Annotated in this window: 45 protein-coding genes, 1 tRNA gene and 2 pseudogenes (1 of these 48 cut by a window edge); 20 read left to right on the top strand and 28 right to left on the bottom strand. The window is 66.6% G+C overall.

Annotated elements, in window-relative coordinates; translation table 11 throughout:
* Positions 1–15: 15 nt before the first annotated feature.
* The gene (locus BSF38_RS27180) at positions 16–345 is read right to left on the bottom strand and encodes a DUF952 domain-containing protein (protein ID WP_076350166.1); all 330 of its coding nucleotides are present in this window, start codon (positions 343–345) and stop codon (positions 16–18) included.
* A gap of 277 nt (positions 346–622) precedes the next feature.
* On the bottom strand, positions 623–1,417 hold the full coding sequence (locus tag BSF38_RS27175) for an SDR family NAD(P)-dependent oxidoreductase (RefSeq protein ID WP_076350165.1): 795 nt from the start codon (positions 1,415–1,417) through the stop codon (positions 623–625).
* A gap of 76 nt (positions 1,418–1,493) precedes the next feature.
* Here BSF38_RS27175 and BSF38_RS27170 point away from each other — a divergent pair, with 76 nt between their 5' ends.
* The 3 genes from BSF38_RS27170 to BSF38_RS27160 all read left to right on the top strand — a co-directional run bounded on the left by BSF38_RS27170 (position 1,494) and on the right by BSF38_RS27160 (position 4,528).
* On the top strand, positions 1,494–1,916 hold the full coding sequence (locus BSF38_RS27170) for a ribosomal maturation YjgA family protein (protein ID WP_076350164.1): 423 nt from the start codon (positions 1,494–1,496) through the stop codon (positions 1,914–1,916).
* A gap of 284 nt (positions 1,917–2,200) precedes the next feature.
* Positions 2,201–2,956, top strand: coding sequence for a 2-amino-5-chloromuconate deaminase CnbZ (cnbZ, locus tag BSF38_RS27165; RefSeq protein ID WP_076350163.1), 756 nt, complete (start codon positions 2,201–2,203; stop codon positions 2,954–2,956).
* A 345-nt stretch (positions 2,957–3,301) separates the two neighbouring features.
* Complete coding sequence (locus tag BSF38_RS27160) at positions 3,302–4,528, top strand: PcfJ domain-containing protein (protein ID WP_076350162.1); 1,227 nt, start codon at positions 3,302–3,304, stop codon at positions 4,526–4,528.
* Between the two features lies 1 nt (position 4,529).
* Here BSF38_RS27160 and BSF38_RS30225 read toward each other — a convergent pair whose 3' ends face one another.
* The 8 genes and pseudogenes from BSF38_RS30225 to BSF38_RS27120 all read right to left on the bottom strand — a co-directional run bounded on the left by BSF38_RS30225 (position 4,530) and on the right by BSF38_RS27120 (position 10,577).
* The gene (locus BSF38_RS30225; protein ID WP_083713594.1) at positions 4,530–6,695 is read right to left on the bottom strand and encodes a tetratricopeptide repeat protein; all 2,166 of its coding nucleotides are present in this window, start codon (positions 6,693–6,695) and stop codon (positions 4,530–4,532) included.
* A gap of 400 nt (positions 6,696–7,095) precedes the next feature.
* Complete coding sequence (locus BSF38_RS27145; RefSeq protein ID WP_210405653.1) at positions 7,096–7,767, bottom strand: ATP-grasp domain-containing protein; 672 nt, start codon at positions 7,765–7,767, stop codon at positions 7,096–7,098.
* Positions 7,768–7,861: 94 nt separating this feature from the next.
* Positions 7,862–8,014 (bottom strand): SEC-C metal-binding domain-containing protein, encoded by a 153-nt coding sequence (locus BSF38_RS32755; RefSeq protein WP_420819247.1) that lies wholly within the window; start codon positions 8,012–8,014, stop codon positions 7,862–7,864.
* A 224-nt stretch (positions 8,015–8,238) separates the two neighbouring features.
* On the bottom strand, positions 8,239–8,370 hold the full coding sequence (locus BSF38_RS32425; protein WP_257787838.1) for a hypothetical protein: 132 nt from the start codon (positions 8,368–8,370) through the stop codon (positions 8,239–8,241).
* Positions 8,371–8,421: 51 nt separating this feature from the next.
* A pseudogene (locus tag BSF38_RS27135) lies at positions 8,422–8,820 on the bottom strand (DUF6930 domain-containing protein); the annotation flags it as partial.
* Between the two features lie 139 nt (positions 8,821–8,959).
* Positions 8,960–9,487 (bottom strand): plasmid pRiA4b ORF-3 family protein, encoded by a 528-nt coding sequence (locus BSF38_RS27130; protein WP_168189474.1) that lies wholly within the window; start codon positions 9,485–9,487, stop codon positions 8,960–8,962.
* 5 nt (positions 9,488–9,492) lie between these two features.
* Positions 9,493–9,753, bottom strand: a complete 261-nt coding sequence (locus BSF38_RS32750; RefSeq protein WP_420819246.1) for a TfoX/Sxy family protein — start codon at positions 9,751–9,753, stop codon at positions 9,493–9,495.
* A 137-nt stretch (positions 9,754–9,890) separates the two neighbouring features.
* Complete coding sequence (locus BSF38_RS27120; RefSeq protein ID WP_076351518.1) at positions 9,891–10,577, bottom strand: DUF2293 domain-containing protein; 687 nt, start codon at positions 10,575–10,577, stop codon at positions 9,891–9,893.
* Positions 10,578–11,359: 782 nt separating this feature from the next.
* Between BSF38_RS27120 and BSF38_RS27110 the strand changes: the two genes are divergently transcribed.
* Positions 11,360–12,031 (top strand): hypothetical protein, encoded by a 672-nt coding sequence (locus BSF38_RS27110; RefSeq protein WP_076350157.1) that lies wholly within the window; start codon positions 11,360–11,362, stop codon positions 12,029–12,031.
* On the opposite strand, the gene BSF38_RS30990 is transcribed toward BSF38_RS27110, so the two are convergent.
* Both BSF38_RS30990 and BSF38_RS27100 read right to left on the bottom strand, forming a co-directional pair.
* Entirely contained in the window at positions 11,953–12,273 is a 321-nt protein-coding gene (locus tag BSF38_RS30990; protein WP_145952349.1) for a hypothetical protein, read from the bottom strand. The two genes, BSF38_RS27110 and BSF38_RS30990, sit on opposite strands and share 79 nt — an antisense overlap.
* 145 nt (positions 12,274–12,418) lie before the next feature.
* Positions 12,419–13,228 carry a hypothetical protein gene (locus BSF38_RS27100; protein ID WP_076350155.1) on the bottom strand — a complete coding sequence of 270 codons (810 nt, stop codon included), beginning with the start codon at positions 13,226–13,228 and terminating at the stop codon, positions 12,419–12,421.
* 170 nt (positions 13,229–13,398) lie between these two features.
* Between BSF38_RS27100 and BSF38_RS27095 the strand changes: the two genes are divergently transcribed.
* From BSF38_RS27095 to BSF38_RS27080, 4 genes are all read left to right on the top strand, one after another.
* A complete protein-coding gene (locus BSF38_RS27095) occupies positions 13,399–13,848 on the top strand; it encodes an OsmC family protein (RefSeq protein WP_076350154.1) in 450 nt (149 codons plus the stop codon).
* 26 nt (positions 13,849–13,874) lie between these two features.
* Positions 13,875–14,540, top strand: coding sequence for a YbhB/YbcL family Raf kinase inhibitor-like protein (locus BSF38_RS27090; RefSeq protein WP_210405652.1), 666 nt, complete (start codon positions 13,875–13,877; stop codon positions 14,538–14,540).
* A 126-nt stretch (positions 14,541–14,666) separates the two neighbouring features.
* Positions 14,667–15,209, top strand: a complete 543-nt coding sequence (locus BSF38_RS27085; RefSeq protein WP_076350153.1) for an RNA 2'-phosphotransferase — start codon at positions 14,667–14,669, stop codon at positions 15,207–15,209.
* Between the two features lie 58 nt (positions 15,210–15,267).
* Positions 15,268–15,738, top strand: coding sequence for a hypothetical protein (locus BSF38_RS27080; RefSeq protein ID WP_076350152.1), 471 nt, complete (start codon positions 15,268–15,270; stop codon positions 15,736–15,738).
* A 39-nt stretch (positions 15,739–15,777) separates the two neighbouring features.
* Here BSF38_RS27080 and BSF38_RS27075 read toward each other — a convergent pair whose 3' ends face one another.
* Both BSF38_RS27075 and BSF38_RS27070 read right to left on the bottom strand, forming a co-directional pair.
* Entirely contained in the window at positions 15,778–16,287 is a 510-nt protein-coding gene (locus BSF38_RS27075; protein ID WP_076350151.1) for a DUF6933 domain-containing protein, read from the bottom strand.
* Between the two features lie 53 nt (positions 16,288–16,340).
* Positions 16,341–16,886 (bottom strand): VOC family protein, encoded by a 546-nt coding sequence (locus BSF38_RS27070; RefSeq protein ID WP_076351514.1) that lies wholly within the window; start codon positions 16,884–16,886, stop codon positions 16,341–16,343.
* A gap of 1,033 nt (positions 16,887–17,919) precedes the next feature.
* Between BSF38_RS27070 and BSF38_RS27065 the strand changes: the two genes are divergently transcribed.
* Positions 17,920–18,018 (top strand) — tRNA-Sec (locus tag BSF38_RS27065).
* Between the two features lie 16 nt (positions 18,019–18,034).
* Here BSF38_RS27065 and BSF38_RS27060 read toward each other — a convergent pair.
* From BSF38_RS27060 to BSF38_RS27050, 3 genes are all read right to left on the bottom strand, one after another.
* Positions 18,035–18,877, bottom strand: a complete 843-nt coding sequence (locus BSF38_RS27060) for a sugar phosphate isomerase/epimerase family protein (RefSeq protein WP_076350150.1) — start codon at positions 18,875–18,877, stop codon at positions 18,035–18,037.
* 2 nt (positions 18,878–18,879) lie between these two features.
* Complete coding sequence (locus BSF38_RS27055; protein ID WP_076350149.1) at positions 18,880–20,088, bottom strand: ribonuclease D; 1,209 nt, start codon at positions 20,086–20,088, stop codon at positions 18,880–18,882.
* 91 nt (positions 20,089–20,179) lie between these two features.
* Positions 20,180–20,956, bottom strand: a complete 777-nt coding sequence (locus BSF38_RS27050; RefSeq protein WP_076350148.1) for an alpha/beta fold hydrolase — start codon at positions 20,954–20,956, stop codon at positions 20,180–20,182.
* 202 nt (positions 20,957–21,158) lie between these two features.
* Here BSF38_RS27050 and BSF38_RS27045 point away from each other — a divergent pair, with 202 nt between their 5' ends.
* The 3 genes from BSF38_RS27045 to BSF38_RS27030 all read left to right on the top strand — a co-directional run bounded on the left by BSF38_RS27045 (position 21,159) and on the right by BSF38_RS27030 (position 25,147).
* Positions 21,159–21,479, top strand: a complete 321-nt coding sequence (locus BSF38_RS27045) for a tetratricopeptide repeat protein (RefSeq protein WP_076350147.1) — start codon at positions 21,159–21,161, stop codon at positions 21,477–21,479.
* 69 nt (positions 21,480–21,548) lie between these two features.
* On the top strand, positions 21,549–22,877 hold the full coding sequence (locus BSF38_RS27040) for an amidohydrolase (protein WP_076350146.1): 1,329 nt from the start codon (positions 21,549–21,551) through the stop codon (positions 22,875–22,877).
* A gap of 1,451 nt (positions 22,878–24,328) precedes the next feature.
* Positions 24,329–25,147, top strand: a complete 819-nt coding sequence (locus BSF38_RS27030; protein ID WP_076350144.1) for a hypothetical protein — start codon at positions 24,329–24,331, stop codon at positions 25,145–25,147.
* Between the two features lie 126 nt (positions 25,148–25,273).
* Here BSF38_RS27030 and BSF38_RS27025 read toward each other — a convergent pair whose 3' ends face one another.
* Positions 25,274–26,554, bottom strand: coding sequence for an ELWxxDGT repeat protein (locus BSF38_RS27025; protein ID WP_168189473.1), 1,281 nt, complete (start codon positions 26,552–26,554; stop codon positions 25,274–25,276).
* Between the two features lie 1,191 nt (positions 26,555–27,745).
* On the opposite strand from BSF38_RS27025, the gene BSF38_RS27020 reads away from it, so the two are divergent.
* The 6 genes and pseudogenes from BSF38_RS27020 to BSF38_RS26990 all read left to right on the top strand — a co-directional run bounded on the left by BSF38_RS27020 (position 27,746) and on the right by BSF38_RS26990 (position 39,335).
* Positions 27,746–28,858, top strand: a complete 1,113-nt coding sequence (locus BSF38_RS27020; RefSeq protein ID WP_076350142.1) for a D-TA family PLP-dependent enzyme — start codon at positions 27,746–27,748, stop codon at positions 28,856–28,858.
* 246 nt (positions 28,859–29,104) lie between these two features.
* On the top strand, positions 29,105–32,125 hold the full coding sequence (locus tag BSF38_RS27015) for a PSD1 and planctomycete cytochrome C domain-containing protein (protein ID WP_237170635.1): 3,021 nt from the start codon (positions 29,105–29,107) through the stop codon (positions 32,123–32,125).
* Positions 32,126–32,172: 47 nt separating this feature from the next.
* The gene (locus tag BSF38_RS27010) at positions 32,173–33,609 is read left to right on the top strand and encodes a DUF1501 domain-containing protein (protein ID WP_076351512.1); all 1,437 of its coding nucleotides are present in this window, start codon (positions 32,173–32,175) and stop codon (positions 33,607–33,609) included.
* 159 nt (positions 33,610–33,768) lie between these two features.
* A pseudogene (locus tag BSF38_RS27000) lies at positions 33,769–34,538 on the top strand (IS5 family transposase).
* A gap of 104 nt (positions 34,539–34,642) precedes the next feature.
* The gene (ltrA, locus tag BSF38_RS26995) at positions 34,643–35,824 is read left to right on the top strand and encodes a group II intron reverse transcriptase/maturase (RefSeq protein WP_210405651.1); all 1,182 of its coding nucleotides are present in this window, start codon (positions 34,643–34,645) and stop codon (positions 35,822–35,824) included.
* 1,246 nt (positions 35,825–37,070) lie between these two features.
* Entirely contained in the window at positions 37,071–39,335 is a 2,265-nt protein-coding gene (locus BSF38_RS26990) for a bifunctional SulP family inorganic anion transporter/carbonic anhydrase (RefSeq protein WP_076350139.1), read from the top strand.
* Between the two features lie 38 nt (positions 39,336–39,373).
* Here BSF38_RS26990 and BSF38_RS26985 read toward each other — a convergent pair whose 3' ends face one another.
* The 10 genes from BSF38_RS26985 to BSF38_RS26940 form a co-directional block, all read right to left on the bottom strand.
* Positions 39,374–40,333, bottom strand: a complete 960-nt coding sequence (locus tag BSF38_RS26985; protein WP_237170949.1) for a hypothetical protein — start codon at positions 40,331–40,333, stop codon at positions 39,374–39,376.
* Between the two features lie 33 nt (positions 40,334–40,366).
* Complete coding sequence (locus BSF38_RS26980) at positions 40,367–42,742, bottom strand: glutamine amidotransferase (RefSeq protein WP_076350137.1); 2,376 nt, start codon at positions 42,740–42,742, stop codon at positions 40,367–40,369.
* Positions 42,739–46,335 (bottom strand): DUF4175 family protein, encoded by a 3,597-nt coding sequence (locus tag BSF38_RS26975; RefSeq protein WP_076350136.1) that lies wholly within the window; start codon positions 46,333–46,335, stop codon positions 42,739–42,741. The genes BSF38_RS26980 and BSF38_RS26975 overlap by 4 nt, the downstream gene beginning before the upstream one ends.
* Positions 46,332–47,459: a hypothetical protein gene (locus BSF38_RS26970; protein WP_076350135.1), complete on the bottom strand. Its 1,128-nt coding sequence runs from the start codon at positions 47,457–47,459 to the stop codon at positions 46,332–46,334. The genes BSF38_RS26975 and BSF38_RS26970 overlap by 4 nt, the downstream gene beginning before the upstream one ends.
* The gene (locus BSF38_RS26965; RefSeq protein WP_076350134.1) at positions 47,456–48,457 is read right to left on the bottom strand and encodes a BatA domain-containing protein; all 1,002 of its coding nucleotides are present in this window, start codon (positions 48,455–48,457) and stop codon (positions 47,456–47,458) included. The genes BSF38_RS26970 and BSF38_RS26965 overlap by 4 nt, the downstream gene beginning before the upstream one ends.
* The gene (locus tag BSF38_RS26960; protein WP_076350133.1) at positions 48,454–49,443 is read right to left on the bottom strand and encodes a DUF58 domain-containing protein; all 990 of its coding nucleotides are present in this window, start codon (positions 49,441–49,443) and stop codon (positions 48,454–48,456) included. The genes BSF38_RS26965 and BSF38_RS26960 overlap by 4 nt, the downstream gene beginning before the upstream one ends.
* A complete protein-coding gene (locus BSF38_RS26955; protein ID WP_076350132.1) occupies positions 49,443–50,453 on the bottom strand; it encodes an AAA family ATPase in 1,011 nt (336 codons plus the stop codon). The genes BSF38_RS26960 and BSF38_RS26955 overlap by 1 nt, the downstream gene beginning before the upstream one ends.
* A gap of 43 nt (positions 50,454–50,496) precedes the next feature.
* A complete protein-coding gene (locus BSF38_RS26950) occupies positions 50,497–51,396 on the bottom strand; it encodes a DUF4159 domain-containing protein (protein WP_076350131.1) in 900 nt (299 codons plus the stop codon).
* Positions 51,393–54,005 (bottom strand): tetratricopeptide repeat protein, encoded by a 2,613-nt coding sequence (locus BSF38_RS26945; protein WP_237170633.1) that lies wholly within the window; start codon positions 54,003–54,005, stop codon positions 51,393–51,395. The genes BSF38_RS26950 and BSF38_RS26945 overlap by 4 nt, the downstream gene beginning before the upstream one ends.
* A 363-nt stretch (positions 54,006–54,368) precedes the next feature.
* Positions 54,369–56,021: an SMP-30/gluconolactonase/LRE family protein gene (locus BSF38_RS26940; protein WP_076350129.1), complete on the bottom strand. Its 1,653-nt coding sequence runs from the start codon at positions 56,019–56,021 to the stop codon at positions 54,369–54,371.
* Positions 56,022–56,816: 795 nt separating this feature from the next.
* Between BSF38_RS26940 and BSF38_RS26935 the strand changes: the two genes are divergently transcribed.
* Both BSF38_RS26935 and BSF38_RS26930 read left to right on the top strand, forming a co-directional pair.
* Positions 56,817–57,266, top strand: coding sequence for an EamA family transporter (locus BSF38_RS26935; RefSeq protein WP_076350128.1), 450 nt, complete (start codon positions 56,817–56,819; stop codon positions 57,264–57,266).
* Between the two features lie 157 nt (positions 57,267–57,423).
* Positions 57,424–57,671, top strand: partial view of an esterase/lipase family protein gene (locus BSF38_RS26930; RefSeq protein ID WP_076350127.1) — the 5' portion only. The gene runs 1,603 nt beyond the window's last position; the window shows 248 of its 1,851 coding nt (coding positions 1–248); its start codon is at positions 57,424–57,426; its stop codon lies beyond the right edge, outside the window.

Raw genomic sequence — 57,671 nt, 5'->3', positions numbered from 1 at the left:
ACAAGGAATGAGGGTTCATCCCGTCAGCCCACGCCCGCGGGCGTCTTCGAGGGGCACCACCTCGACCACGGCGTCCAGATTGATCGGTCCGTAGACGTGGGGGAACAACTTCCACGTCTCGTGAGGATTCTCCCACTTCAAGGCCGGCTTCAGTTTCTCGCCGTCGATAAGCAAGACGACCAGCTCGGTCCGGCCCGTATAGAACTTCCCGTGGACGTACGGCAACTGCTCCGAAGTCAAGCAGTGGATGAATCCTTCGGTCGCCAGGTCGTGGCTGCGGTACTCGCCCTCGGCGACGGCCCGTTCCCACATGGCTCGGGGCGTGATGTGCAGGATTTCGGGCATCGGGGTGGGTCCTTGTCCTTGACGATCGGGGCGATCTTGGCGTTCACGACACGGCAGTAGTCGTCCGGGCCGAGGAGGATTTCAAGACCCCGCAACCCCGCCGAGATCGAGATCACGGCGAACGTCTGGGCCGTCTCGTTCATGTAGTCCGGACACGATTTTTAGCAAGTAAGCGCCGTCACGCCACCTCGGATCTAGCCGGTCAAGGGCTCGACCTCGTTGGCGTTCGAGGAGACGGACGGCGTTGGGCTTGGCGATGCCAGGATATTCCCTTTGCTCAGACGATCGACCGGACGACGCCGCCATCGACCCTCAGGGCCGCCCCATTGGTGGCCGAGGCCAGCGGGCTGCACACGTAAACGATCATGTTCGCCACCTCCTCGACCGTGGCGAACCGCTTGATCAGCGAACTCGGCCGGGCGGTCTGGAAGAACTCGGCCTCGACGACCGAACGGTCCACGCCTCTCTGCCTCGCCAGGTCGGCCACAAACGTCGCCACACCCTCCGATTCGGTCGGGCCGGGCAGCACCGAGTTGACTGTGATGCCGGTCCCGGCGACCGTCTCGGCCACCCCTCGGGCCACGGCAAGCTGGGCCGTCTTGGTCATGCCGTAGTGGATCATCTCGGCGGGAATCTGTACCGCCGACTCGCTGGAGACGAAGACCACACGACCCCAGTTGCGGGCCTTCATGCCGGGCAGGTAGTGGCGGGTCAGCCGGACGCCGCTCAGGACGTTGGTCTCGAAGAATCGCATCCAGTCGGCGTCGGGGATCTCCTCGAACGGCTTGGGCTCGAAGATGCCGAGGTTGTTGACCAAGATGTCCACCTCGGGGAGTTGGCGGATCAGATCGTTCACGCCCTCGGCGGTAGACAGGTCGGCGGCGATGCCCGAGACCTCGCCGTCGCCGCTTGTGCCACGGAGCTTCTCGACGGCCTCCTCGACTCGCTGCCGGCTGCGGCCGTTGACGACGACGGAGGCCCCCTCCCGGTACAGCCCCGCCGCCGCAGCAAAACCGATCCCGACGGTCGAGCCCGTCACAAGCGCCCGCTTGCCCCTGAGTTGCAGATCCATGTCGGCGTCCTCTATCCTGGTGGTCGTCAAGAGAGCCCACCACGATAACGAAGACGGGCCGGGGACTTGAAGGCCGATGTCGCAGACCCCACGCAACCCGATCACCGGGCTTGTCTTGATCGCCCTGACAGCCATCTTGGGGATCGGCTCCCGCCGCTTTGGGCATTCGTTGCCCGGCTTCGTGGCAGCTTACGCCGGGGATACGCTCTGGGCGCTCGTCACCTTTCTCGGCATCGGCCTGCTCCTGCCGAGGGCTTCAACGTGGCGGGTCGCCGCATTGGCGATGTCGTTCTCGGTGATGATCGAGGTGAGCCAATTGTACCACGCCCCGTGGATCGACTCGATCCGTCGGACGACTTTGGGCGGGTTGGTCTTGGGCCACGGCTTCCTCTGGAGCGACCTGGCCTGCTACGCCGTGGGCGTCGGGATCGGTATGCTGGTCGAACTGACCGGCCTGCACGACGGCTCCGCACCTGGGACTCGACGCCGATGCCCTTGATCCTGACCGCCCTGCCCCTGCTGGCGCTCTACGGCGACGAGCCGGATTAAGGGTCGTGGCGAGTTGACGCCGAAGAAGCGAGCGGACTACAAGGCCGTACTGGAACGGGAGCGGGGGATCGAGCAGCGGCCCCGAGAGCCGACTTCCTTGGGCGAGATCGAACTTCATTCACCGGGTCGCGAGGTGGATGGTTGATCAATGGCTGGGAGAAGGCAGGCTGATTCTTGAGGCGGGCCGTTGAATCCGGCCTCCATCACACGACGTCCTCGATAGGAGCCCGACGAATGCCGCTGACCGATCACCCCCTCGGCGACTACCGCTTCCTGCCGGGCATCGCCCCGTACTCCTGCGGCGTGGTCTCCGCTCCGGGCTTCGAGGTCGTCCACGTCACGCTCCACCGCCCCGTCCCCTACCTCCGGGGGTTCGATGAGATCGAGCGGCGCCTTGTCTCGGAAGGGCGGCCCCGGGCGGCCCTCTGCGGGGTCGAACTCCGGTCGCCGTGCCCGTTCAGCTTCGAGGGCTTCGCCGAGTTCAACGCCGGGTACGCCCGCATCCTGGAGGGGTGGGGACTGTTCGTCGACGGCGTGAGCCCGGTCGCCCGAACCAACGTCGCACCCGAGGGCGGTCCGCCCGGCGAGCCGGTGCTGTACGGGTTCTCGTATTCGAGGCCCTGCGACCCGTCGCTGCCGCCGACCTTCGTCGTCGCCGGGGCCGGCGAACTCCCCGAAGGCGTCTTGGCCGTCGAGGGGATCGTCCGTGGGGGCGACGCCTCGCCGGACGCCATCGCCACCAAGGGGGCGTTCGTCATGGACCTCATGGAGCGCCGGCTGCGTGGGCTTGGTGGCGACTGGCCCTCCGTCACCGCCATCGACGTCTACACCGTTCACCCCATCGGTCGGTTGCTACCCGACGTGATCCTGGGACGGGCCGGGTCTGCGGCTGCGCACGGCGTCCGTTGGTTCTACAGCCGCCCGCCGATCGTCGGGATCGAGTACGAGATGGACCTGAGGGGCGTCAGGACCGAGTTGCGGATCGGATGACCCGGCGAGCCCCCCTTGATGAGTCGGGATCAGGTCTTTCATCCGTCCAGAACGAGGCTCACAAGGATTGGGCAATCCGACTCCATCGCTCTCGTCGCCTCGAAGTCCACCGGCGAACCTCCTCGTCGATCACCCTGTCCATGCGATTGGGGCCGTCACAACCCACCCTGAGAGGACCCGCAATGAGCACTCGTCCGACCGCAACGACCTCGAAGACACTCGTCTCTCCCTCTCGGTTCGCCACCTGAAGGGACGGGGTCGCCCTGGAACGGCTCTCGCCGTCGTGAGGGGACGCTCCGTCGTCCCTTCTCGGTTGCGCCTCCACGTCTCCAGGGAACCGATCCCATGCGCCCGACCTCTCCTCGAAAGCCGACGGCGAAGGCCGCCGTCGACCAGGCGGTCCGCCGTGCGCTCGGCGTCGTCGCCGGCTGGGACCTTGACGCCAGCGCCGCCTTCGAGCGACTGGTTCTGCACGTCCGTCGCCGCTCGGACCTGCTGCGTCCTCCGATGGCCGGCAGGCGATACGACCCGAAGGGCTGCGAGAAGATCCTCTCGGGTCTTCTGTCGCTGGCGTCCTTTCACTCGCAATGGCTCAGACCGATCGATTCATGGGAGCCTGCGGGAGAAAACCTGCTGCCGCAGTTCTCGACGCTGGCCCGGCACCTGCTGGCAGCCTATTCGGTCCCGGCGTTTCTCACGTCGGTCTGGTTCGATGGATCGACCGTCGAAGCTCGACGCCGGCAAGGCTGGTTCACGCACATCGGCTCGGGCGGGAACATCCGCAGCGCCGACCTGCCGCTGCCGTATACGAAACGGATGGCCCACATGTTCCTCCAGGCTCCCGACCACGTCTCGGTCGAAAAGGCGCTTCGGTGGGGGCAGGTCCGTGGACTCGGCGGTTCCGAGAGGCTCGCCGAAGCGGTGGCCGCCACCCGGCTGGGACGTTCGTTCGAGTCGGAGGATTTCTGGGGCACGGTCGTCCGGTTCCTCGTGAACCACCCGGAACTCGAAAGCGCCCAGGTCGATCCGATCATCGAGTACCTTTATGACCAGCGCTTCGTACCCCGGACGTGCTTCGACGAAGTCGGCGGCGAGGGGGTGGAGAGGCCGCCCCAGCCCGACCTCTCGATGAAGGGGCGGACGGCGAAAGCGTTGTGGCGACAGGTCGCCGAGTGGCGGAGGGATCTGGGCGTGCGAGGAAGGCCGGTTCTTCGCTGGCCTCGGAGCGGGATCGGAGAGTTCCGACTCTTCGAACCGAGACCCGGCGGGCTGGACGGCCGGGTCTGGACGATCCGGGAACTGCTCAGCAGCCGGGCACTGCGGGCCGAGGGCGGGGCGATGCGCCATTGCGTCGCCGGCTATGCGAACCTCTGCACGAGGAGGCGGTCCACGATCTGGTCGATGGCCGTCGAGGACCACGACGGCCGGCGGCGGGTCCTGACCATCGAAGTGGACCCGACGACGAGGAAGGTGACGCAGGCCAGACGATGCTGCAACTGGGGGCCGAACCCCAAGGATCGAGAAATCCTGGGGCTATGGGCCAAGAATCAGGGGTTGTCGGTGGAATGCTGACTCAAGCTCCTGGACTGCAAGAGGCTCCTGGCTCGCCGAGAAACCCGCCCAGGAGCTTCCGGTTCAGGGTGCCGCCGCTGAAGAGGAGTTCGTCCAGGGCCGACTCGACGTCCTCCAGGGCGAGCGACCCCGAGCCATCCCGTTCCAAGTGGAATTGGGCGGACCGTCGCATCAACTCCTTGATGAACGAGGCGCTCACCCCCTCCGTCCGTTTCACCGACGCCCGGAGCACGTCCTCGGGCACCTCCATGCCCCTGGCGTAGAGCCGCACCAGCTTCGCCCGGCCCGCTTCGTCGGGCAGCGGGAACTCGATCACCTGGTCCACCCGCCCCGGCCTGGACGCCAGGGCCGACTCCAGTGCCTCGGGCCGGTTGGTCGTCAAGACGAAGAGGATCTCGGCGTCGGGCCGCAGCCCGTCCATCTCGTTCAGGAGCTTGTTGAGCAGGACCTCCTCGCACGGACTGTCCATCGTCGTGCGGTCCCTGGCGATCAGGTCCACGTCCTCGATCACCACGACGCTCGGCTGGAGCAGGCGGGCGAGCGTCATGTACTCGTCCAGCAGCCCGACCTGCTCGGCGGTGATCAGCAACGTGGTGTGCCCCGGCAGGGCGGCGGCCAGGTAGTGGATCGTGTGCGTCTTGCCTGTACCCGGCGGCCCGTAGAACAGCAGCCCCTTCTTGGTCGCAAGGCCGAGCCCGTTGAGTCGGGGCCGCAGGCCGACGAACCGGATCACGTTCCGCTCCAGAAGGTCGAGCGTCCGGGCCGGCAGGATGACTTGATCCCGCTCGACGTGGGCCAGCTTGTGGACCCGGACGCCCGACGACCGGCCGGTGTAGTGCTCGTCGGCCTCCAGCGAGAGGATCTTGCCCCGGTACGACTCGGCGCACTGGACCGCTTCCTCCAGTCTCCGGAAGAAGCCCTGGGCGACCTGGAAGCCCGGCGGGTCGTTGGTCGTGGCCACTTGGATCCGCAGCCGCTCCATGCGCCCGAAGTGGGAGTGCTGCTCCAGGAAGACGGCGAACCGCACCCCGTCGGCTTCGAGAAGCCACAGGCCGTTCTTCAGGCATCGGACCGGCTCGTCGCCGCCGACGTCGACCTCCTCGTACATGGGAGGCACCAGAACAGCCGGCTCGTTGCGGTCCTTGATCAACAGGTCGTTGAAGCCGATCCCCTCGTGGTTGTACCGCTTGCGGACGCCGCAGAAGAACGAGACGGTCGTCTCGCCGCCGAAGGCCCGATCGACGGCCCTCTGCAAGTCGGCCCGGACCCGGTGGGGGAACACTCGCTCGGTGATCGTCAGGTCGCCAGACGGCGTCGGCTCGAAGTGGGACCGGATCAAGACATCGATCTGGGCCGTGCGCTCGGTCATGGCGTCCTCTCCTGAAGGTTTCTCGTCATCAAGCCGCTCGGCCTTTTCGTGGTCGGCGTCGGCTTCCTCGTCCCGGCCCAGCGCCTCCAGAATTCCGGCACGGCCCCGGTATGCATCGGCGAGCTTCGGGTCGAGCCGGAGGGCTTCGCCGTAGTCGGCGAGGGTGCCCTCGTCGTCCTCGGCGGCCTGCCGGGCATAGGCCCGGTGCAGGTAGATGCGGGCGTCTTCGGGTCGGAGCCGGATCGCCTCGGAGAAGTCGGCGATCGCCGCCGTCCAGTCGTCATCGGCGTACCGGGCCAGGCCCCGGCTGCGATAGGCTTCGGCGGCGTTCGGCTCGAGGGCGATGGCCCTGGTATAGTCGGCGACGGCGGCCCGGTAATCCTCCAGGGAGTGCAGCAAGGCGCCTCGGCCGCAGTAAAGCGAGGCCGCCCCCGGGCTGAGGGCGATGGCCCGATCGTAATCGGCGAAGGCCCCGGAATCGTCGCCCTGGTGATGGCGGGCGGCCGCCCGAAAAGAGAGGGCGTAGGCGTTCTCGGGCGCCAGCCGAAGCGCCTCGTCGAAGTCCCGGATCGCCAGGGCGTAATCGCCCAGGGCCAGCCGGGCCCTGCCTCGGTTGAAGTAAGCTTTCGAGTCGGCCGGGTCGAGGCGGACGGCGGCGTCGAAGTCCTCGACGGCCAGGCCCGGTTCCCGCCCGTCCAGACGGGCGACGCCCCGCTCGATGAAACCGTCGGCGTCGCCCGGTTCGGGCTGATCGTTATCGTCGACCCCTGCGGCGGACTCGGCGAGTTGATCCATCATAAAACACCGATCGATAGTGACGCCGACGGCGGGGTGGTTCGTGCCCGAGTTCTAGCTTGGCTGTCCCTGCGTCCATCGGCCCCTCGTTCTTTGTGGCCTCGGAGGTCTCCAAGCGGCAAGGCCGCCATGACAGCCCCGCAGTCGTACGTCGCCTTCATCGATGCGGCCTCGTCAAGCCGGGCCAGTGGTCTCTCAATGCCTCGTAGTACCGATCGGCGTCCGATGCCCTCGGCAACCCCGACACCTGGCCGTCCCCTAGCTCTACGATCATCTAGTCGCCCTCACGCCGCCTGGCCACGTCCAACGTGAAGAATCGGCTCCGCACGGCGGTGGCGACTTCGGCGAACTCTTCGATCGACGGCTCGGCGCCCCCGTAACCGCCCCCATCCCAGTAGGGCGATCAAAAGAGCGGCTCCCCATCGAGCCAGAAGATGCGGTACTCCTCCGTGATCGGCATCCGGCTCTTCGGGTGGACGCCGATCGGCTCGAAGTCGACGTACTCCCGGAAGTCCAAGCCCTCGGCGAAATACTCGGCCTGGAGTTCGAGGAATCGCCCGACGACCCGCTCGACTGCGCTGCGATCCAAGGCCGAGGGGATGTCGCACGCCTCGGCCCACTCGTGCTTCCGGCTCTTCACGAAGTCTTTGACGATCACGGGGGCGTCCCCGAACGGGACCAGGGCCTCCATGATGCGGTCGATGCCCAAGTCCCCCACCAGCCATACGGATCGTGGTGTGCGCCCCTCGATCACCGGGTAATTCTCGGGCAGGTGGTGAGCGTGGCTGTACTGCTCCGGGCTGTTGATCAGGCGGATGCCCTTGGCGGCCAGGGCGTCATAGAGGACCCGGTACTGAAGCGGCGTCACCATCCATCCCCGGTAAACGGCGAGGACCGTCTCGGGCTGTTCGGACACCCGTCGCACGGCCCGAGCGGAGTCGCCGCCCCGAACCAAGGCGTCGTGGTCGACGAGGACGTAAGGCAGGCCCAGCCGATCGATGGCGGCGACCTCGGCCTCGAACGCCCGGTCGGGGCGGGAGTGCTCCAGCGGGTCACGGCAGAGGACGAGTAGCATGGCGGTAGTCCTGGTAGACGCTCGGCCCGGCGGGACGACCCGGCACCGTCGGATGCCGGTTCGCCAAAGCGCCTACCGCTCGTAATGGTCTCTTTCAACGCCGTCGAAAGAAACCCGAATTACGGCAGCACTTCTTGAACAACCGCCCGCTGCCGCAGGGGCATGGGTCGTTGCGGCCGAGCTTCTCGTGGAGTTCCTTGTCGCCGTGTACGACCCGGCGGCCCCGCTTGACGTGGGCTTCGCTCAGGATACCCCCGGCGGCGCTTGGACATCACCTCGAAAGGAGCAGCCGTCTTCGGAGAACTCGGGGCGCATGGCACACCTCCTCACTTTCACGAACGACGTTGGGACACGGAGTACGAGCGGGAACGGCCTTGTTCCGCCCGCCTGCGAAGCGGACATGCTGAACGGCTTTGAGGTTCGGGGGAAGGACGTTCATCCAGCAGGTTGAGCCCCTGCTATATATACCGCTCAGTCGACTCCTTCACCTTGCTCCTCGAACCACCGTGCCAGCCCCGCCTCCAGGGCGGCCAACGCCTCGGCGAGCGTGTCGGGCCGGTCGTCCTCGAAGTCGAGGCCGCCGTAGCCGATCGCCCGGACCACGAACCCGAAGCCCTCCTAGTCGCCGATATCGATGTATCCGTAACCGCCAACCTACCTGGCGACGGCCGGGAACATCGCCTCGACCTTCGCCTGAGCGGCAGACGGCTTGATCATGCCGGCCCTCTGGTCGTCCCGCAATCGACGGAGATGATCCCGGTAGGCCCTCTCGACGCCGGGGAGTTTCCGCTCGACCGAGACGTCGATGCCGAGTTCCTTGAGCACCGGGAACAAGCCCCGCCATTGGCGGTGGCCCCGTAGCCGGACGAGCCTGGGACGACGGGCGTCCCCGTCGAGCGGTCGCTTCATGGCGTGGGCCAGGAGCGTGGCGAGGTCGTTGACCGATGGCCTCCCGTGGACCGTCATGTCGGCCAGGAGCATGCCGTTATTCTTGGCGACGACCATCCCGAGGTAGTGCGTCTCGGATCGCATGATCGGCTTGGGCAACGCCTGGAAGTCGGCCTCCTAGGTCTCGTCGCAGTGGGGAAGCCGCTTCAGGCGGCTCTTGACGAAAGCCACGCCCTTGCCGAGCTTGAGTTTCTCCTCTTCGGCCACGATGACTTGCCCCCGGCAAGTTTGCCCGATCCGCCCCCTAATCGTCTTCCTCCAGATACTGTGGCGGGCTCTTCCCGACCCGCTTGGTCACCTTCGGGAACTTGCCGACGGGGACCTCGTCCTCAATCGCCTCGACGTCGATCTGGTGCCACCAGTCGTCGCCGAAGTCGAACCAGTAGCCGAAGCTGCGGCCCACCTCCAGACCCAGCGAGTCGATGCGGGTCCGGTCCACCCTGCCGGCCGGTGGGTCCTCCTCGCTCATGTCCGCCTCGAAGGCTTCCGGCAAGGAGTACCGGGGGGCCTTCGGGTCCATCGGCCCCTCGCCGAATTGGAACTCGTACATGTGGTGGTCGAAGCGGCCGAAGGCGTCGAAGATGGCGTTGTGCAAGTCCTCAAGCGTTTGGTCGCCCCGGATCTGGATGGTGCGGGAGACGACCGGATTCTTCTCGACGAACTTCTCGGCGATCGGGCCGCTGAGGAGGAAGACCTCCAGCGTGTAGAGGCGCACGTCATTCCGGTCGGTCGGGTTGGATCGTCTCGCCGTCGGTCGCTTGGGTCTTGCCATCGCCATCACCCTCCTGACCCATGGTTAACGGGTTCCCGCCTCCTCCGAGGCCCACGTCGGCGAACCAGGATGGCCCGGACAGCCTCCTCGCCCCAGGACGACAGGGCATCGGGGGCGGCGAGGACGTCCGGCGGCACCTCGCAATAGGACTTGAGCGCCCGCCGCTCGTTCGGGCGGAACGGCTCCATGCCCCTGGATTCGTAGTCGTACTTCGACTGCTCGTCCACCTTCAGGTAGAGCCGGCCCCGGAACAGGACGCCGAAGATCGTCCCCCCCAGTAGAGCCCGTGCCCTCCGAACAGGGACCGGGCCGTGACCTCACCCGCGGGGCCGGCCCGTGGAGTATCCGATCCAAGAAATGCTCGCCCGCCATCGCCGCCCCTCCCACCCACGATGATCCCGCCTCAGTCCTCGACCGCCAACGCCCGCCTCAGAGGACAATCATCCCCGATCGGCTCCCCGTGGCGATACCGCTGCAACAACTCCTGCGATCGCCGTGCCAGCATCCTGCGGACCTCCCGCCGCTCGCCCTTGGCCTTCGGGATCGTCATCCCGTCGTAGCCGGTCGTCTGATGACGCATCCAGGCGACGACGGCGGCCTCGGCCCTCTGCTCGACGGGGATTCGCTTCGTCCTGGCGACCGTGCCGCTCCCGACCGGCGTGGCGTGATCGGCGACGGCTCTTGCCAGCCGTCCGGCGAGTTCGGCGTGGCTCGAATGGAATGCCAGGAACGCCAACACCGCACCGTGGAAGTCCTCGACGTACTCGGCCTGGGCCGTTCCACGACGCCGGGCGGCGGCCTCCTGCTTCTTTGCGTAGCCCTCGGTGGACCGCTCGGCCTCCAGTTCGGCCCGAATCCGGTCGATGGTCGCCGACGCCGCCCAGACTCCCCGTGAGAACATCCTCCGGCCCACCTTCTCCCGGACGATCCAGTGGTCGCCGGCGGCCTTGACCCGGCGGGTCAGTCCGGCGTCCCCGGGCGGCAGGAGAATCCAGCCTCCCGGGGCGGTGAGGATCTTGCCCTCCGAGGCCCGGACCGTATTCGGGGTCGGGCCGGGGGCGAAAGTCCAGGTCGTGTCGTCGGTGTTCAAGCCCGTCTCCGTAATGGATTGCCAGTCGGATCGGCGGAAGACGACCAGCAGCGGCTTGTTCGATCCCTTGGCGGCCCAGAGTCCCTCATCCAGGTCATTATAGATCCAATCCCTCGACGCCCCGAACGCCTGGCGGTCGTTGCGGACCTTGGCGTCCCGGTCCTGGGCGTGGGCGTGGAGCGGGGACGAGAGGAGGATGAGGGCGAGGAAGTTAGGCGAAGGTCGCATGGTGTTTCCCCCGGCTTGGTCGTGCATACCTCACGGCATCCTACTCGTCGGGCGGCGTGGAGGGAACCGATTGGGCCGATCCTCGTAGTAGAGGTTCAAGTCGAGTCGATACTCCCGACCAAGTTCGACGTCGGGCTCCCGGACGCCTTGAAAGAAATCTTGCGGAGGATGAGCGGCTCGACGCTCGTGTCGTCGCCGTATCGGTACGCCGGGAGAGTCGTCCTCCGTTCGCCGGGCACCTCGAACCTGCGATGACGCCGTCGTCTCAAGGCCGAGGAAGTCTCGGGGCTCTGGTGGCCGGGTGAGGCGGGCTGGGTCATGGTAGCCGAGGAGTTCGAGCGACCCGGCGAGAACCCCGTGACCGGGGAGCGAGTGGTCGCCCGGCGTCGGCGGATCTCCCATGACTCCGAATTGCCGATGAAGGACGCCTATTCGGCGTTCATCCGTGAACGGATCGAGAGGGAGGGGGCGGGCCATGGGTCGGTCGGACGATAAGTCGAGTCGCTCCCCTATAATGACTCGGAGTCCAAGCTCTTGAACGAGGGGGGGGCGGCATGCGTTATCTCCTGGAGGCCAGGGTGAGGCCCGACCGAAGGACCGAGTTGTTGCGGGCGCTCGAAGCCGGCACGTTCGGCGAGGGCTTCCCCTACGGCGACTTGGGCGAGGTGCTCTCCAAGGGCCTGGTGGACGACTCGGGGACGATCCGCGGAGAGATCGTCGTTGTCCCGGAGCGGGGCACGATGATGGGCGACCGGAGCCGGCTGCACGACGCCGGTAGGCAGATCCATCAGCCCTGGCAGGTCAAGCGGTGGCTCCTCTGCCGCCTGGAGTTCAACGGGCGGCGTCGGGTCGTCGTGGCCCCGGACCGTTACACGGAGCTTTTCTTCCTCGACGAGGCGACAGGCCTGGCCGCCGGACATCAACCCTGCTTCGAGTGCCGACGGAAGTCGTACAACGCCTTCGTTGACGCCTGGGCTGCCGGGAATCCCAACAACCTCGGGACGATACGCCCCACAGCGGCTTCGATCGACGAACGCCTTCATGCGGAGCGGGTCGGCCCCGGCCGCTCGAAGCGGACCTTCAAGGCAAAGATGGACGACTTGCCCGACGGCGTATTCGTGACCTTGGGCGAGGTTGGGGACCGTGCTCACCTTCTCTGGGAAAGGCGACTCCTCGCCTGGCCGCCCGGCATGTGCTCACTTTCGGCCTCGGCCGCCGACTGGTAATAGGGTTTGAACTCGGGGAACCGGCTGACCCGCCCGGCGAAGACGGACGTGACGTTCTGGAGGGCCACGTAGACGACGTGCAGTGGGTCGAGGGCGACCACAGGAGAAAGTCGAATGATGATCGCACTGTTCTTGAGAGCGTCGAGAGCGGCCTGGATCGAGCCGGCCTCATGGCGATGCTCGTCGGCCAGGTTCCGGCCCCGGCCCAGTCGCTTGATGAGTTCGTCGCTGATCTGGCCCATGTGGGATGAAACAGGTTCTGTGCGGCTGATCGTGGTTCGTCCGGGACATCGTGCCCGATCACCGGGCGTTTCACCAGGGGGCGAGAGCGCCGCAGTCGAGGCGAGCCGCCTCCACGGGCCGATTCCCGATCCGCTCGCCAGGTCGTCAATCCAGGAAGGCTACGTTCCTCATGGCCCTGGACTGGTCCTCGGTGTTCATCAGGACCCGGTGCCAGCCGTGCAGGACGATCGTCTTGTGGTCGGCGTGCCGGACGCCGCCCCGGACGTATACGCCGGGATTCCGGCGCATCACCTGCCAGCCCCAGCCCTTTGCCTTGGGATTGCCGGCGATGATCTTCTCGTGCTGGGACGGCGTGACGCCGTTAGGGTGCCGAGAACAGACGTAAACCGTCTCGCCTCCGGTCCGATAACAAAACTCGACCCAGTGCGGCTTGCCGCCGTTGCCCCGCCGCAGCGGCTCGTTGCGGAGCACCAGGCCCTCGTCGACGGCGAAGCCGGGCACGGGCAGGAAGAACCACTCGCCCTGGCGGCGGTAGGCGGCGTTCTTGCGGCGGTTGCGGGCCTCGGCCCGGAGCCCCAGGTGGGACTGGGCGACCTGGACCTCGGCGGGCTTGAGCGCCTCCTTGGCCTGCCGGACGGTCCCCACCGGGGCGCTCTCGGGGACGGCGGCGACGAACCAGTGCCGCTCGTCGTGGCCGCAGAGGAACTTGTGCTTCTCGCCCCCCTCCCGGACCAGCAGGAGCAGGTGCCGGTCGGCGGGCCGGACGTCCAGGACGGCGACCTCGGGAGCAGCGCCTCCGGGAGAGACGACTTCGAAGAACTCGCCATTGCGGTCGGCCCGCACGTCCAGGGTGATGACGCCCGATGCGGCCCGGAAGCGACGGGAGGGCCGGTCGGCGACCTTGAGCCTGGCCCCGATCCGGGCGAACTTCATGAGCAGATCCGTGGTGTCCATTGCGTGCCTCCTGTGGGACGGGAGACACGAGCCGTTCAGAGCAGGTTCACCGACGAAACGAAGGTCGGCTTCGATTCGTCGGTCGTCAACCCTCGTGGCGTCGGATGACGTGATCGGCGATAATCGGGGCAGGACGAAAGGCTCTACCGGGACGACGGAGGACGAAAGCCATGTCGGAACACAAGGCCACGATCGATTGGAAACGAGAGACGCCGGACTTCGCCTACCAGACGTACAACCGGGACCACGACTGGTCGTTCGATGCGGGTGTCACCGTCCGGGCCTCGGCCGCTCCCGCCTACCTGGGCAGTGAGTCGTGCGTCGATCCCGAGGAGGCGTTCGTCGCCAGCCTATCGAGTTGCCATATGCTCACCTTCCTGGCGGTCGCCGCCCGGAGGAAGTACGTCGTGGACGCCTACCACGACGAGGCGGTCGGCGTCCTGGAGAAGGACGCTGGGGGGCGGCTGGCGATCACCCGAGTGACACTCATGCCCCAGGTGAGTTTCAGTGGTGAGAAAACGCCCGGTCCCGAGGAACTCCGGCAACTCCACGACCAGGCCCACCACGCCTGCTTCATCGCCAACTCGGTGAAGACCGAGATCGTCGTGGAGCCGCAATAAGTCGACGGCCACCTGGGGGAAGAGCTATGAGTCGGCCCCGTACGGTCGGCAACGAGGCGGGCAAGCTCACCGTCGATGGGCGCCGAGGGCTGCGCCATCCGAAGAGCGTCACCGCCGTATTTCGGTCTCTGCTCGGCCTGCCGGTCCTGCTCGCCGCCCTCACGTCCTGCGGTCGCATTCCACCCACCGAGTCGATCCTGCACAAGGACCCGAAGATGAACACCATCCTCCTCCAGAGCCCGGCCTTCGCCGACGGCGGGGCCATCCCGAAGGTGTACACGTGCGACGGCAAGGACGTCTCGCCCCCGCTGGAGTGGTCCGGCGTTCCGGACGCCGCCAAGTCCCTGGCCCTGGTCGTCGAGGACCCCGACGCCCCCAGGGGGACCTGGACGCATTGGGTGATCTTCGACGTCCCCGCCAGCGTCAGAGGACTCAATGAGGGTGTGCCGGCCCACGAGCGGGTCACGGTGGCGGCGGGCGGGGAGACCGCTCTTCAGGGCAAGAACGACTTCAAGAAGACCGGATACGGCGGCCCCTGTCCACCGAGCGGGACGCACCGCTACGTCTTCCACCTCTTCGCCCTCGACGCTGAACTGGGCCTTGGACCGAAGGCGACGAGGCAGGACGTACTCCGCTCGATCAAGGGCCACGTCCTCGCCCAAGGAGAGTTGATGGGCCGGTATTCGAGGTGACGGTTCGCCCGTCCACCCGGAAGTCGTGCCTGACGAAGCATTCCCACCGTCGACCCCCGTGCCATCGTTCACGGCTTGGAACCGGCGTAGACTCGGGCGTATGATTCTTGCGGAAAGGACCGGAGCATGTCGCCGAGATCGACGAAGGTCAGCAAGTACCTGGCGAAGCACCTGCGGCACGCCCCCAGCGAAATCGGCCTGACGCTCCAGCCCGGCGGATGGGTGGCGGTGGACGACCTCCTTAGGGCCGCCGGGGAAAACGGATTCCCGATCACCTATGACGAACTGGTCGAGTGCGTCGAGACGAACGACAAGAGGCGATACTCGTTCGACGAGACCGGCGACGTGATCCGGGCCAGCCAGGGGCACAGCGTCGAGGTGGACCTGCAACTTGAGGAGCGAGAGCCCCCCGAGGTGCTCTATCACGGGACGGTCGATCGGTTCCTGCCGTCGATCCTGTCCGTGGGCCTGAACAAGGGGAAGCGGCATCACGTCCACCTCTCGAAGGACTTCGAGACCGCCAGGAAGGTCGGTGCCAGGCGGGGCGGGCCGGTGGTCCTGACGGTCGATGCCGGGCGGATGCATCGGGACGGCCACGAGTTCTTCCTGTCGGCCAACGGCGTGTGGCTGACGGACGCCGTGCCGCCCGAATACGTGACCAAGACATAGGGATCGCATGCCTACATGTGCAAATATCACAATCCGGACGTCAAAGGAGTTCGTGAGCGTGGCGAAGAAGCAGCCCCCGAAGGACATGTCGATCGGCAAGTTCGACATCCTCGCCACGTACGCCTACGCCGAGGCGCTGCTCGACGGCGTCGACGAGGACGAGGCGAAGCAGCGGGGCATGGTCGCCGCCGTCATGGGGGCCAAGGCCAAGCTCGGGCGCACCGGCGGCAGCCCCACAGACGACCATAAGGCTCGAAAGGAGGCCGCAGAGAAGAAGAAAAAGACCACGATCACCGCCGAGTCCTTCGACCGTCAGGTCGCCGACAAGATGGGCGTGTTCTTCGGGAAGACCTTCCTCCCGGCCATGAAGAGGCTCGTGAAGGCCGGCCTCTCCTACGATGAGGTGAAGAAGCTCGTCAAGATCCCGACGACCTGGGGGGCGAAGATCACCGGCGAGCAGTTCGAGGAGCGGACGGCCGATTACTTCGGGCGGGCGAAGAAAGGCCCGACGCCTCGCTCGAAGGAGTAACGACCGCCGTCGGGACGGGGCCGCATCCAGGACCAGTCATCACTCGAAACCGCTGGTCATGCTCTTGAACGCCTCTCGTGGCGTGCCATACTTCTTTCCGCTCCCAGCAAGCGCCGAGAGCAGGACGTCGTTGAGCCGGAATCCGACGTCGAACGGCGAAAGCTCGCCCTCGCCCAGCAGGGCCGTCGCTTGGACGATCAATTCGTTCATCGAACCCGTGACGGAACGATCGAACGCCCTGGCGAACCGGATCGTGCCGCTCGCCGGGGCGATGAAGCGTCGGTGGACGAACGCCTGACCGTCGTCCTCCATGGATTCCCGCAGGCTGCTCAGGGCTCGCTCGATGAATCGTGCGTCGTCCGTGATCCCCTTGCCGTACGTCACGGTCGAGTAGAGCGACTTGGTGTTGCTCAGGAGGATGTACTGCGTCCGGTCGGCGACGAACAGATGCGACGACCAGTCCGCCAACGGATTCTCGGCGAGGGGTCGGGTGGGGAGCGGCCCGGCCTTGATCTTCGAGTTCAGCTTGTGGGAGAGGCGGAAGATCAACAGGGTTCACCGAGTCGTAAATGTGGCGGAACAGCCTTGGGCGGGGAACCGGCCTACAAATCTCGTGGTCCCTCTTCGACTTCAGGGGCGGTCGCTTCCGCTTCGACCTCGTTCAGCAAACCGTCGAGGTCGAGCCGACGTGTGAACATCGCCAACTCTCCCGCTGCCGTACGTGGCCACAGTTCTTGCGGTCGATCCCAGTAAAGTTCCACCCCGTTATGGTCCGGGTCACGCAGGTAGAGCGCCTCGCTGACGCCGTGATCGCTGGCCCCGTCGAGCGGGACGGCTGCGGCGATGAGACGCCGGAGGGCGTCGGCGAGCGTCCTCCGGTCGGGATAGAGGATGGCGACATGGTAGAGCCCCGTGGCCCCGACAGGCGGCGGCGACCCGCCGAGGCTCTCCCAGGTGTTCAGCCCGATGTGGTGATGATAGCCGCCTGCGGACACGAACGCCGCCTGCGTTCCATACCTTTGCGTGACCTGGAAACCCAGGACGCCGCAGTAGAACCGGAGCGACCGCTCCAGATCGGCGACCTTCAGGTGGACGTGGCCGATGCGGACCTGGGGATCGATCGGGCGGGCGTCTTCGTCGGAGGTCACGGTGGGGTTCTCCCCGTCGAGCAATGGTGGACTTGGCGGTATCGGATCGGATCTTGTCATAGTTCGGAGCCTTCGACCATCGGCCTATCGGTATAGAATACTCGATCGATGACCGTCGGGCAGAGGCAGGCGATCACGATCAGCAACCTTTCCAGCCGTGAGACGGATTCTATTTAATGATGACGCTGTTCTCGCGGTAGGAGTAAGGGGCGGCACAGACCGACTTGATCACCTCGGGGTCGGCGACCTCGGGGCGCAGAGCCCCGAGGCGCCACGTAGACGGCCCGGAGCCGGCCGACCATATCGGGCTCCCTCACCATCGAGTTTCTTGACGTCGGCCAAGGCGTTCGCCCCCGAGGGCGATGAGTTGTGGGGCCTGGTCAAGATGCCCATGGCGGCTTTTCTGAGCAGCGAATCCCACTGCCGTCATTCCCGCCGCAACTCGTCCAGCATCTTCACCGCTGCCTGGAAGTCTTCCGCCCGAAGGTGGCCGCATGTAGATTCGATCACGTCAACGCTGTTGCCCGACATCGTGGCGACCCTGAACACGTCCACGCCGGCTTGAAGCAGTCATGTGCCTCTTCGTCACCGACGCCGCCGGACGTTTGGGGCCGACGTGGATAGCGGGTCAGGTCCGGGTGGCGGTGGTCGTAAGCCCGCTGCCCACGGTGCTCCTGGACCCTCTTCAAGAAGTCGATCATGAGGTCGATGGTGGCGACGTCTTGGAGCGGCGGTTTGAGCGCCGGATTGCCGGCCGCCGGGCGGGCCGCCAGGTCGGCGATGAAGGCCCGCTGGGCGTCGTCGAAGGCGACGACTCCGACCTTGCCGTAACGACGGGGCTTGCCGCCGGCCTCGCCGAATCAGAGCCCGTCCTCCTGCGTGGCCATAGCCGATCGCCCCGCCGGTTGTTAGAAAAGGAACATGAGTACGCCGAGACGGAATCCCAGTGCACTCAGGTTCAAACCGGCGTTCGTGGGCTTTCAGGGCCGCCGGAAATCCGCTTTAACCTTAAGTTGTTTCTGAGATTAAGTTTGGGAGCGTGTGGCCGGCTGGTGCCGCCCTCGGTCTTCAAAACCGATGAGGGATCGTGAAAGCGACCCCTGGTGGGTTCGATTCCCATACGCTCCCGCCATCGCAGCCGTCCTGCCTCAGTCGCCGTATCCGCACCTCCGGAGATGGGCTGCGCTGCGGGTGATGCGATCCTGGCGACCTTCCAATCCCGGTTCGGGTTCGCCGGCGATGCCTTCGATCTCAATCGTGTACGGCCCTTCAAAGCCGACGGAGTCGAGGATCGCGCGGACGCGGGCGAAATCGACGGCTCCGCCGTCGCCGACGGCCGGGAAGTACCAGTCTTCGAGCTTGCCGCGGCTGTCCTTCACGTGGACGTTGCGCACGAACTGCTTGACCTTCTCCAGCTCGTCGCAAGGGTCGAAGCCGTCGTTGTAATAGGCGATGTTGCCGGTGTCGAAGTTGAGCCGGACGTACGGGTGGTCGACTTCGGCCATCAGGGCGAGCATCGCCTCAGCGTTCTGGGTCGGCCCCTGGTGGGTCTCCAGAGCCAGCACGACGCCGACGCTCGCGGACGTGTCGCCCAGCCGGCGGAGATGGCTCACGACGGTCTTCCGCTCGACGGCGTCAGCGGGCTTGCCCGCGCCGGAGACGCAGACCGGGACCGCGAACCACCTCGCCGCGAACCGGATGCGGCGCTCGGTCAATGCGACGCCGTCCTCGGTCCGGATGTCGGCGCCGCCGACGTTGCAGCCGCTGACCTTGACGCCGTGCCGCGTCAGGTGATCGACGAACGATTGAGCCGTCGCGTCGTCGGCCTTCTCGGTGACGACGACCGATTCGGGGATCACCAGGCCGCCGAAGTCGTGACCGCGAAGGGCCAGTTCGAGGTGGTCGATCCCGGCCTCGCGAATCCGTCCCACGGCCGTCCAGACGCCGTCGGGGCCGTAGCAGTTGGTGAAGCAACTCAGGGTGCGCGACATCGTCAGGAGGGCTCCTCGGTTCGGACCGGTTCCAGGGCGACGGGGAACTCGCTCGTCGGATCGACCACCCGCAGCGCGCGGCGGCCGTCGAGGACGTCGAGCAGCAGTTCGCCGCACAACCCGCCTCGCCAGCCTTCAATCAGCGCGGGCCGGTTCGAGTCGGGGCGCCCGTCTTGCCGCCAGCGGATCAGGTGCTTGAGGTCGGCCGTGTGGGCCACGAGCGAGCCGGCGACCTTGTTCTCGAGGCAGCACTGGGCCAGGGCCGCCGCCAGCAAGTTGGCGACCGTCGACGCCCCGGGCGCGTCGTCGTGACGCGGGGCGAGTTCGGGCAGAGCGTCGTCGGGCGTGGATCGGGCCTCCTCGATCGCCGCCAGGATCTCGTTGGCCCGGCTCGTCAGGTTCGGCCGATTGAAATCGCGGAGCGCTTCCAGGTCGCGACGGTTGGCCGGCTGTCGCTTGGCGATGGCCACCAGCAGGTCGTCGCGCATCACCTGACGCATCGGCCGGTTCTGCCGCCGCGCCTCGGACTCGCGCCATTCCGACAACTTCCGCGCCGCCTCCAGCCCTCGGCGGTTGAGCTGGTGCAAGCCCGGCAGCCGCCGCCAACGCTCCTCGTCGGCCCGGTCCTCGATCGAGGTCAGGAAGTCGGCGAATTCGGCCTCGGCCCAGTCGGTCCGGCCCAGCCGCGCCAGCTCGGCCGCCAGCCGATCTTCCAGTTCCAGCAGATACCGCACGTCGTCGAGCGCGTAGCGGACCTGGGCGGGGGTGAGCGGCCTGCGCCGCCAGTCGGTCCGGGTCTCGCTGCCGGCGAGCGAAACCCGCATCACCTGGCTCACGAGGTTCACCAGGCTGAGCGGATAGCTGTAGCCGATGAGCCCCGCAGCGATCTGGACGTCGAAGATCCGCTTCGGCACCGAGCCCGTGCGCATCAGGCAGATCCGCATGTCTTCGCCCGCGGCGTGCATCACCACGTCGATCGCGGGGTCGTGGACCAACGCCCAGAAGCCGCCGAGGTCGCCGACGGCCTGGGGGTCGACGGCCGCGAGCCGCGAGCGGGTGGCGACCTGGATCAGGCAGAGGACCGGCTCGAACGTGTCTTCCGAAACGAACTCGGTGTCGAACCCGAATCGCCCTTCAGCCTGGATATGTTCAATCAACTCTTGGAGCCCGGCCGGCGTGGCGATCAGGCTTTCTTGACGCGTCTCGGACATAATGCACCCTGCGGGAACCCGAGCCGACGGGCGAAGTGGTCCGCTTGCGAAACGCGCCGGCGACACGCGATTCCGTTCTTCGAATAGGAATTCAATTCAGCCCCTGCAAGAACCCCAGGATCGCCTGGTCGACCGCATCGGGATTCTCGTAGGGCGCGAGATGGCCGGCGTCGGAGACGACTTCGAGCCGGCCGTTCGGCAGCGCCTCGGCCATGGCGCGGGCCTCGGCGGGAGGGGCGATCACGTCGTCCTCGCCGACGATCACGAGGGTCGGCACGGCGATCTCGGCGAGCTGCTCGCGACGGTCGGGACGGATCGCCATGCCGCGCAGCGCGCCGGCGACGCCCGACGCCGAGGTCTTCTCCATCTCGGCCTTCAAGGGCTCGACCCGGTCGGGATGTCGCGCGAGAGTGGACTTGCCGAACAGCTTGGGAATCATCGCCGCGACCACCTCGCCGGAATTCCCGGCCTTGAGGACCGCCTGCGCGGTCTCCTCGCGGGTCTGCGCGGCTTCGGGCGAATCGGCCGCGGCCTTGGTGTCGATCAGCATCAGGGCCCGCACCCGGCCGGGGTGCTTGAGAGCCATCGCCAGCGCGACGTATCCCCCCATCGACAGACCGCCCACCACGACCGGCTCGCTGACGCCCAGGCCGTCGAGCAACTCGACCACGTCGTCCGCCATCAAATCCATCGTGTAGGCCGCGTCCGGCGCGGGCGATTCGCCATGCCCTCGGAGGTCGGGCGCGATCACCCGGTACGATTCGCTCAACGTCTTGAGCTGTTCGGCCCACATGACGCGGCTTAGCGGAAATCCGTGGAGCAAGACGACGACCGGTCCGCTCCCCTGTTCCGTGAACGCCAGCAACATTCCCGCACCTCGCGAAAGTTCCGCTCGAATCAACCAAGTCCCATTATTCTACTCGTCGCCGCCGGCCGACGCGAGAGGACGACGCATCCTGACTCGCCCGGCCCCCGGAATCTGGCGGGAACCCGGACGATCCGCCTAGAATAAACGCGGCGCGTCGCCGCTTCGTTCATTCCTTAAGTCACCATCGAGACAGGAACATTTCATGCCAACCGCCGATGAACTTTACGATCAGGCCGTCGACATCCGCGACAAGGGCGACAAGCCCGCCGCCGCCGCCAAGCTGGAAGAGGCCGTCGCGCTTGATCCCGGTTTCTCCATCGGGCACGGCATGCTCGCCAAACTCTACGCCGACCTGGCCGAGGCCGACAAGGCCATCGAGCACGCCAAGAAGGTGGTCGAGCTCGAGCCCGACGACGCTTTCAGCTACACCGCCCTTTCGGTCATCTACCAGCGTTGCGGCAAGATCCCCGAGGCCGAGCACGCCAAGGCCCTCGCCTGGCAGAAGCAGATGGGCGCCGACTGACCCCGCGATGCACGGCCTTGCCTTCCCTTGAGAAACGACCCTGACCATCCGCCCCCGGAGACCGCCCTCATGTCGCGCTGGCTGCTCACTCTCCTGATCGCCGCCACGGCGTGCGGCCGCTCCCGCGCGGCCGATCCGCCGGCGCCCGCCCTCTCGCCCATCGAAACCTGGATCAGCGAACGCCAGGAACAGCTTCAACGGCTGTACACCGACCTGCACGCGCATCCGGAACTCTCGTTTCAAGAAGTCGAGACGTCCAGGCGGATCGCCGACGAGCTGAGAAAGGCGGGCGCGAAGGTCACCACCGGCGTCGGCAAGCTGGGCGTCGTCGGCGTCATCGAGAACGGGCCGGGGCCGGTCGTTTTGGTCCGATCCGACATGGACGCGCTGCCGGTGACCGAACGGACCGGCCTGCCCTACGCGAGCCAGGCCAAGGCGACCGACCCGTTGGGTCGCGTCGTCGGTGTAATGCACGCGTGCGGACACGACGTCCATATGACCTGCCTGGTCGGCACGGCGAACTGGCTCGCCGAGCACAAGGGCGATTGGTCGGGCACCGTCGTCCTGATCGCCCAGCCCGCGGAAGAGACCATCGGGGGGGCGAGAAAAATGCTCGACGACGGCCTCTATCAACGGTTCCCCAAGCCCGACTTCGCGCTCGCGCTGCACTGCAAGGCCGATTCCCCCGTGGGCGACGTGCTCTACCGCCCGGGGCCGATGCTCGCCAGCTCGACCTCGCTCAATGTGACGATCCGGGGCAAGGGCGGACACGGCGCCATGCCGCACCGGACCGTCGACCCCATCGTCCTGGCGGCCCTGGCGATCCTCGACTTCCAGACGATCGTCAGCCGGGAGATCGAGCCGATCCAGCCGGCCGTGGTCACCGTGGGATCGATCCACGGCGGCGAGAAGCACAACATCATTTCCGACGAGGTCAAGCTCCAGCTCACGCTCCGGTCCTATTCCGAAACGGTCCGCCTCCAACTCATCGAAGGGATCGAGCGCCGGGCCAAGGCTCTCGCCGTGGCCCACAAGGCCCCGCCTCCGTCGGTCGAAGTCCAGGAGCACACGCCGGCCACGATCAACCGCCCCGAGCTGGTCGCGCGGGTGACGCCGTTCCTCAAGAAGGCGCTGGGGGACGGCCACGTGCAACTCGTCGATCCCGTCATGGGCGCGGAAGACTTCGCGCTCTACGCGGAGGGAGACGTGCCGATCATGATGTTCTGGATCGGCACCGTTCCTCCCCAGCGGATCGAGGAGGCGATATCCAAGGGAGTCGACCTCCCGGGCCTGCACTCGTCCCTCTACCACCCCGAGCCCGCGGGGAGCATCGCCACCGGCGTTCGAGCGATGACCGCCGCCGTCTCGGGCCTCTTGCCACCGAAACCCAAGCCCTGAACCACCCCCTGGTTCATTGCGCACCGCAACGACGCCGGACGCTCCACGGCCGGGAGCGTGGTCGGTTCGCCACGCGAACGAGCCCCGGCGCAGCCATCCGAATCCGAAACCGGCGGTCAGCTGGCCACTTTAGGGGCTTGCGCGGGCGGATCATACGGCGTTCCTCGGGGTGGTCACGACGTTCAAGCGCCGCAGCGGGCGTCGGGACGATCGGCCAAACGACACGAAACATCCGAGATTCATATCACAACTTCACCCAGACGAGCTTTGCAAGACGCCGGCTCGCGCGCCACGGCATCCGCACGCGAACCAAAACGCGTGCATCGACTCATTGCCCGCATGTTGTTCTAAATCATCATGGGTCGCGAACCCGCAACACGGTGCGGTTCAACGGCTTAATATAGCTCTTTCGCGAGTCTCCAACGCTTTCCTTATGCTAGTCGCACAAAAAAACACAAGGCTTGAGACGGCCCCCTCTTGAAATGTCCTTCCAGGATGGTTGTTATCTAACGAGGATCGAGTCAGCACAAGGAGGCTGGAAAGGAAACACGCATGAGCCGCGAAGCGTGCATATTCACGGAACCGAGAACGCCCTCTCCGAACGGATCGACACGTTGGAGTCTGAGGCGTGCGACGGCCGTGGATGATCGGCATGGCTTCTTGCCCGACCGCACCGGTTCGATCTCCCTGGAACCGCTGGAAAGCGATGACGACGGGACGAACGGCTCCGTCGGACGCCAGGCGATTCGGCTCGGGTCGCGAACTCAAACGTGTTTCATGGAGCGCCGACCACATAACGAAAGCTCGAAGCGAAAATTGATCGTGGAGGCGTTTCCCAGTACGTTCCCCAAGCCTTTTCAACAGCCTCGAACGACTTCCGAACCGCAAGACCCCAGCGCGCGAGTCCTGGAAGGATCCGGGACGCGAAGGACCGCCCCCGCCGCAAGCGAGAACCGAGTTTCAACGCCGGACTTCACGCAAACCGTGGATCATCCGAGGCGGATTCCTTGGACGAACGCTCGATAAAACCTTGTTCACAAACGTGAAGTTTCATTAAGGACGGCTGGCGTAGCGCGAGCCGCTCAACGTGCGTTCTTTGTAGACGGCTTTCGTTCTCAATTTTTGCTCAGAGGAGGACCGACGCTGCGCCGACCATTTCGTGTCGTCGTGATGAGAAGCCTCGCCGCTTGAAAAGTGAACGACCCTCCATCGCCTCGATCGATGATCGACGTCTTGGAGCGGTTGATCGCCCGAAAGGTCGAGGGCCAAATGGAACTGGCCGAGCATGGCGTCAAGACGACCCTTCCAACCCACGGCGCCTGCAGCCCGCGGGCCGGGAAGAATGCCATCGGACTCGGCGGTCGCACTGACGGCGCCGCCGTCGCGTTCTTGTGTCGACACCCAGGCTGTTCACGCATCAGTAACGGAACACTCAAACAGGAGTCTTATGCATGCTTCAGGCGACAAGAAAATGGATCGCTCCGGTTCTGGCCGTGTTCGCGGTCGCCGCCATACAGGCCCCTTCGGCGAAGGCTGCTTTCACGCTTACGGTCCAGGAAGACGCCGGGACCGCCTTCGCTGGCGCCGTGATCTCCATTGCCGGCCCGCTTGACGGGAGCTCCAATCCCGACACTATCACGGCATTGACCACGGCCCTCAACTCGGCGCTGACTTATTTCCAGTTTGGAAGCCTGTCCTCCGCGTCGAGCGGACCCGACGGAACCCCGGGCAGTGACGACGTCGCATCGCTCACACAGACTGGCGTCGTGGTCCGCACCAACGACAACTCCAACGGTCTCGTCCACACGCTGACCATCATTGCATCCGACGACACCTTCAGCTTCCCCGTCAGCAATCCGAAAGAGATGCGGACCTCGGCGGGTGGCACGTTCAACAACACCACCGCCGGCGATAGCCGGACGTTCCAGAGCATCTTCGACGCGACGGGATCGGGCGGCGGCTTGGTCAACACGTCCCTGGGCGCCTTCACGTTCACCCCGGGCGTTGGCACGGGACCGTTCAGCCCCTCGAATCCGGACCTGGTGACCCCCTTGGGCAGCCAGACCACGCCGTTCACCCTGACCAACATCACGGTGATCACCCTCGGCGCCAATGGGCCCGGCACGACCAACGTCCAGCAAGCTCAGTTCACCGGCGGCACGTCGGTTCAGACGGTGGTGGCCGAGCCCAGCTCGATGGCCCTCGGGCTCATCAGCCTGCCCGCTCTGCTGGCCCTGGGACGCCGGATGCGGCGGCGCACCGACGTTTGATCCGCGAGCAATCGCGATTCCTCCACCCATAATCAACCCCCGCGGCGGCCATCATCCGGCTGCCGCGGGGGTTGTTTTTTTGGCCGTCGCCGGCCCGTCCTGGGTTGAGTCAGGATGACCCGGGGATCACCCAGTGACCAGCTTCCGCAGGCGATTCGTCGTCGTCGCGTCGTCGGCCACGAAATACAACGCCCCTTGCATGACGACCATGTCGCGAGGCTTCGAGCTGCCGGCGCCGGGGTTCATGTCGATCACCAGCGAGGTTCCCGCCGACGTCCCGTCGGAGCTCCAAAGCTCGGTGCCAAAGTTGGGCGCACAGGCCGAGAAGTAGACCTTGGAGCCGACCGCCTGGAGGTTCTGAACGTTTGAGCTGATCGCGCCGGGATAGATGTCGCTGACCAGAAAGGTGCCGGCGGTCGTCCCGTCGGTCCGCCAGAGTTCAGCGCCGTGGACGCCGTCGTTGGCGGTGAAGAAGAGGTTGGAACCGGCGACGGTCAGGTTCTGAGGGGTGGACCCAAGGGCGCCCGGCCTGATGTCCGCGAACAGCGTCGTGGTCACGCCGTTGGTCCGCCAGAGCTCGACGCCGTTTACGCCGTCGTTGGCCGAGAAGTAGATGTACGAGCCGAACGCGGTGAGTTCAGCCGGCATCGAGGAGGTCGCCCCGGGCGTGATGTCCGCGACCTGCACGGTTCCCGCGGCCGTGCCGTCGCTCTTCCAAAGCTCGTAGCCGGAGGCCGGAGTGTAAGCAGAGTAGAACAGGGTCGAGCCGAGAGCCGCGAACACCCCGGGATTGGACGAGCCGGAGCCGGGGTTGGCGTCCTTGACCATGACGGTGCCGGCGGCCGTGCCGTCGCTCTTCCACAACTCCGCGCCGTTCACGCCGTTGGTCGCGCTGAAGTAGAGTGTCGAACCGACGGCGGTCAAGTTGCGGATGGACGAGGCGGCGGTACCGGGGTTGATGTCCTTGACCATGGCGGTGCCGGCGGCCGTGCCGTCGCTGCGGATCAACTCGTAGCCCCCCTTGGGATCGTAGGCGACGTAGTAAAGGACGCCGTTCATCGGCGTCAGCTGATCGGGGTACGAGCCGATCACGCCAGGGTACAGGTCCTTGACCATCTGAGTGCCGGCGCTCGTGCCGTCGGTGGCCCACAGCTCAGTACCGGCGACTGGGTCGGTCGCGCTGAAGAAGAGCTTCGAGCCGACGACCGTCAAGTTCGACGGGTAGGAACTCTTGGATCCGGGGTAGATGTCCTTGAGGATCTGGGTGCCGGCGCTCGTGCCGTCGCTCTTCCACAATTCCGTGCCGTTCACGGCGTCGGTCGCGCTGAAGTAGAGAGCGCCATTGAACGCGACGGGCGTCGCCGCGATCGTCGCCGTGGCGGCGCTCAGCGAGGCGAGCGACGCCATCAACGCCCTGTCTTCGAGACCCTCCACGCGGGGTCGGGTGTTCGTCTTCCGCCTGCGGCTCCGTTCCGGGGAGTGCGTCTTCGAGAAGGACAAGAACATCGAAATCATTGAAGTACCTCGCGAGCTTGCTCGAACATCGAGAAATCAGCGCACGGCGCAGGGACTCTCCGCGATCCGGAACACGTCTCCGGACCTCACGCATCCATCAATCAGTAATCTCAGTCTTGTTTTTTTGCGGCTCGCAACGTCGGGCCGGGGAATTACCCCTCGGCTCGACCCTGGACGGGCTCACCTGAAGTCGCGGTGAGCGCCGTTGAGTCGTCGTCGAACCAGGTCGTGCGGGCGGAACTGATGTCGGTCCCAGCGGGTGCGTCGTCGCCTCAGCGTCGTCGCCCGCTGTCATTCGGACGGTGAAGCGTCGACGCCGGGCCTCGAAGCCCGGGGACGAAGCTCGATCGATCGATTCTCACTTCTCGATGCGTTTCGGCGAATCGTCGACCGTCTACAAGAAAGCGAACCACAATATGCCGATCCGTTGGGACCATGTCAAGAACCTAGCACACTAAAATCTGTCTCAGAAAAACATTTGCTTGGGAGTTCCCTCCTTTATATCTTCCATCCCCGACTGGACGCTCGCATGCAGAGGAATCCGCCGCCGCACGACGTCGCCACAAGGGAGCGCCCTTCCGCTCTGGCGAGCCCGACCCCTTTGAGGCTCTTCAGGCCGAAAACCACGCCAAAAACAGCGAAAATCTTCGCGCCGCCTTCACTCTTAACTTATTAATTAAGCAATCGACTCCTAATATATTAGGAGTTTCATGTCTTCGTTCTTTGTAGTCAACGAGGGGGGCGTGGATGCGTTGATCCGGATCTCGCAACCGGTCGCGCAGCCCGCGCGCCCGGTCGGCGGCGGGGAACGTCGACCGGCGCCCCGCCGAGATTTCCATCTCTCTGGAGGGGCGCGCCTCATGATTTTGGACGTTGATCGTGATAGGTTCTGATGATCAACCCGTGAAGAACATAGATCCGGTCCGGCGCTTCTGCAAATCGATCTGCGGCCCGCGTCGCTCGATTTCACCACGCGTCGGGCCGCGGCGTCGCCCCTTGCCAGCGCGGGGGTGCCGTGCGCGGGGCTTCGCCAATTCGGTCCGTCGCCTGGAAACGGTCGTCGTCCTTGACAAGGAAGCAGCCATGTCGTCGTTGTACGAACTGTTCGATCCCGAAACGCTGCCGAGCCCGTCATTGCTCGTCTTCCGCGATCTGGTCGAGCGCAACCTGACCGAAATGATCCGCATGGCGCGAGGCGTCGAACGGCTCAGGCCGCACGCCAAGACGCATAAGACGTCGAAGCTGATCCGCATGGCGCGCGAGATGGGCGTCGTCAAGCAAAAGTGCGCCACGATCGCCGAGGCCGAGATGATCGCCGGCTCGGGCGTGACCGACGTCCTGCTGGCCTATCCGCTGGTCGGGCCCAACGTGGCGCGGTTCATCCGGTTGATCCGAGCCTATCCCAAGACCACGTTTCGCGCGATCGTCGATGCGCCCGAGTCGGCCTCGGCCCTATCGCAAGCGGCCCAACGGCTGGACCACCCGATCCCGGTGCTGGTTGACCTCGAAGTGGGCATGATGCGCACCGGCATCGACCCGGGCGACCCGGCCGTCGCTCTTTATGAAAGAATCGACAAGCTGCCTAACCTGGCCCCGGACGGTCTCCATGCCTATGACGGCCACATCCATGACTCGGACCTCGAACTCCGGGCCCAAGCGGCCCGTCGGGTCGAGGAAACGACGCTCTCGCTGCGGGATCGGCTGATCGCCAAGGGAATACCGGTCCCGCGGGTCGTAATGGGAGGAACGCCCACGTTCCCGATCCACGCGGCCCTCGACGCGCCCGGCCTGGAGTGCTCGCCGGGTACGATCCTCCTCCACGACTACAACTATCAAACCAACTATCCCGACCTGCCCTTCATTCCGGCGGCGTTGCTGCTCACGCGCGTGGTCAGCCGCCCCCGTCCCGGCCGGCTCTGCCTCGACTTGGGACACAAGGCCGTCGCCGCCGACCCCGTCGGCCCTCGCGTGTTCTTGCCCGATATCCCCGACGCCCGGATCGTCGGCCATAGCGAGGAGCATCTCGTCATCGAGACCGCCGACGCCGACCGCTTCCCCCTCGGCACGCCGCTGCTGGCCATTCCCGCCCACATCTGCCCGACGTCGGCCCTGCATCGTCGGATGCTTGTGATCACCGACGGCAAACTCGTCGACGAGTGGGAAGTCACCGCGCGCGATCGGATGATCGGCGTCTGAGGTTGCTCTGAAAACAGCCCGCGGGACCACTTCGCACGGGCTCTTCTGCCATTCAGATCCAGGAGACCGGCGGTGCGAGGGGAGATCCGAGACTTGGGGTTTCCAGCGGTCGCGGCCGTGGAGCGAACCGGGATCGGATGACACCAAATCGGAATCGCTGTAGAATATTTGTTGGTTAAAAAGCAGCGACGCACCACCGGTTCGATCCGAGGCTTCCGCATGACGGCGAGAAGATGGGCTCACGTTGTGAGTCGAGTCGTGGGGCTGGCGGCCCTGACAAGCGGGCTGGGCGTATCGGCGGCGCCTCCGGGGGACGCTCCGGCTTCGCTCCCGCACGACCCGGCGGCCGTCGAGTTCTTCGAGAAGCGCGTGCGGCCGATCCTGGTCGAGCGCTGTCTTAACTGCCACGGACCGACGAAGCAGAAGGGGGAGCTTCGGCTCGACACCCGCGCGGGGGTCCTGGCGGGAGGGTCGTCGGGGCCGGCCGTCGAGCCGGGGAAGGCCGAGTCGAGCCTGCTGGTGAGCGCGATCAACTACGGCGAGCTGTACCACATGCCGCCTAAGTCGAAGCTGCCCGCCGAGGAGATCGAGGCGCTCACGAAATGGGTCGCCCAGGGCGCGACCTGGGGCGTCGAAGCGCCGACGGACGCGGCCGAGGCGAAGGCCGGCGGCTCAGGGGACGGCTTCGAGGGAAGCCCTGAATTCGCGCGAAGGGCGAGGTTCTGGTCGTTCCAACCGATCCGCAAGCCGGCCCTTCCGGCCGTGAGCGACGCCCGAGCGCAATGGCCGCGCAACCCGATCGATCGATTCCTGTTGGCGACGATGGAAGAGCGTGAGCTCGCGCCGGCCGGCGAAGCCGATCGACGGACGTTGATCCGACGCCTGACCTACGACCTCGTCGGCCTGCCGCCGACCGTCGAGGAGGTCGCGGCCTTCGTCGCCGACGACGCGCCCGACGCCTACGAGAAGCTTGTCGAACGGCTGCTCGCCAGTCCGCATTACGGCGAGCGCTGGGGACGGCACTGGCTCGACCTCGCGCGGTACGCCGAGACCTCGGGCCACGAATTCGATTATGACGTTTTGAACGCCTATCAATATCGCGACTACGTCGTTCGGGCGTTCAACCTCGACCTCCCGTACGATCAGTTCGTCGTCGAGCAGGTGGCCGGCGACCTGCTCCCCAAACCGAGACGGCATCCGACCGAGGGCTTCAACGAGTCGATCCTCGGCACCGGCTTCTATTTCCTCGGCGAGGGGACGCACTCGCCGGTCGATCTTCGCGAGGAGGGCGTGCGACGGATCGACAACCAGATCGACGTCTTCTCGAAGACGTTCCTCGGCCTGACCGTGAGCTGCGCGCGTTGCCACGACCACAAGTTCGACCCGATCAGCGCCCGCGACTACTACGCGCTGGCGGGTTTCCTTCGAAGCTCGCGACATCAGCAAGCGTTCATTGATTCTGATGTCCATATCACTCCGATAGTCGACGACCTCAAAACGCTCAAGCGGACGATCGGCGACTTGCTGGTCCAGGCGTCGGCCAAACTGCCGAACGGCCGGCGAACGGCGATCGAGGCCGCTCGGCCGTCGCCGGGCGCCCGCGTCGGCGACGCGACGGCCGAGGGCTTCCGCGCCACGAGGTTCGACGATTGGAAGACGACGGGCGAGGCGTTCGGCGACCTCGGCTCGGCCGGCGGCGACTTCCGGCTCGAATTGGGCGACGACGCCCGACGACTGATCCCGATCCACGCCGGCGAGCTGCACAGCGGGCGGATCTCGGACCGGCTTCAGGGGGTCGTCCGTTCGCCCACGTTCACGATCCAGAAGCGGTATCTTCACCTGCTCGCGGCCGGCACGAGTGGACGGATCAATGTGGTGATCGACGGCTTCGAGAAGATCCGCGATCCGATCTACGGCGGCCTGACGATCGCGATCGCCGCGCCGGGCGAGCCGCGCTGGATCTCCCGCGACCTGGAAATGTGGGTGGGCCACCGGGCCTACATCGAGGTGTGCGACGGTTCGGCCGCCGATTACACCGGAGCCCGGACGGGGCGCGTCGACGGCCGCGGCAGCCTCCGTGTCGCTGAGATCGCCGCGACCGCCCGGCCCGAACCCCCACACGCCCCCCCTGCCCCGGCCGGGTCGGCGATCGACTTGAAGGCCCTCGTGAACGAGCTGGCGACGGTCGACTCGCCGCTGGCCGACCGGCTCGCCAGGGCGCTCGACGCGTATCGCGACCTGGAAGCGAAGATCCCCGCGCCGAGCCTCGCGCCGGCCATCGCCGACGGCGACGGCGAGGACGAGAACCTCATGATTCGGGGCAACCCTAAGACGCTCGGCGAGGCCGTTCCCCGTCGACTTCTCTCGATCCTCGGCGGCAAGAGTCAGGCGAGCCCGTCGGGAGGCAGCGGCCGTCTCGAACTGGCCCAGAGTTTGGTTGACGTCCGCTCGAACCCCCTGCTTCCGCGCGTGATGGTCAACCGGCTCTGGAAGCAGCACTTCGGCGAAGGGCTCGTCAAATCGACGGATGATTTCGGCGCGATGGGACAGCCTCCGTCGCATCCCGCGCTCCTCGACTGGCTGGCGTCCGAGTTCGTCGACCGCGGCTGGTCGTTGAAGGCGTTGCACCGGATGATGGTCGGCTCGTCGGCCTACCGGATGCAAAGCCGGTCGAACGCGAAGGCCGACGAGCTCGACCCCAACAACGTCCTCCTGCATCGAATGAACGTCCGCCGCCTTGAAGCCGAAGCGATTCGCGACGCTCTGCTGGCGGTATCGGGGAGGCTCGACCGCACGTTCGCCGGCCCCAGCGTCGCGCCGCATCTGTCGGCGTTCATGGACGGTCGAGGCCGGCCGGAAGCCAGCGGCCCGCTCGACGGCGACGGCCGGCGGAGCCTTTACGTGCAGGTGCGCCGCAACTTCCTCACCCCGATGTTCCTGGCGTTCGACGCCCCCGTGCCGTTCTCGACGATGGGACGCCGGAACGTCTCGAACGTCCCCGCGCAGGCCCTGACTCTGCTTAACGACCCGCTGGTCGTCGTCCTGGCCGAGGCGTGGGCCGGACGGCTGCTCGCCGAGGGCGACCTGCCCGTCGACGTGCGGATCGAACGTCTCTACGAGACCGCCTTCGGACGACCGCCGACCGAGCGCGAGGTTCGCCAGTGCGCCGCGTTCGTCGCGGAGCGGCAGGCTTCGGACGCGTTGCGAACGTGGACGGATCTCTGCCATGTGCTGTTCAACGTCAAGGAATTCATCTACGTCGATTGAACGTCGAGCGTCGAACGTCGCGCCACCTGGCCGAACGGAGCCTCATCATGTACTGCGGTCGATATCAAGCCACGCCGTTCAGCCGCCGCGAGATGCTCGCCCGCTGCGCCAACGGCTTCGGCGCCCTGGCCCTGACCGCCTTGATGCGCGAGCCGGCCTTCGGCGCCGACGTCGCCGCGCGCGCGACGTCCGGCCCGCTGGCCGTGAAGCCCAGCCACTATCCGGCCAAGGCGAAGAACGTGATCTTCCTTTATATGGACGGTGGTCCATCGCAGATGGACACCTTCGATCCCAAGCCGCTGCTCGACCGCGAGCACGGCCAGCCGATCAAGGTCAAGACGCACCCGACGCAGTTCAACAACGTCGGCACCGTGCTCAAGTGCCCCTGGAAGTTCCGCCAGTACGGCGAGAGCGGAATCCCCGTCAGCGACCTCTTCCCGCACGTCGCCCAGCACGTCGACGAACTGGCGATCATCCGGTCGATGGTCTCGAACTTCTCCGAGCACACGGCCGCGAACTACTTCTTGCACACCGGCAGTGGGCTCCAGGGCCGCCCCAGCCACGGCGCCTGGACGACCTACGGCCTGGGGAGCGAATGCCAGAACCTCCCCGGCTTCGTGGTCCTCAACGGCGGCCTGATCCCCCCCGGCGGGATGGACTGCTTCAGCAACGGCTTCCTCCCGGCGGCGTATCAAGGCTCGCTCTTCCGTCCCTCAGCCGAAGCGATCGCCAACATCCGCCCCGGAGAAGCCTCGCCCGACCTCCAGCGCCGGAAGCTCGACCTCCTGCGCGAACTCGACCGGGGGGTGGTCGATCGGATGGGAAAGCAAGACAGCCTCGAAGCCGCGATCGGCAATTACGAACTCGCCTATAAGATGCAGGCGACCGTCCCCGAACTGACGAGCCTCGAAGGGGAATCGCCGGCCACGCGGCGGCTTTACGGGCTGGACGACGCGTTCGAGCCCACCCGGATCTTCGCACGCGAATGCCTGCTCGCGCGTCGTCTGGTCGAGCGCGGCGTGCGGTTCGTCGAGGTCCTCTGCCCCTCCGTCGGCCACGACCGCTGGGACCAGCACAGCGACCTCAAGGGAGGCCACGAGCGCAACGCCCTCGCGGTCGACCGCCCGATCGCCGGCCTGCTCCGCGACCTCAAGGCCCGCGGGCTGCTCGAATCGACCCTCGTCTTCTGGGGAGGCGAGTTCGGCCGCACGCCGATGGCGCAGGGGAGCGACGGCCGCGACCACAACCCCTACGGTTTCACCGTCTGGCTGGCCGGCGGCGGCGTGAAAGGCGGAACGATCTACGGCGCGACCGACGACTACGGCTACCACGCGGTCGAGAACAAGGTTGAGATCCATGACCTCCACGCCACGATGCTCCACCTGCTCGGCATGGACCACACCCGCCTGACCGTCCGGTTCGGCGGTCGCGACATGCGGCTGACCGACGTCCACGGCGAGATCGTCAAGGGAATCGTCGCCTGACGCGACGGTCAGCGCCGCGCCGGGACGCCCCACCCTGAAACGAGATAACGTGCAGCCGCCTGGCGTTCAACGAAAGTATAGCGCCTCTAGGTCGTGTGGACAGCAGATAGGCGTTGTGGGCTAATGACGGCGACGCTTCACCATCACGGAGGGCCTGTCATGCGCCGCCGCCACGAGATCTCCGACGCCGATTGGGACCGGATCAAGGACCTCCTGCCGGGGCTTCCCGGGGGGCACGGCGGGGTCGCCCAGGACAACCGCCGGTTCGTCGACGCCGTGCTCTGGATCGCCAAGACCGGCGCGCCGTGGCGCGACCTCCCCGAGCGGTTCGGCAACTGGAACAGCACCTGGCGGCGGTTCGACCGCTGGTGTTCCAAGGGGGTCTGGGCCCGGGTCATGACCGCGTTGCAGGACGAGGACCTCGAATGGCTGATCCTCGACTCCACGGTGATCCGCGCGCATCCGGCGGCGGCCGGCTCGAAAAAAAGTGGGACGGCTCCGGCGGACACGCCGAGCAGGCCCTCGGCCGCAGCCGAGGCGGATTCGGGACCAAGATCCACGTGGCGGTCAGCGGGCTCGGACTCCCCACGCGACTGATCCTGACGCCGGGCCAGGCCGCCGACTCGCCCCAGGCCGAGGCGCTGATCGACGGTCTGGCGACGGAAGTGGTCGTCGCCGACAAGGGGTACGACAGCCGTGCCGTGGTCGAGGCGATCGAATCGCGCGGGGCCAAGGCGGTGATCCCCTCGCTTCGCAACCGCAAGATCCAGCGGCCTTACGATCGGGATCGCTACCGCGACCGAAACCTGGTCGAGCGGTTCTGGCACAAGGCCAAGCAGTACCGCCGCGTGGCGACGCGGTACGACAAGACGGCCAAGAACTTCCTCGGATTCGTTCATGTGGCTTCGATCAGGATCCTCTTGCGATAGCCCAGAACGCCGCGGTTCACCAGCTGCTGTCCACACGACCTAGACGCGCCAGAGAGGCCCTCCTCCGCTGGGGGTGGACCGAACCGACGGTCTGGACGGAGCGGATGTTGACGGCCCTCGACGAGGGGGTCAAGGGAGGTCGCTGGTTCAGCCTGATCGACAAGGTCCACCCCGAACGCAACCTCCGCGCGGCGTTCTCCCGAGTCGCCGCCAACGAGGGCGCCGCAGGAGTGGACCATGTGACCGTGACGATGTTCGAGGAGCGCCTGGACGCGGAACTCAAGGACCTCGGCGATGCCTTGCGAACGGGCTCCTACCGTCCGCAAGCGATCCGCCGATGCCACATCCCCAAGCCGGGGAGTGGGGAGACGCGTCCGCTGGGCATCCCCACGATTCGCGACCGGGTGGTCCAGACGGCGCTTCGACACGTGCTGGAACCGATCTTCGAGCGGGACTTCGCCGCGCAGAGCTACGGCTTCCGCCCCGGACGGGGATGCAAGGACGCGCTGCGGCGGGTGGACGAACTGCTCAAGGCCGGATACGCCCATGTCGTGGACGCCGACTTGAAGAGCTACTTCGACACGATCCCCCACGACGCCCTGCTGGCGTTGGTCGCCAGGAAGACGTCCGACGGGAAGGTGCTGAACCTGATCGACGCGTTCCTGCGCCAGGGCGTCATGGACGGCCTGGCGGAGTGGACGCCCGAGACGGGGACGCCCGAAGGCGCGGTGATCAGCCCGCTGTTGAGCAACATCTACCTCGACCCGCTCGACCGTCTGATGGCCGAGGGGGGCGTCGAGATGGTGCGTTACGCGGACGACTTCGTGATCCTGTGTCGAACCGCCGAAGACGCGGCCCGAGTCCTGGACCAGGTACGGCAATGGACGGCCCAGGCCGGCCTGACGCTGCACCCGACCAAGACCCGGGTGATCGACGCCGGGACCGAAAGCTTCGACTTCCTGGGGCGTCGGTTCGAGGGGGGGCGGCCGTCGTCCTCGCCCCAAGAGCCTGGACAAGTTGAAGACGACGATCCGGGCCAAGACGTCGCGCAGCTCCGGCGAGAGCCTCGCCACGATCATCGCCACGCTCAATCCGACGCTTCGCGGCTGGTTTGGAATACTTCAAGCACAGCCGTAAGTGGACGTTCCCCCCGCTCGACAAGTGGATACGGATGCGGCTGCGAAGCCTCCTCCGCAACCGCCTCGGCCTGGAGGGACGAGGACGCGGAGCCGATCACAAACGCTGGCCCAACGCCTTCTTCGCCGACCACGGGCTCTACAACTTGACGCAGGCCCGTGAACTCGCGAGTCAATCCTCTCGGAGGTGAAACCACCTACTGGATAGCCGTATGCGGGAGATCCGCACGTACGGTTTGGAGGTAGGGGGAGTCTCACGACTCTCCCTACCCCTATCAAAGAGGAGGCCGATCACGTCCCTCGGCCCGCGTCTCAGGCCACCCGATCGGCATCGCGTGTCCGTGAGCAATCCTCGCGTTGAACACGATTGACCCGTCAACTCTCGCGGCCGGGGTGGACTGGTCCACGCAAGACGGCCTCGGACCTCTGATTGACGGGGACGGGAGCGTGGATATACTAACTTGCGGTGCGGGCTCGTCCAAACAAAGGCGACGACTTGAATTCCTCTCACGATCTTTTTCCACATGCATTCTGGCGGTAGGCGATTTATAAGATCCTGGTTCGTCTTCGCGCTCGCCTTTGCGATCGCGTGGCCCAGCCTGAATGCGCTGCCAGCCTCTCTCCTCCTGGGCGTTCGCGTCAGCTCCGCCACCCAAGACGACGTCAACGATGAAGTCGCAAACGTCGGTGGCCTAGCGTCGCCGCTGGTTCATCCGCGACGAGGATCGATCAGGTCCGCCAGGCGAGACGCCACTCTCAACCACTTCGCTCCGCCCGCATCACGGCTCGCGCTCATGCACGTCGCGGCGACCGGTACACCGCCGGGGCTCGATCTGCTGCTCTGCCGTTTCAACTGCTGAGGCTCGACCGTCGCCGCTCGGTCACGGCTGGCTCCCCGCCGGTCTCGCCGTCCCTCCCCCTTTGAGGCGATAGGGACGCATGCGACCGATGCGCGATGAGCCCGATCGTCCGTGACTGCTCGCTTCTCCTAGGCGAACGGCGGGCTGTCGCGTTCATCTGGAGAACTGCCGCCGGCCGCGTTCTTTTCGCGCGGATGGCGAGGCTCCTAACCGCGCCCCCTTCCTGTTCTTGACAGGCCCCGCCTGCTTCCGGACCGCGCGGCCGTTGCTTCGCCTCAGCCCCGATGCCCTTGTCGCCAAGTCACGCTTGGCGGCTCTTGGCCATACAAAGCGATTTCTGGCGGTCTACGGTTTAGCCGGGATCACCTACGAGAGTTGTCGTTGCAGGGCGCAATCTCTTCGTGTTTTCCCAGTTTGACATCGAAATCACCCAAACACGCCCCAGCTTGCCAGCGACGGAACTCCATCGCCTGTAAGTAAGTTACAAACCGCCGATAGGCGTCGTGAGTGACGTGGGATAACCGAGTGAACTAGCCATGACATACCAGACGGGACAGCTACGATCGACCGTGACGCGCGACCTGAACTCCGGGTTCGTCGTCTTTTTTGTTGCATTGCCGTTGTGCCTGGGGGTGGCGTTGGCGTCGGACGCCCCGCTGTTTTCGGGGTTGCTGGCCGGAATCGTCGGCGGGATCTTGGTGGGCCTGCTGAGCGGCTCGCAGACCAGCATCAGCGGACCGGCCGCGGGGTTGACCACCATCGTGGCCGCTCAGATCGCCCTCCTGGGATCGTTCCAGGCGTTCCAGGTGGCGGTCGTCGTCGCCGGCCTGATCCAGATCGTCCTGGGATCGATCCGCGCGGGCTTCATCGCGGCCTTCTTTCCGTCGAGCGTGGTCAAGGGGCTGCTGGCGGCCATCGGCGTGATCCTGATTCTGAAGCAAATCCCCCACGTCCTGGGCCACGACCCCGACCCTGAAGGAGACATGAGCTTCCAGCAGCCGGACCATGAGAACACGCTCTCCGAGATCGGTCGACTGCTCGGCGACGTCCATCCCGGCGCGGCCTCGATCGGTCTGGTTTCGATCGCGTTGCTGGTCCTCTTCAGCAAGTGGAAGCCAGGTAAGAAATCGCTCGTTCCCGCGCCTTTGCTGGTGGTGATCCTCGGCGTCGGGATGAGCCTTCTGTTCCGGCGGGTCGGCGGCCAATGGGTCATCGAGGCCAGCCATCTCGTGCAAGTGCCGGTGGCCGACGGCCTGGCGGCGAGCCTCGGGTATCTGCAGTTCCCGGATTTCTCCATGTTGTCGAACCCGGCTGTCTACACCTCCGCCGTGACGGTCGCCGCCGTGGCTTCGCTGGAGACGCTGTTGAACCTGGAAGCGGTCGACAAGCTCGATCCGCAGCAGCGCACCTCGCCTCCGAGCCGGGAACTTCTGGCTCAGGGGGTCGGGAACGTGGCGCTCGGGATGATCGGCGGATTGCCGGTCACGTCGGTGATCGCCCGTAGCTCCGTGAACATCAATGCGGGGGGACAGACGAAACTCTCGACGATCTTCCACGGCGTCTTGCTGCTGGTCAGCATTCTCTTGTTTCCCACATGGTTGAACCAGATCCCGCTGTCCTGCCTCGCGGCGATTCTGCTGATCACGGGGGTCAAGCTGGCCAGCCCGGTGCTGGTCAAGCAGATGTGGAGCCAGGGACGCTCTCAATTCATCCCCTTCGCGGTGACGGTGGCCTCCATCGTCCTTACCGATTTGCTGGTCGGCGTCCTGATCGGGCTGGCGACGAGCATCGGCTTCATACTCAGCAACAACGTGCGACGACCGATCCGGCGCATCGTGGAGAAGCATCTGGGCGGCGAGGTGGTCCACATCAAGCTGGCCGATCAGGTCAGCTTCCTCAATCGGGCATCGCTGACTCGCGCGCTCGACGAGTTGCCTCGCGGCAGCCACGTCCTGCTCGACGCCCGGAGGACCGACTACATCGACTCGGATTTGCTCGACCTGATTCGCGACTTCGAGAACAAGACGGGGCCGGCGCGCGGAGTCGAAGTGAGCTTGCGAGGGTTCAAGAGCCAGTATCAGATGCAGGACCGGACCCAGTACGTGGATTACTCCACCCGCGAGATCCAGAGCGCGCTCACGCCGCAGCAGGTCTTGCAGATCTTGAAGGACGGCCACGAGCGGTTCCAGAATGGTCAACACCTGACTCGCGACTTCGGCCGCCAGGTCCAGAATACGGCGAAGGGTCAGCATCCCCTGGCCGCCGTGCTCAGTTGCATCGACTCCCGCGCGCCCGCCGAGCTGATCTTCGACACGGGGGTGGGGGACATCTTCAGCGTACGCGTCGCGGGAAACATCACGAGCCGGAAAGTGCTAGGAAGTTTGGAATACGCGTGCGCCGCGGCCGGGGTGAAGCTGATCCTGGTCATGGGTCATACGCGGTGCGGCGCCGTGACGGCGGCCGTCAACCTCGCCTGCTCTGGAGAGTCCGCCGCCACCGCCACGGGATGTCAGCATCTCGAACCCATCATCAGCGAGATTCAGCAATCGGTCGAACCGCTCGATCGTCTGAGCCTCGAACAATTGCCGGCGAGCGAGAGGGAATCGTTCGTCGACTCCGTGGCCCGCCGAAACGTGGTACGCGTGGTTGAGGCCATCCGGCAACAAAGTGAGACTCTCGACGGTCTCGTCCGGGAGGAGCGAATCGCGATCGTCGGGGCGGTGTACGACGTCGTATCGGGAGACATCGACTTTCTTCCGGCCGCGACGTGCGAGCCTGTACGAGTCGCCGAGCCGGCCTGAGCGTCCCTGACGGGCGTCGCTGGGAAACCGTGAGGCCGTCAATGCCCGTGGCCCGAGGACGAGTCTCGATACAGCCGGGCGATCTCCATCATGATCGTTTCGAGCTGGTCGTAGTACTCGTTCTCGGGGAGTTTATCCTTCTTCGCCCGCAGATCGGCCGCGGCGCGTTCGAGGCGGTCGCGGTGCTCGCGGGTCTCGGGTGCCATGCGCTGCTCGCGGTCGTTACGGATCAGGTGAAGCTGGTGCGCGCGGGCGCCGTCGGGCGCCGCGCCGTTCTTGACGCGCTTCGTGGCGTGGATGCCCCGGAACCAGTCGGCGGGCGTTCCCAGGCGGTCGCCGTTGTCGTCGAGCAAGGCGTGCTCGGTGGCCAGCCGCGCCTTCGATTTGTAGAACTCGTCGGTCCGACCGCCGGCCATGAGGAAGGCTTCGAGCAGCGAGACCTGACCGTCCTTGTCGAGGTCGGCGGCGGGGTCGGCGATCGACTCGGCGAGGTACTGGCCCAGCCGCGCGAAGCTCTGCTCGTCGCCGCTGCGCGTCGCGGTCACGACGACGCGACCCTCGGCGGAGAGGGCGTTGATGAACGGTCCGCTCGCCGACGCGCAGTTGAGGATCGCGATCGGCCGCTTGATCGGCTTCAGCCACTCGGCCAGTTCGGCGGCCGTGACGTCGGGCCCTCGGAGGTTGAACTTGGCGTCATGGCCGTCGAACGTGCCGTGGCCGATCAGGACGACCCAGAGCGGCTCGCGTCCGGCCGTCGCCTTGTCGACGAGCGCGTTGTGCAGCGTGTCGCGATCTTCGGCGCCGCTGGATTCGCCCTCGCCGATCGTGATCGATTCGGCCCCGCCCTTCCTGGCGGCGGTCCGCCAGAGTTCGGCCCAGCGGCGGAACTCGGCGCCGTACTCGGGGGTGCCGGGAGCGCCGACGACCACGAGCACGGAGGTTCGGTCGGCGGGCTCGGCGAGCGCCAGGCAGAGAGTCGTCGCGAGCAGAGCGAGCATGGTCGTCAAGCCCCGGAATCGTGTGGAACGTGGTCAGGCGAGGCCGTTGACGCGGCGCAGGCCCCATTCGGCAGTTAGGCAGACGACGGCGAAGAGGAAGTACAGCGGGTGATCCCACAAGGGCGACGTCCACCGCTCGGTGATCGGCGCCCCGCGCGTGGGGAGGCCTGCGACGAACGAATCAAGACTTGCACCCTCGATGACCTCGCCCCCGGTCTTGGCGGCGAGCGTTAGGAGGAACGCGCGATCGGGCGCGAGCCGCGCGAATTCGTCGGCGGCGGGCTGGGCGGCCCAACCGGCCTCGCGCTCGCCGACGGTCGAACCGTCGACGGCTGTAGCGGTCGCCACGGCCCGGTACGCGCCCGGTTGTTTGGGAACGTAGGTCGTCGCATACAGGCCCGGCTCGCGGCCGTCGGCCGCGGCGTCGAGCGTCAGCGCGTCGCCGCCGGGCAGGGTGATCTTGACCGCGACCTTGGCGTCGTCCAGCGGCCGGTACTCGGGGTCGCGCACCCGGACCGAAAGCTCGACGGCCGGCGCCGACGACTCGGGCTTGGGACGCGCCGAGACTTCCACCCGGCTGGGGACGTCGCTCACCAGCCAGCGGGCGGTCTGTCGCCACGAGCGTTCGAGGTCGCTCTCTTCGGAGTCCTTTTTTCGCATCCCCCACCGCCAGAGGTCGCCGATCAGGAGGGCCGCGACGTGCCCCTTGCCGAACGTCTGCGCCACGAGCGCGGGAGCGAGCTCGCCGTCGGCGCCGCGGGCCTCGGCGAGCGTGACGGCGCCCGGCTTGATCCGGCCGACGCGGCTGAGGGTCTCGAAGGCCGGCATTCCTTCCAGGCGTTTGCGCTCTTCTTCCTCGGTCTTGCGGGTCCGCACCCAGGGCTGGAGCCAGCCTTCGCGGGTGAGCGCCAGGCGATGCGCTCCGACGTCGGACGCCTCGGCCTCGGCCCGGCCGGTGAGGTAGACCGGCATGAGGTCGCCGACCGGCGTGCGATCGTACTTGCCGTCGGCGAACGAGTCGGGGCCGCCGAGCATCAGCAGCCCACCGCCCCGGAAGCTCACGAAGTTCCTCAACAGCGCGAGCTGGTCGGGCGTGAAGAAGCCGGCTTCGAGGTCGTCGAGGATGATCGCGTGATAGCGGTAAAGCTCGTCGGCGGTCTTCGGGAAGCCGTCGCGCAGCTCGACCTCGTCTTGCGTGCCGAGCCGCACCAACACCGCCTGATCGGCGGCCTCGGCGGTCTCGGCGTCGGGGTTGTCGAAGCCGTCGAAAAACGGGTTGGCGTCCCGCTTGCTCCGCGCGCTCTGGAAGTCGAATTTCGGCTGCCGGCGGGCGATCCGCAGCAGGCCGACGAGGTCGATCTGCTCGTCGTCGTGAAGCGCCCGGCGGAGGAACTTGAACTCCCAGTTCGGCCTTCCGCCCACATACAACACGCGAAAGGCGGCGCTCCCTTGATCGACGACGACCAGCCGGCCGTTGTTGGCGAGCGTCTGTTCGCTCGATTCGACCGCCGCCGTCGGCTTCGCGCCGTCCTTGACCTTCGCTTCCTCTGACGCCGGGAACGCGCGGACGGTGTAGAAGCTGACGCCTTTGCGCACGGGGCGGAACTGAAAGCGGAAGCTCAGCGGCTTGGCGTCGCTCTCGGACTTCGCTTCCTGACGCTGGATTTCCGCGCCGGTCTCGTCGACGACGGTCGCGACGATCGACTGGCCCGCGAAACCGACGGCCGCGACCTCGGCCCGGAGGACGACCGGCGCGGATTCGAAGTTGGTCTGGCTGACCGAGACCTCGCGGACGCCGATGTCGCGGGCGACCCCGGGCGACGGGGGGACGACGGGATAGATCGGCGGCAACGACGACCAGTCGAGGTCGCCCACGTCGGTGCGGCAGCCGTCGGTGAACAGCAAGACTCCCGCCAGCGGCAGGCCGCGAAACCGCTTCGTCAGCGCTGAGAGCGAGGTCCCCAGCGACGAGCCCGAGCCGTCGAAGGCCAGAGCGTCGAAGCCGTCGACGGCGCGGAGGTGGGAATCGAAGACGTAGTTGCGGACGTCGAAATCCTGCCCCAGCCGCGTCTTCCACGCGGCGTCCGGGCCGAGTCGGCCACGGACCCAGTCGCCCCGGGTCTGAGACTCGCCGCCGTCGCGGATCTGAAGGCTCTGGCTGTCGTCGGCGACCACCGCGAAGGCGTTCGCTCCGCGACGCGGCCTCGAGCCGGACAGGAGCGGTTCGAGCAGGATGAGCGCGAGAGCCGAGACGGCCAGCGCCTTGAGCGCGGCGCACGCGATCCGCACGGCGGGCTTGGCGCGGCCTCGGGCGTAGCTCCAGGCGATCAGTCCGAACGCGAGGGCTGTCAACGAGGCCGCCGCGGTCCACCACTCGGGGGCTCCCAGGATCAGCGTCCGTTCCGTCATCGTCCGCTCCCGAGTCGTTCGTAGTACCGCCGCACCCCTTCGGCGTATCGCGGCGGCACGGGGTCGCGGTCGATCGGGACCAGGGAATCGGGCGATTCACGCCGGCGCACTTCCTCGGCGATCCGGGTGTGCAGCTCGCGGATCGGATCGGCCACCATACTCTTCAACTGCGTCCAGTCAGGCTCCTTCGCGTGCCGTTTGAATTCCTCGCGCGCCCCCCGCACGCGGTCGCGAATCCGGGCGGCCTCGGCCCGCAAGCCGGGGTCGTCAAGCAACTCCTCCACCTCGCGCATCCGGTCCGACCACTGCCGGAAACCCTCGCCCTGGATCGGCCCTCCCGGCCCCCCTGGACCCCTCGCCAGACCGTCAAGGAGCCGATCGCCGTCCGACGGCCCCCCGCCCTGCCCTCCGCCTTGCCGTCCCCGCTGGCCTTGTTGGCCCTGTTGTCCTTGCTGTCCCTGCTGCTGACCTTGCCCCTGTTCTCCTTGCTGCCCCTGCTGACCTTGTCCTTGTTGTCCTTGTTGTCCCTGCTGGCCTTGCTGACCCTGTTGTTCTTGTTCGCCTTGCTCGCCCTGCTGCTGTCCTTGTTGTCCCTGTTGTTCTTGTTCGCCCTGTGGGCGGTTCGCGGGGTTGCGATCGTCGCCTGTGGCCTGGGCGATCTCGCGGTTGAGCTGATTGGCGAGGTCTTGCACTTCGCCCTGGGCGCGTCGGAGGGCGGCGGTTTCGTCGCCGAGGACGCTGCGGGCGGCGTGGTCGACACCCTCGCGCAACTGGTCGATGCCCTGGCCGGCGCGCTGGGACGATTTGACGGCTTCCTCGGGGATGCCGAACTCGGCGAGCCGCTCGGTCTCCTTGATCGCGTCGGGGATCGCCTGTTCGTCGGCCTTGCGGGCGGCGTCGAACAGGTTCTTGGCCAGCAGCGGCTCGGTCTCTTCCGCCTCCTGCACGGTCCGCTTCATCTGGTCGACGAGCTTGTCGAGGTCTTGCCGCTGGCGTTCAAGACCTTCCGTGATCGCCTTGCGGTCGTCCGGATCGCGGAGCGTTCGTTCGGCGCGGTTCTTCCAGGCGTCGAGCTGTTCGGTGGCGCGGTCCTGGGCTTCGTCGAGCAGCTTCGCCTGCTGCCGCATCCCGGTCAGTTCCTCGGAGAACTGGTTCGACGACTGCTTGCGGAGGTCTTCGCGGACCTCGTCGAGCTTCCGGCCGGCGCGCGAGCCTTCGGTGAGGGCCTGCGAGAGCCGACCTTCCTCGAGCGCCTCGGAGGCCTGGCGGACGTGTTCGCGGCCCTGTTCGACCTGCTGGCGGGAATCGGCCATGCGCTCCCGATTCTGCTCGTTCTCCATGCGCTCTTGCAGCTCGTCGGAGTCGCGGAGGATCTGTTGCTGTTGCTCGCGGAGCCGCTTGAGCTGCCGCTCGATCTCCTTCTTCGCGGGCTCGTCCTTGGCGGCTTCGAGGGCCGATTGCAGCTCCTTGAGCCGATCGTTGAGGTCGGCCTGGCGCTGGGCCAGCTCGCGGAGCCGGCTGACGACCTGCCGGGTCTCGCGCTGTTCTTGTTCCTTCTGCGAGAGCTGTTCTTCCTTGGCGCGGCTCTGCTCCTCGAATCGATTCTCGTCGTTGGTCAATTCGAGCTGGTTGAGCTGTCGCTGCGAGGGGGACCCGCCGGCCTGACCGCCGCGCTGCTGCTGTCGCGCGTTGTTGCGGACGACCTCGAACTCGCGGGCGCGGAGCTTGAGGAGCGCCTGGTAGGCCGCCTGCTCGGCGGCGAGGGCCGGCTTGAGCGTGGTCGGCGCGTTGGCGGCGGCGGCCTCGCCCAGCAGCCGGGCGGCCTCGTTCATCGAGCCGACGGCCTTCGCCAGGCTCGCCTTCGAGTCCGCGTCCTGCAACTTCTCGCCGAGGGCCGTCGCCTGCTCGACGGCCGATTTTTGCGAGTCCTCCAGGGTCTTGGCGTCGTCGACGAGCTTGTCGGTCGGCCTCGCGCCGGTCTCGCGGCGGACGACCTTCCAGGTGCCGTTGACGATTTGCTTCTGCAATTCGGCGAGCTGATCGGCCTGCTGCGCGTTGCCGCCCCCTTGCTGCTCCTGCGAGGCGCTCGACGGCTGCTCGCCCTGGCGGAAGATCTCCTCGAAGTGGCGGACCTCGGCGAAGTACATGTCCCCGTCGGTGCGCCGGGTCGCGCCGTCGGGCCCCACGTCCTCGGCCCAGACGAAGTAGGTCACAAGCTGGTCGGGGACGGCTTTCAGCGACTCAAAGGCGATCATGTGCTCAAGCGAAGTCTTTTTGGCCTGCTTGGGGTCGGCGTTCGCGATCACGACGTCCTGGGGCTCCTGGCCGGCGAGGCTGAAGTTCACGCCCTGGCGGATCACGCCGAAATCGTCGTCGACCTGGGCCTTGAGGCGAAGTTCCTCGACGGGCGACACGCGGACGTCGTGGCCGGGCAGGTTCATGACGATCGCCGGCGGCCGGTTCCTCGTGACGTTGACGGCGATCTCGGCCGAGAGCTTGTTCCGCCGCCCTTCGCGGTCGACGAGCTGGACCTTGTAACGATGGGTGTCGGCGAGCCGGAACGACGCGCGGTAGGCGGGGGCGGCCTCGTCGGTCGTCGCGAGCGCGGTCTCGACGCCTTGCTCGTCGACGAGCGACGCCGAGGCGACTTCCTTGTTGAGCCGGAACAGCAAGGTCAGCTCGGTCCCCTCGACGGCCGTCACGTGGCGGACGTCCTCGGCGAGCTTCGGTTCGAGCGACGTGTAGCCCGGATAGACGAGCTTCGCGTCGGTCCGCGTCAGCTCGGGATTCTCGAACACGCGGACGCGGTACGACGAGGTGCGCTCGGCGCCGAACTCGACGTGGTACGAGAGATCGGCGTCGACCGACTCGACGCGGCCGGCGAACGTCGGATCGTCGAGACTCCGGGTCATCGCGCGGGGGGCCGACTGCGCGGGGGCGTCGTCGACAACCAGCTTCGCCTCGGGGGGGACGGCGCCGTTGAACCGGGCGACGACCAGCAGCGAAGTCCCGCGCTCGATCTCGGCGTCGCCGGGCAGAACCTGGACCTCGGCGAGAGCGATCCGGGCGACGGCCGGGGCGTCGGGACTCGTTTCCGAGCGGGACCGGACGACGAGTGCCGTGAAGGCGGCGATCAACGCGCACAAGGCCGTCGCGTGGGCCACCCGCGCGCCGGCGAGGCGCTTTCTGGGGACCACGGCGTTTCCCCAGTCGTGGGTGCGGCCGTGGTCGATGGCCTTGTCGATCACCGTTTGCTGAAGGAAACCCCGACGTTCGGCGGGAGACCTGCAGAGTTCGCCCTCGACGGCGGTCAGCAGGCCGGCTTTCAGGTCGGGGTGGGTCGACTCGATCCGCCGCGCGACGTCGAGCGGGTCGCGCGCCGACCGGATCGCGAAGACGACGCAGACGAGGCCCGATAGAATCGCCAGCGCGGCGAGTTCCACCGCGAGGCCGAGGGGATGAGGCCCGAGCGCGGCCAGCGTCGCCGCGAGGATCGCCCAGACCAGCCAGCAGGCGGCCAGGCCGCTCCAAAGCCGCGCGCGGCGGATTCGGCTCGCGACTCGCGTCAGGGCCGTTTTCAGTTCGACGTTCATGACGCCGGCGCCCCTTCCTGAACAGGGCGAGAGCGGCCGAGCCACCCCGCCAACCAGGTTTCGACGGTCAGAACCGCCATCGCCAGCAGGATCACCGGCCGCCAGAGCTTCTGGCGGCCCTCCAGCTCGGCGTTCTGCATCTGGCGGACCGCCTCGCGATCGGCCGCGGCCCGCGAAGCCCGAACCAAACGACAGCCGAACTGCTCCAGCGTCTCGACGTTCAGCGGCGCCGTCTTGCTCTCCATCGGATCGAGGTTCACCGCGACCGGACGCGGCCCCTTCTTCACGTCGATCGTATAAATCCCCGGCGCATCCGTCTCGCCGAAAACCGTCGTGCCCGGCGCAAGCTTGACGACCGTCCCGTCCGGCTTGTGCACGGCGGTCGCCCCTTCGGGCAGCGTCAACGGTTCGTTCACGAGGCCGTTCGTCGCGCCCTCCGGCTTCGCGTTCGACCCATCGAGCAAGGCCGACATGAGGGGCACGAATTTCGACGACCGCGCGAGCTGGCCGTCGGCCGGAGTCCAACCGCTGGTCAACACGATCAGCCGGCCCTTGCCGAGAGTCTTCTCGATCACCGCCGGGTCGCGGTTCTCGAACCGCGCGATGACCCGGGCGGTTCCGAGCGCGTTAAGCGGCAGCTTGCGATACTTCCAGAACCGGATCTTTGTGAAGTCGTTGAACTGGGGACCGGCGAACGGCGCGAAAAGCGGGTGGTCGAAGGCGATCTCGCCCAGCATCACGTCGCCCCGGACCGCCGCGTCCTGGACATCGATCACCGGCGATGCGGCGACGCCCTCGATCACCCTGACCTGAGCACCGTTGAGGCGTGCGAGGGTCGCCGACATCCGGGACGCGGCGACGAACAGCACGGTCCCACCCTCGTTCGCGAACTTCGAGAGAACGGCGGCGTTCGCGGGCGAGGTTTCGGCTGACACGACGACCAGGGCCGCCGGTCGGTCGGCGTCGATCACGAGCGGGTCGTTCGGAGAGCGCGGTTCGACCTTCACGGTGCGGCGGGGCGAGGCCTCGAACGCCCGGACCAGGTAATAAAGCAGGCCGTTGGGATCGTCGGGGGCGTCGGCGCCGACGAAGAGGACCGTGGCCGTCTCGTCGGGGGCCGTCACGAGATAGAGCGTGTTATCGAAGTCGCGCGTGTCCCCTTCGAGCCGCAGCGACCGCCCGCGCGAACCGCCCGGAGGTCGCGGCGCGCGGACGACCCGGCTTTCGCCGGGGGGACGTAGACGGGGATCGGCGCGGCCTTGGCGGCCTCGTCCCAGTTCAAGGTGAACGACTCGCGCTTCGACGCCGGATCGTTGGAGACCCGGACCCGGAGCGCGTCGGCCTTGTCGTCGCCCGGCGCTGCGTCCGCGTCGGCCGTCGCGAGCCCTTCGAGGCCGGCGTTGGAGCCGTCGTCGGCGATCGATTTCACGTCAAGCTCGACGTCGGCGGGCCACTCGAAGTCGCCCAGGACGTCGAGGCGGCTCCCTTGCTGAAGGTCGGTGACGAGGACGATCCGGCGCGGGGTCTTCGAAGACTCGCGGGCCTTGTCGCCGACGTTCTCGAGCGCGCCGACGGCGTCGATGAGCGCCTGGCCCAGGTGGGTCGCGTTCCAGGTCGGCGACAGCGCTTCCACATGGGCGGTCGCCACGGCGCGGCGCCGCGACGGATCGAGAGTCGCCGACTCGTCGAAGCCGAGCAACGGGTGCGTGGCGGCGTCGAACGCGAAGACCGCCAGTTGATCGTCGGGCCGGCACGACGCGATGGCTTCGAGCGCCTTCGCCTTGGCCTTCGTCCACAGCTCGCCCCGGCGCATGCTGGCGCTGGTGTCGATCAGCAGGGCGATCCGGGTTCGTTCCACCTCGCCGAGGTTCAGGGCGGCCGATTCGCGGAGGAACGGCCGGGCGAACGCCGCAGCCAGCAGGGCCAGCGCGGAGGCTCTCAAGAGCAGCAGCGGCCAGTTCTCCAGGCGGCTCCGGCGCGTCAGGCGGGGGGGCGAGGGGGCGAGGAAGATCAGCGAGCTGAACGGCGTCTCCCCCTTGGTCGTGCGGCGGATCAGGTGGAAGATCAGCGGGGCCGCGATCGCCAGGGCGCCCAGGATATAGAGCGGGGTCAAAAAGCTCATCGGGCGGCCCCCCGGCCCGGCCCGGCCCGGCGGGCGAGCCCCCCGGCGCGTCGCATGCGGGCCTTGAGCACGTCGAACAGCACCAGCTCCAGCGGCGAGTCGGTGGTGATCGGCTGGAAGACGAAGCCCAGATCCGTGCAGATCCGCTCGATCTCGGCGGCGTGGGCCGCGAACCGTTCGAGGTAGCCGGCGCGTGCGGCGGCCGGATCGATGTAGAGTTCCCGCCCGGTCTCGACGTCCTGGAACATGGCCGGCGTATCGAACGTGAAGCCGACCTCGGCTGGGTCGAGGACCCGCAGGACGATGACCTCGTGACCTCGCGAGTGGAGCCGGGCGAGCGGCGTGCGGAGCGCGTCGGCGGGGGCGAGGAGGTCGGAGATCAGGATGACGAGCCCGCGTTTGTTCACGGTCGCCGCGATCTGATCGAGCGGCCCGGCGAGGTCGGTCGCCCGGCCCTGGGGCTCGCGGTCAAGCATCCCCATAAGGCGGCGGAGGTGGCCGGGACGGTGGCGAGGAGGGAGGTAGTCGGTGATCCGGTCCTCGAACGCGACCAGGCCGACGGCGTCGCGCTGGAGCGTGAGGAAATAGGCGATCGTGGCCGCCGCCGTCCGCGCGTACTCACTCTTGCTGTACGCGCCGGACCTGTAGCTCATCGACCGGCTGGCGTCCACCACGAGGTGGCAGCGGAGGTTCGTCTCGTCCTCGAACCGCTTCACGTAGTAGCGGTCGGAGCGCGCGAAGAGTCGCCAGTCGAGATAGCGCGGGTCGTCGCCGGGGGTGTACTGACGGTACTCGCTGAACTCGACCGAGAAGCCGTGATAGGGGCTGCGGTGGATCCCCTTGATGAACCCCTCGACGGCCGCTCGGGCGCGCAGTTGCAGGCTCTTGATGCGGAACAAGGTCTGCGGGTCGATGAGCGAGCCGGGCCGCGACGCGTGGTCGCGGGTCGGGGACGCCGGGTGTCGCGATCGACCGAGTGGGGGCATCAGGTGATCGGCTCCTTGACGTGTTCGAGCAGGCGGTCGATCACCGAATCGACGGTCACGCCGTCGGCCTCGGCACGGTATCCGAGGAGGACGCGGTGCCGCATCGTGGGATGCGCCAGCGCGCGAACGTCCTCGACCGACGCGTGGAACCGGCCCGCGAGCAGGGCCCGCGCCTTCGCTCCCAACACCAGCGACTGCGCGGCGCGGAGGCCCGCGCCCCAGCTCACCCAGTCGGTCACGAAGCTCGGCGCATCGGGGCCGGGCCGGCTGGCGGCGGCGAGTCGCACGGCGTAGCGGACGAGGTCCTCGGCGATCGGCACCTTGCGGACGACCTCGTGGAATTCCAGGACGTCGCGGCCCGAGAACAGCGGCTCGACCTTCTCGGTCTGTCGCGACGTCGTTTGCTGGACGACGGCCACCTCGTCGTTCTCGGCCAGGTAGTCGACCACGACGTTGAACAGAAACCGGTCGAGCTGGGCTTCGGGGAGCGGGTACGTTCCTTCCATCTCGATGGGGTTCTGGGTCGCCAGGACGAAGAACGGCTCTTCCAGGGGGTAGCGGGTTCCGGCGGCCGTCACCTGGTGCTCTTGCATGGCTTCGAGCAGCGCGGCCTGGGTTTTGGGAGGGGTGCGGTTGATCTCGTCGGCGAGGATCACGTTGGCGAAGATCGGCCCCTTGACGAACTGCATGCGGCGGCGGCCGTCGCCGGTTTCTTCGAGGATCTCGGTTCCGGTGATGTCGGCCGGCATCAGGTCGGGGGTGAACTGGATGCGCCGGAAGTCGAGGTGGAAGACCTGCGCGATGGTGCGGACCAACAGCGTCTTCGCCAGGCCGGGCGCGCCGGTGATCAGGCAGTGGCCGCCGGCGAAGAGGCTGGTCAGGAGCTGGTGCGTCGCCTCCTTCTGGCCGACGATCACCTTGGCCAGCTCGCGCTCGATCCGGCCCCGGCTCTCATGGACCTTCTCGACGATCCGCCGCTCGTTCTCGTAGTCGTCGACGACTTCCGCCACGATCGCCCCTTTCCTTCCCCGAATCCGCCCGCGCGACGTTCAGTCAGTGCGTCATGGCGTAGGTCACGATGTTGATGCCCATGGGGTACGACTTCTTCTCGGAGAACTCCTTGAAGTAGCTGGGGTCCTCTCCTTCCCGCTCCCAGCCGTCGCCGAGGTCGGTGTTGTGGCAGATGATCGCCATCAGCCGCCCTTTATCGTCGGAGATGCCCTTGTAGTGCACCTCGCGCGAGCCCGGCCCGTGGTCTTCCCAGGTGACGTCCGACCCCGGATACCAGGAGTGGATGCTCGGAACCTGAGGCTTCTCCTTGAGCCGGTAGACGCACTGGAAGATCTCGTGCGTGATCGGCAACTCCACTGGCTCGCGGTCGGGGAACACGCGCTTCATCTGGTCCGCGAAGTTCTGATACGCGGCCTCGCCCCAGAAGTCGTCGACCATCATGAAGCCGCCGTTGAGCAGGTAGCGCCGCAAGGCGGCCGCCTCCTCCTCCGAGAACGAGAGACCGGCGACCTCGATGAAATAGAGGAACGGGTAGTCGAACAGCTTCTCGTCGGTGAGCCGCAGGGTGATCGGCTTGGGGTTGACCTTGAGCGAGGTGAGCTGCTGCAAGCGGTACGAGAAATTCAAGTCGCTGTCCGGCCAATCGGTCGTCCAGGTCCCACCCCCGCCCCAGCCGCGGCGGCCTCCGCGCCCGCCCCCGCCGTAGAAGTTCGAGAAGTCCGAGTCGTACTGCACGCGGACGAAAGTGAAGACGTCGTTCTTGAACCGCTCGTCGACCTTCCAGTCCGGCACGCCGGAGCGGTCGGCGGGGAGTCCGTCGAGCGGCGAGCCGCCGCCTCCCCATCGCCAGCCGCGACCGCCTCGCTGCTGCGCCAGGGCGACGCCTCCGGCGACGGCCAGGACGCACGAAACAACAGCGAGTCGCAAGCGTTTTCGGGTCATCGGCTGGGCCTGGGGTCTGGGGGCGAGGCGGGACCGGGCGGCGGCTTCACCGCGTCGGCGTCGACCAGTTCGAGCAAGAGCCGGTGCGATTCGAGGAACCGGGGCGCTTCTTCGAGCGACTTGAGGACCTCGCGGCGGGCCTCGTCGCGCTTGCCAGCCTGATGAAGCAGCTTCGCCAGGCGGAAATGGACCTCGGCCGGGTCGGTGTCGTCGAGGGTCGCCAGGGCGCGGTAGGCGGTGATCGCCTCGTCGCGGCGGTCCAGGTGTTCGGCGGCCCGGGCGAGCCGGCGGTAAGGCTCGGGGACCAGCGGGTTGACGGCCAGGAACCGGTTCGCGTTGCGGGCGACGCCCGCCCAGTCGCCGGCCGCCTCGTCCAGCTCCATCAACCGCTGATAGGCCGGGATCGCGTCGCCGTTGCGCTGCGCAAGTTCCTCAAGAACCGCGTGCTCCGCCGCCGCGTCGGCCGAATGCTTGTGGACGGCGGCGAGCATGATGTACGCGTTCTCCGGTCCGACGTAATCCGGGAAGAGTGCCTGGAACTTGAGCAACGCAGCCTTGGCTTCCGGCCATTTCCGCTCGGCGACCAGGCGCGTCGCCAGCCGCTGCCAGCCTCGGAAGCTCTTGGGGCGGGTTTCGAGCCAGGCGATCACGGCGGCCGAGTCCGCGTCGTCCGGCAGGTCGATCTCCTCCCAGGTCGCTTCGGGTGCCGCGGTCGCGGCCTTGCCTCGCGCGAACTGCGCGAACTCCTTGTCTAGCTGTTCTAGCGTCATCTTGGTCCGCGTCGGCAGGACGTCGTCGAGATTCTTCCCCGCGCCGAGGTCGTCGAGCAGCCCATTGAGCGCCGGCAGGCCGGCCTTTTGCACGAGGAACTCGACGGCCAGCGCCGATTCGAAGTAGGCGAACTGGACGTGCTGGGCCGTCTTGGGGGCGAGGAACGCCGAGCTGAGCCGGCTCAGCGGCGTCAATTCGTCGCCCACGAGCATCGAACGGAGGCGCGGGGTCATCGCGCTTCCCCAGGCCGGGTCCTTGAGTCCTTCCTCATAGACCGAGATCCCCTCGCTCAGCCACCTTGGCATTTTATTATGCGTCTTGGTGAGCGTGACGACGTGGCAAAGCTCGTGCCAGAGCACCGATTCCCCGTTCGACGGGTGCTCGCCCTGCGAAGCCGAGCTGTTCGCGGTGACGACGCGGCCGAAGCAGACGCCGAGCAAGCCGTCGGCCCCGGGGAGTCCGAACGTGCGGACGGCGAACTCCTGCTTGCGCGGGAAGATCTCGACGACGATCGGGTTCGGCGGCGCGACGCCGTACTTGGCGGACAGCTCGGTCTTCGCCCGCTTCAGCAGGTCGAGCACGCGGGCGCCGTAAAGCTCGGCCTCGCGCGGGTCCATGCGAAGGACGATTCCGTCTTCTTCGATCGTGCGGAACTGGGCCAGGCGGTCGCGCAGGGTCGTCAGGTTGAAGGCGACCACGTTGTAGGCGTCTTTGGCGACGATCTCCTCGACGAGCTTCCAGCCTTCGGCTTCGTCGCCGAGCCGTAGCAAGGTTTGGGAAAGCTGGACCTTCGCCGGCAGATAGCTGGGATCGAGGGCGACGGCCTGCTTCAGCGCGGCGGCCCCCTCGGCGAACCGGTATTTCTCGGAGAGCTTGCGGCCGATCAGCGTGTCGACCTCGGGGTTGCCGGCCCACGGGGCGAGGGCCGATTTGCGCGCCCGGGTTTCGCCCTCGGCGTCGTTGCGGAGATGGGCCAGCACGGCCCGGTAGGCCCAGGCGCGGGGTTCTTGCGGATTGACTTCGAGAGCCTGGTCGAGCGTCTTGGCGGCGTCGGCGTATTGCTCGGCGTCGATCTGGTCGTCGGCCTTCAGCAGCAGGGCGTCGACGTATCGGGGGTTGATCTTCAGCGCCTCGGCGAGCGTCTTGGTCGACGCGGCCCGATCGTCCTGGGCGAACGCCAGCGCTCTCAGATAGTGGAACCGAGGATCTTCGGCGGCGTGCTTCGGCGCCTGGCGGAGGGTCTCGGCGGCGAGGGCGTAGTCTTGCTTGTCGAGGGCGAGTTCGGCCGCTGCAAAGAAGGGGTCGGCGAACTCCGGTTCCTTCTTCATCAACGGGTCGTAGAACCGGTCGAGCACCTTCTTGGGGTCGGCCCCGCGCCGCAGGAAGAACCGCCCGAGGGCGAGCTGCCCTTCCAGCGTGCCGTAGCGCTGCGGCGCGTTGATGACGATTCGTTCGATCAGGTTGTTCGCGGCCTCTTCACCCTCGGTTTGAGGGCTGAACCGGCGGACTTCGCGGCCGAGCAGAAACAAGGTCAGGCTTGCGGGAAACCGCCGCGTCGCCTCGTTGAGCGACGCCCCGGCTTCCGAATACTTCCCCCGCGTCATCTCCGACTGGATCTTGAGCGCGTACCAGCTCTCGGTCGCAGCCCCCCGACCGACCGCCTCGGCCGCATGCTTCGCCGCCTCGTCGTACTGTCCGGTCCGGTAGAGGTTCGTCGCCTCTTCGAGATCCGCGGCTTGGGCCGTGCCGCTCGCCGCGAACCAGACGATCGCCGCCGCGACGACTTCGGAGAACCTCTTAACCCGCGAGACCGATTGGCGAATCGATGAACAGTGCACGGTGATCGCTTCTCCCAGGACGATGAGGCCGGGATGGTCTTACGATCCATCGTAGCCCAACATCGTGCAACGGCTGTAGCGAAAAAACCACCGGCCGGAGAGGCTCTCGATTTTGAAGATTCGCCGACTCGCGCCGTTTGCCGTTGCGTTGCGCACAAGCCGAGGCCGAAATCCCTTCTCCCCTTGCGGGAGAAGGTGCCCCGGAGGGGCGGATGAGGGGTGTTCGATCGCCTGGGCTTTTTTGTCGAAGCCCTATGACGTCCAACCCTCATCCGGCCTTCGGCCGCCTTCTCCCGCAAGGGGGGAAGGCATGCTCGCGACAGCCTGTCTTGATGGTTGTTCACAACCCATGAGTAAACCGCGTCACAGCCTCGGCGTCTTGGGCTTGATCGGCGCTGCGGTCGGGTCGACGCCCTGGGTCTTGAGCTTCCGCTTGTAGATGGCGTCGCCGCACGCGACGTACAGGACGTTGCGCTCCGGACCGCCGAAGCACAGGCCAGTCGCCGGGCCGCCTGGGGTCGGGATGATCGCGTTGACGCGCCCGGCCTGGTCGCAGACCTGGATTCCCATCCGGGTCGCCACGTAGAGCCGGCCGTCGCGATCGACGCACATGGCCCCCGCGCCCGCATCGTCGGCGTCGTCGGGGACGTGAAGGTGGTAATACTTCTGGCCGTACTTGGGTGCGCCGTCCTCCTGAACCTGGAAGCTGTACACCCACTTGCTGTCGGCGTCGGCGACGTAAAGTAGCGATTGGTCGGGCGAAAGGGCAAGTCCGCCAATCGACGACACGGCCGGTTCGAGGGGAGCTACATCAGCGTCTGCACTCGTCATCAGCCAGGCGCCGCCCGTTGCATCGAAATACTGCCCCTTGTGATTCGTGATGCGGCCGTCGAGCGCGGCACCCAGCACTGCCGCGTTTTCGACGACCTTACTCGCGCGGCCGTTCGATTCGAGACGGCGGATCGTGGGCGCGGCGGCGGGTTCAAACGGTGAGGGGATTTCGGTTGCGGCCTGGCCGGGTCCGAAATAGATGGCGCCCGAGGCGTCCGCCGTCAGCCGATCGGCGCTGATGAGGCCCTCGGCGGCGGCCGTCCAGCCTTCGCCGGCAACGACGATCTCCTGAAGCTGCGCTGAGCCCGGTCCCGCTTTGATTTCGTTCGGCCAGCCTTTCCACAGCCATCGCATGGCGTCGGGGAAGATCTGGGTGGCGTGCTCGGCGCTATGGCCTCCCTTACCCCAGTTGTGTTCGACCTCATAACCGGCGAACGTGAGCGCCCGCTCCATCTCCTGGTTGGCCATCCACCAGTCGCCGCCGTAGATGTTCAGGTCGGAACTGCCGTCTTCCAGGAAGACCCGCAACGGCTTAGGCTCGTACTTGCGGATCAACGTCGGGTAGACGTTCCCCCCGCGCAGGCCGACGTAGGTGCCGATCGCGCTGAAGACCCGGCGGAACGAGTCGGGCCGCTCCCAGGCGGCGGTGAACGCGCAGATCGCGCCGCTGCTCGATCCGCCGATCGAGCGGTCGTCCCCTTTGGTCGAGATCCGCAGCTTGCGCCCGTCGGCGGCCGTCTTCTTCTCGACTTCCGGCAGGATCTCCTCGTTGATGAACCGGACGTAGGCGTCGCCGAGTCCGTCGTATTCATAGCTGCGATTGAAGCGGTCGAGCGCCTGGTCCGACGGCGCCTTGACCCTGCCGTGCATGACGAACACGCCGATCAAGACGGGGACCTCCCCCTTGTTGATCAGGTCGTCGAACACCTCGGGCGCCTTGTACTGGATTCCGTCCTGGCCGACGTACAGACAGGCCGGTTTGGCGGGGTCGTACTGCTTGGGAATATAGATCCAGTAGTCGCGCGTGGTGCCCGGGAAGATCTTGCTCTGGTCGAACGTGTGGTGCTGGACCTCCCCCTTGGGCGCGGTCGAGGCCGGTTCCTCGGCCCGGGCCGTCGAGGTGCCCAGGGCGACGAGGAGGATCGCTCCGAACCTGGTTACGATTCGGCAGGTGTTGATTCGCATCAGTTGATGGTTTCCTTGGATGAGCTTTCGATGGCGGAGAGAGCACGTTGGAAACCGATCATCCCCGGCCGCCCGGCGGATCGCCAGCAGGCTTTGAGATTCTTCGCGGAAATCGGCGGAATCTCTGTTCGAAAACGGTCGGCGTGATACACACTCAAAATGGAAGGGAGTGCATCGGGCTCTTTGACAAATCGGTTGTAGCGAAAGCATTGACTGGGAGTGTTGGTCGGAACGTGCGAAACGCATGGCGTGGCGCGTTTCGCCGTCGCGTCGCTTTCGGGCCGGGGGGAGAAAGGAAGATCGGGACGGCCTCGGACGTGTCGGAAAAGTGAGCGGACGAAGCCAATCTCGGCGGGTGGCGGGTCTCGGCTTCAAGGCGGACGGCGGACTGAAAAGTGAGCGGACGAACCCAATCCGCCCGGCGAGGGTTCGGCGGCAGAGCCGTCGGAGTGGCGAGGTCGAGAGCGAGAAACGAAGAGCTTTGGGCGCGATCGAAGCCAATCTCGGCGTTGCGTCTAAAGCTTTGTGAAATAGAGGTTTGCGGGTCGATTTTAGTCCCTGGAACAGGCGCGAACGAACCCAATCGGCGAGTGGCGGCCGGCGTCGTTGAGGAGGCGGTCGTCTGGGAATGGGGGCCGGTTTTCGGTGCAAACGAACCCAATCGGCGGGCGCTGTGGCGGTGTCTGCGATAGGAGCCCGTCCGGGGTTCCCGAGGCTTTTCCGGGAGCGGCCGGTCGGTAAGATCGGAACGTCGAGAGGTTGGATCGTTCCGCTTAAAAGGATCGGGGGAAACTCATGAATTGGATCGGTTACGCCTTGTTCTCGGCGCTTTTCGCGGGGCTCACGGCCCTGCTGGCCAAGATCGGGGTCAGCCACGTTCCGTCGAACGTGGCGACCCTGGTGCGGACCGTGGTGATCGTCTTTTTCGCGTCGGCCCTGGTCGCCGCCACGGGCGAGGTTCACCACGTCAAGTCGCTCACCGGCCGAGACTGGGCCGCGCTCGTCGGATCGGGATTGGCCACCGGGATCTCGTGGCTCTTCTACTTCGCGGCGCTCAAGAACGGCCCGATCTCGGGGGTCGCGCCGATCGACAAGCTGAGCTTCGTGATCGCCATGACGCTCGGCTTCGTGGTCCTCAAGGAGCCCGTTCGTCCCCTGACCCTCGTGGGGGCGGGGCTGATCGTGGTCGGCGTCTTGCTGACGCTCTCCTCGGTCCAGGAGAGCCTCAAAGGTCTGTTTTCGTGAAACGCGGCTTTGTCGGTTGAAGCGATTGTGTCGGGCCGCCGCAGTCCGACGAGCGAAATCGCCTGAATCTCGCGGCGACCAGCGCCGATAGACAGGTCGAAGAGTCTCTATTGAATCTCTACATTCTCGCGCTCTTGAGTTCACACCGAGGCTACGCTTGTCGCGCACAGCTGAGGCGAAGTCGCCTTGGTTTTTCATATCCGGGCCGAGGGTCGGCGTCGGACTGGGCCTGCTCCTGGCATTCGCGCTCGCGGGCTGCCGGCAGGTCGAGCACGCGCCGGCGCCGTCACTGTCGCCGGTGGTCGTCGCGACGTCACGGGTCGAGGTCCACAGGCGCAGCTCGCTCGTCCCCCGGGCCCGCGAGGCGCGCCGTGAAGGCCGCCGGCTTGAGCGGCAGGGTTCCGA

The organism is Paludisphaera borealis, assembly GCF_001956985.1.
Taxonomy (GTDB): domain Bacteria; phylum Planctomycetota; class Planctomycetia; order Isosphaerales; family Isosphaeraceae; genus Paludisphaera; species Paludisphaera borealis.
The sequence above is the reverse complement of the archived record's forward strand: the minus strand, read 5'-3'. Positions and strand labels throughout refer to the sequence as shown.

What these genes read in the sequence shown, in the direction of transcription:
- BSF38_RS27180 (WP_076350166.1), bottom strand. Translation starts at nt 345, where the DNA reads ATGCCCGAAATCCTGCACATCACGCCCCGAGCCATGTGGGAACGGGCC.
- BSF38_RS27175 (WP_076350165.1), bottom strand. Translation starts at nt 1,417, where the DNA reads ATGGATCTGCAACTCAGGGGCAAGCGGGCGCTTGTGACGGGCTCGACC.
- BSF38_RS27170 (WP_076350164.1), top strand. Translation starts at nt 1,494, where the DNA reads ATGTCGCAGACCCCACGCAACCCGATCACCGGGCTTGTCTTGATCGCC.
- cnbZ (WP_076350163.1), top strand. Translation starts at nt 2,201, where the DNA reads ATGCCGCTGACCGATCACCCCCTCGGCGACTACCGCTTCCTGCCGGGC.
- BSF38_RS27160 (WP_076350162.1), top strand. Translation starts at nt 3,302, where the DNA reads ATGCGCCCGACCTCTCCTCGAAAGCCGACGGCGAAGGCCGCCGTCGAC.
- BSF38_RS30225 (WP_083713594.1), bottom strand. Translation starts at nt 6,695, where the DNA reads ATGATGGATCAACTCGCCGAGTCCGCCGCAGGGGTCGACGATAACGAT.
- BSF38_RS27145 (WP_210405653.1), bottom strand. Translation starts at nt 7,767, where the DNA reads ATGCTACTCGTCCTCTGCCGTGACCCGCTGGAGCACTCCCGCCCCGAC.
- BSF38_RS27130 (WP_168189474.1), bottom strand. Translation starts at nt 9,487, where the DNA reads ATGGCAAGACCCAAGCGACCGACGGCGAGACGATCCAACCCGACCGAC.
- BSF38_RS27110 (WP_076350157.1), top strand. Translation starts at nt 11,360, where the DNA reads ATGCGTTATCTCCTGGAGGCCAGGGTGAGGCCCGACCGAAGGACCGAG.
- BSF38_RS30990 (WP_145952349.1), bottom strand. Translation starts at nt 12,273, where the DNA reads ATGGGCCAGATCAGCGACGAACTCATCAAGCGACTGGGCCGGGGCCGG.
- BSF38_RS27100 (WP_076350155.1), bottom strand. Translation starts at nt 13,228, where the DNA reads ATGGACACCACGGATCTGCTCATGAAGTTCGCCCGGATCGGGGCCAGG.
- BSF38_RS27095 (WP_076350154.1), top strand. Translation starts at nt 13,399, where the DNA reads ATGTCGGAACACAAGGCCACGATCGATTGGAAACGAGAGACGCCGGAC.
- BSF38_RS27090 (WP_210405652.1), top strand. Translation starts at nt 13,875, where the DNA reads ATGAGTCGGCCCCGTACGGTCGGCAACGAGGCGGGCAAGCTCACCGTC.
- BSF38_RS27085 (WP_076350153.1), top strand. Translation starts at nt 14,667, where the DNA reads ATGTCGCCGAGATCGACGAAGGTCAGCAAGTACCTGGCGAAGCACCTG.
- BSF38_RS27060 (WP_076350150.1), bottom strand. Translation starts at nt 18,877, where the DNA reads ATGTCGCGCACCCTGAGTTGCTTCACCAACTGCTACGGCCCCGACGGC.
- BSF38_RS27055 (WP_076350149.1), bottom strand. Translation starts at nt 20,088, where the DNA reads ATGTCCGAGACGCGTCAAGAAAGCCTGATCGCCACGCCGGCCGGGCTC.
- BSF38_RS27050 (WP_076350148.1), bottom strand. Translation starts at nt 20,956, where the DNA reads ATGTTGCTGGCGTTCACGGAACAGGGGAGCGGACCGGTCGTCGTCTTG.
- BSF38_RS27045 (WP_076350147.1), top strand. Translation starts at nt 21,159, where the DNA reads ATGCCAACCGCCGATGAACTTTACGATCAGGCCGTCGACATCCGCGAC.
- BSF38_RS27040 (WP_076350146.1), top strand. Translation starts at nt 21,549, where the DNA reads ATGTCGCGCTGGCTGCTCACTCTCCTGATCGCCGCCACGGCGTGCGGC.
- BSF38_RS27030 (WP_076350144.1), top strand. Translation starts at nt 24,329, where the DNA reads ATGCTTCAGGCGACAAGAAAATGGATCGCTCCGGTTCTGGCCGTGTTC.
- BSF38_RS27025 (WP_168189473.1), bottom strand. Translation starts at nt 26,554, where the DNA reads ATGGCGTCGCTCGCCTCGCTGAGCGCCGCCACGGCGACGATCGCGGCG.
- BSF38_RS27020 (WP_076350142.1), top strand. Translation starts at nt 27,746, where the DNA reads ATGTCGTCGTTGTACGAACTGTTCGATCCCGAAACGCTGCCGAGCCCG.
- BSF38_RS27010 (WP_076351512.1), top strand. Translation starts at nt 32,173, where the DNA reads ATGTACTGCGGTCGATATCAAGCCACGCCGTTCAGCCGCCGCGAGATG.
- ltrA (WP_210405651.1), top strand. Translation starts at nt 34,643, where the DNA reads ATGTTGACGGCCCTCGACGAGGGGGTCAAGGGAGGTCGCTGGTTCAGC.
- BSF38_RS26990 (WP_076350139.1), top strand. Translation starts at nt 37,071, where the DNA reads ATGACATACCAGACGGGACAGCTACGATCGACCGTGACGCGCGACCTG.
- BSF38_RS26985 (WP_237170949.1), bottom strand. Translation starts at nt 40,333, where the DNA reads ATGCTCGCTCTGCTCGCGACGACTCTCTGCCTGGCGCTCGCCGAGCCC.
- BSF38_RS26980 (WP_076350137.1), bottom strand. Translation starts at nt 42,742, where the DNA reads ATGACGGAACGGACGCTGATCCTGGGAGCCCCCGAGTGGTGGACCGCG.
- BSF38_RS26975 (WP_076350136.1), bottom strand. Translation starts at nt 46,335, where the DNA reads ATGAACGTCGAACTGAAAACGGCCCTGACGCGAGTCGCGAGCCGAATC.
- BSF38_RS26965 (WP_076350134.1), bottom strand. Translation starts at nt 48,457, where the DNA reads ATGAGCTTTTTGACCCCGCTCTATATCCTGGGCGCCCTGGCGATCGCG.
- BSF38_RS26960 (WP_076350133.1), bottom strand. Translation starts at nt 49,443, where the DNA reads ATGCCCCCACTCGGTCGATCGCGACACCCGGCGTCCCCGACCCGCGAC.
- BSF38_RS26950 (WP_076350131.1), bottom strand. Translation starts at nt 51,396, where the DNA reads ATGACCCGAAAACGCTTGCGACTCGCTGTTGTTTCGTGCGTCCTGGCC.
- BSF38_RS26940 (WP_076350129.1), bottom strand. Translation starts at nt 56,021, where the DNA reads ATGCGAATCAACACCTGCCGAATCGTAACCAGGTTCGGAGCGATCCTC.
- BSF38_RS26935 (WP_076350128.1), top strand. Translation starts at nt 56,817, where the DNA reads ATGAATTGGATCGGTTACGCCTTGTTCTCGGCGCTTTTCGCGGGGCTC.